At 46.0% G+C, this 57671-nt stretch carries 47 protein-coding genes and 1 tRNA gene (2 of these 48 running past the window's edge); 20 read left to right on the top strand and 28 right to left on the bottom strand.

The window, feature by feature from the left end; translation table 11 throughout:
• Window positions 1-127, bottom strand: partial view of a response regulator transcription factor gene (locus ACYVE4_RS02990; RefSeq protein ID WP_460995423.1) — the beginning only. It extends 572 nt beyond the left edge of the window; only the first 127 of its 699 coding nucleotides appear in the window; its start codon is at window positions 125-127; its stop codon lies beyond the left edge, outside the window.
• A 75-nt stretch (window positions 128-202) separates the two neighbouring features.
• Window positions 203-2131: a sensor histidine kinase gene (locus tag ACYVE4_RS02985; RefSeq protein WP_460995422.1), complete on the bottom strand. Its 1929-nt coding sequence runs from the start codon at window positions 2129-2131 to the stop codon at window positions 203-205.
• Between the two features lie 177 nt (window positions 2132-2308).
• Between ACYVE4_RS02985 and ACYVE4_RS02980 the strand changes: the two genes are divergently transcribed.
• From ACYVE4_RS02980 to ACYVE4_RS02945, 8 genes are all read left to right on the top strand, one after another.
• Window positions 2309-3133, top strand: a complete 825-nt coding sequence (locus ACYVE4_RS02980; protein ID WP_460995421.1) for a T9SS type A sorting domain-containing protein — start codon at window positions 2309-2311, stop codon at window positions 3131-3133.
• A 173-nt stretch (window positions 3134-3306) separates the two neighbouring features.
• A complete protein-coding gene (locus tag ACYVE4_RS02975; RefSeq protein WP_460995420.1) occupies window positions 3307-3552 on the top strand; it encodes a hypothetical protein in 246 nt (81 codons plus the stop codon).
• Between the two features lie 510 nt (window positions 3553-4062).
• Window positions 4063-7152, top strand: coding sequence for a glycoside hydrolase family 3 N-terminal domain-containing protein (locus tag ACYVE4_RS02970; RefSeq protein ID WP_460995419.1), 3090 nt, complete (start codon window positions 4063-4065; stop codon window positions 7150-7152).
• Window positions 7153-7436: 284 nt separating this feature from the next.
• A complete protein-coding gene (locus ACYVE4_RS02965; RefSeq protein ID WP_460995418.1) occupies window positions 7437-11339 on the top strand; it encodes an Ig-like domain-containing protein in 3903 nt (1300 codons plus the stop codon).
• 58 nt (window positions 11340-11397) lie between these two features.
• A complete protein-coding gene (locus tag ACYVE4_RS02960) occupies window positions 11398-11832 on the top strand; it encodes a nucleoside deaminase (RefSeq protein ID WP_460995417.1) in 435 nt (144 codons plus the stop codon).
• A gap of 57 nt (window positions 11833-11889) precedes the next feature.
• Window positions 11890-12504: a superoxide dismutase gene (locus tag ACYVE4_RS02955; RefSeq protein WP_460995416.1), complete on the top strand. Its 615-nt coding sequence runs from the start codon at window positions 11890-11892 to the stop codon at window positions 12502-12504.
• Between the two features lie 113 nt (window positions 12505-12617).
• Window positions 12618-12693: transfer RNA gene (locus ACYVE4_RS02950), tRNA-His, on the top strand.
• A 210-nt stretch (window positions 12694-12903) separates the two neighbouring features.
• A complete protein-coding gene (locus ACYVE4_RS02945) occupies window positions 12904-13782 on the top strand; it encodes a MerR family transcriptional regulator (protein ID WP_460995415.1) in 879 nt (292 codons plus the stop codon).
• A 7-nt stretch (window positions 13783-13789) separates the two neighbouring features.
• Here the strand turns inward: ACYVE4_RS02945 and ACYVE4_RS02940 are convergent, their stop codons facing one another.
• On the bottom strand, window positions 13790-14752 hold the full coding sequence (locus ACYVE4_RS02940; protein ID WP_460995414.1) for a YheT family hydrolase: 963 nt from the start codon (window positions 14750-14752) through the stop codon (window positions 13790-13792).
• A 54-nt stretch (window positions 14753-14806) separates the two neighbouring features.
• On the opposite strand from ACYVE4_RS02940, the gene ACYVE4_RS02935 reads away from it, so the two are divergent.
• Window positions 14807-15250, top strand: coding sequence for a hypothetical protein (locus ACYVE4_RS02935; RefSeq protein ID WP_460995413.1), 444 nt, complete (start codon window positions 14807-14809; stop codon window positions 15248-15250).
• A gap of 14 nt (window positions 15251-15264) precedes the next feature.
• On the opposite strand, the gene ACYVE4_RS02930 is transcribed toward ACYVE4_RS02935, so the two are convergent.
• The 8 genes from ACYVE4_RS02930 to ACYVE4_RS02895 form a co-directional block, all read right to left on the bottom strand.
• The gene (locus ACYVE4_RS02930) at window positions 15265-16035 is read right to left on the bottom strand and encodes a glycosyltransferase family 2 protein (protein WP_460995412.1); all 771 of its coding nucleotides are present in this window, start codon (window positions 16033-16035) and stop codon (window positions 15265-15267) included.
• Between the two features lie 73 nt (window positions 16036-16108).
• The gene (locus ACYVE4_RS02925; protein ID WP_460995411.1) at window positions 16109-17065 is read right to left on the bottom strand and encodes a glycosyltransferase family 2 protein; all 957 of its coding nucleotides are present in this window, start codon (window positions 17063-17065) and stop codon (window positions 16109-16111) included.
• Between the two features lie 114 nt (window positions 17066-17179).
• Window positions 17180-17992, bottom strand: a complete 813-nt coding sequence (locus ACYVE4_RS02920; protein WP_460995410.1) for a hypothetical protein — start codon at window positions 17990-17992, stop codon at window positions 17180-17182.
• A gap of 76 nt (window positions 17993-18068) precedes the next feature.
• Entirely contained in the window at window positions 18069-19034 is a 966-nt protein-coding gene (locus tag ACYVE4_RS02915; protein ID WP_460995409.1) for a glycoside hydrolase family protein, read from the bottom strand.
• Between the two features lie 24 nt (window positions 19035-19058).
• The gene (locus tag ACYVE4_RS02910) at window positions 19059-20702 is read right to left on the bottom strand and encodes a hypothetical protein (RefSeq protein WP_460995408.1); all 1644 of its coding nucleotides are present in this window, start codon (window positions 20700-20702) and stop codon (window positions 19059-19061) included.
• Window positions 20703-20831: 129 nt separating this feature from the next.
• A complete protein-coding gene (locus tag ACYVE4_RS02905; protein ID WP_460995407.1) occupies window positions 20832-21905 on the bottom strand; it encodes an NAD-dependent epimerase/dehydratase family protein in 1074 nt (357 codons plus the stop codon).
• A 221-nt stretch (window positions 21906-22126) separates the two neighbouring features.
• Window positions 22127-22405 carry a hypothetical protein gene (locus ACYVE4_RS02900; protein ID WP_460995406.1) on the bottom strand — a complete coding sequence of 93 codons (279 nt, stop codon included), beginning with the start codon at window positions 22403-22405 and terminating at the stop codon, window positions 22127-22129.
• 125 nt (window positions 22406-22530) lie between these two features.
• Window positions 22531-24261 (bottom strand): M3 family oligoendopeptidase, encoded by a 1731-nt coding sequence (locus ACYVE4_RS02895; protein ID WP_460995405.1) that lies wholly within the window; start codon window positions 24259-24261, stop codon window positions 22531-22533.
• Between the two features lie 167 nt (window positions 24262-24428).
• Between ACYVE4_RS02895 and ACYVE4_RS02890 the strand changes: the two genes are divergently transcribed.
• Window positions 24429-24809 carry a BlaI/MecI/CopY family transcriptional regulator gene (locus tag ACYVE4_RS02890; protein WP_460995404.1) on the top strand — a complete coding sequence of 127 codons (381 nt, stop codon included), beginning with the start codon at window positions 24429-24431 and terminating at the stop codon, window positions 24807-24809.
• An 85-nt stretch (window positions 24810-24894) separates the two neighbouring features.
• Entirely contained in the window at window positions 24895-27177 is a 2283-nt protein-coding gene (locus tag ACYVE4_RS02885; protein WP_460995403.1) for a M56 family metallopeptidase, read from the top strand.
• A 148-nt stretch (window positions 27178-27325) separates the two neighbouring features.
• On the opposite strand, the gene ACYVE4_RS02880 is transcribed toward ACYVE4_RS02885, so the two are convergent.
• From ACYVE4_RS02880 to ACYVE4_RS02870, 3 genes are all read right to left on the bottom strand, one after another.
• Window positions 27326-28396 carry a 2Fe-2S iron-sulfur cluster-binding protein gene (locus ACYVE4_RS02880; protein WP_460995402.1) on the bottom strand — a complete coding sequence of 357 codons (1071 nt, stop codon included), beginning with the start codon at window positions 28394-28396 and terminating at the stop codon, window positions 27326-27328.
• 134 nt (window positions 28397-28530) lie between these two features.
• Entirely contained in the window at window positions 28531-29379 is an 849-nt protein-coding gene (locus ACYVE4_RS02875) for an N-acetylglucosamine kinase (RefSeq protein WP_460995401.1), read from the bottom strand.
• 10 nt (window positions 29380-29389) lie between these two features.
• Window positions 29390-29641 (bottom strand): cytochrome b5 domain-containing protein, encoded by a 252-nt coding sequence (locus ACYVE4_RS02870; protein ID WP_460995400.1) that lies wholly within the window; start codon window positions 29639-29641, stop codon window positions 29390-29392.
• A 105-nt stretch (window positions 29642-29746) separates the two neighbouring features.
• On the opposite strand from ACYVE4_RS02870, the gene ACYVE4_RS02865 reads away from it, so the two are divergent.
• From ACYVE4_RS02865 to ACYVE4_RS02850, 4 genes are all read left to right on the top strand, one after another.
• Entirely contained in the window at window positions 29747-30193 is a 447-nt protein-coding gene (locus ACYVE4_RS02865; RefSeq protein WP_460995399.1) for a hypothetical protein, read from the top strand.
• Between the two features lie 126 nt (window positions 30194-30319).
• Window positions 30320-31348 carry a thiamine-phosphate kinase gene (gene thiL / locus ACYVE4_RS02860; protein WP_460995398.1) on the top strand — a complete coding sequence of 343 codons (1029 nt, stop codon included), beginning with the start codon at window positions 30320-30322 and terminating at the stop codon, window positions 31346-31348.
• A gap of 127 nt (window positions 31349-31475) precedes the next feature.
• Window positions 31476-32363, top strand: coding sequence for a cyclase family protein (locus ACYVE4_RS02855; protein ID WP_460995397.1), 888 nt, complete (start codon window positions 31476-31478; stop codon window positions 32361-32363).
• Between the two features lie 18 nt (window positions 32364-32381).
• Window positions 32382-32807: a hypothetical protein gene (locus ACYVE4_RS02850; protein WP_460995396.1), complete on the top strand. Its 426-nt coding sequence runs from the start codon at window positions 32382-32384 to the stop codon at window positions 32805-32807.
• A 14-nt stretch (window positions 32808-32821) separates the two neighbouring features.
• On the opposite strand, the gene ACYVE4_RS02845 is transcribed toward ACYVE4_RS02850, so the two are convergent.
• The 7 genes from ACYVE4_RS02845 to ACYVE4_RS02815 form a co-directional block, all read right to left on the bottom strand.
• On the bottom strand, window positions 32822-33394 hold the full coding sequence (locus tag ACYVE4_RS02845) for a hypothetical protein (RefSeq protein WP_460995395.1): 573 nt from the start codon (window positions 33392-33394) through the stop codon (window positions 32822-32824).
• Between the two features lie 143 nt (window positions 33395-33537).
• The gene (locus tag ACYVE4_RS02840) at window positions 33538-34611 is read right to left on the bottom strand and encodes a mannose-1-phosphate guanylyltransferase (protein ID WP_460995394.1); all 1074 of its coding nucleotides are present in this window, start codon (window positions 34609-34611) and stop codon (window positions 33538-33540) included.
• A gap of 234 nt (window positions 34612-34845) precedes the next feature.
• Entirely contained in the window at window positions 34846-36342 is a 1497-nt protein-coding gene (locus tag ACYVE4_RS02835) for a TolC family protein (protein ID WP_460995459.1), read from the bottom strand.
• Window positions 36342-37442, bottom strand: coding sequence for an efflux RND transporter periplasmic adaptor subunit (locus ACYVE4_RS02830; protein ID WP_460995393.1), 1101 nt, complete (start codon window positions 37440-37442; stop codon window positions 36342-36344). The genes ACYVE4_RS02835 and ACYVE4_RS02830 overlap by 1 nt, the downstream gene beginning before the upstream one ends.
• Window positions 37443-37451: 9 nt before the next feature.
• A complete protein-coding gene (locus ACYVE4_RS02825) occupies window positions 37452-37751 on the bottom strand; it encodes a DUF952 domain-containing protein (RefSeq protein WP_460995392.1) in 300 nt (99 codons plus the stop codon).
• Window position 37752: 1 nt separating this feature from the next.
• Window positions 37753-40935 (bottom strand): efflux RND transporter permease subunit, encoded by a 3183-nt coding sequence (locus ACYVE4_RS02820; protein ID WP_460995391.1) that lies wholly within the window; start codon window positions 40933-40935, stop codon window positions 37753-37755.
• 140 nt (window positions 40936-41075) lie between these two features.
• The gene (locus ACYVE4_RS02815) at window positions 41076-42008 is read right to left on the bottom strand and encodes a helix-turn-helix domain-containing protein (RefSeq protein WP_460995390.1); all 933 of its coding nucleotides are present in this window, start codon (window positions 42006-42008) and stop codon (window positions 41076-41078) included.
• 400 nt (window positions 42009-42408) lie between these two features.
• Between ACYVE4_RS02815 and ACYVE4_RS02810 the strand changes: the two genes are divergently transcribed.
• Window positions 42409-42849 (top strand): peptidylprolyl isomerase, encoded by a 441-nt coding sequence (locus ACYVE4_RS02810; protein WP_460995389.1) that lies wholly within the window; start codon window positions 42409-42411, stop codon window positions 42847-42849.
• A 100-nt stretch (window positions 42850-42949) separates the two neighbouring features.
• Here the strand turns inward: ACYVE4_RS02810 and ACYVE4_RS02805 are convergent, their stop codons facing one another.
• The 4 genes from ACYVE4_RS02805 to gcvP form a co-directional block, all read right to left on the bottom strand.
• Window positions 42950-43759, bottom strand: a complete 810-nt coding sequence (locus tag ACYVE4_RS02805) for a TspO/MBR family protein (protein ID WP_460995388.1) — start codon at window positions 43757-43759, stop codon at window positions 42950-42952.
• A gap of 65 nt (window positions 43760-43824) precedes the next feature.
• A complete protein-coding gene (locus ACYVE4_RS02800; RefSeq protein ID WP_460995387.1) occupies window positions 43825-45819 on the bottom strand; it encodes an OmpA family protein in 1995 nt (664 codons plus the stop codon).
• Window positions 45820-45949: 130 nt separating this feature from the next.
• Window positions 45950-47218, bottom strand: coding sequence for a gliding motility protein GldB-related protein (locus tag ACYVE4_RS02795; protein ID WP_460995386.1), 1269 nt, complete (start codon window positions 47216-47218; stop codon window positions 45950-45952).
• 223 nt (window positions 47219-47441) lie between these two features.
• Window positions 47442-50345, bottom strand: coding sequence for an aminomethyl-transferring glycine dehydrogenase (gene gcvP / locus ACYVE4_RS02790; protein ID WP_460995385.1), 2904 nt, complete (start codon window positions 50343-50345; stop codon window positions 47442-47444).
• Window positions 50346-50518: 173 nt separating this feature from the next.
• Here gcvP and ACYVE4_RS02785 point away from each other — a divergent pair, with 173 nt between their 5' ends.
• The 3 genes from ACYVE4_RS02785 (at window position 50519) to ACYVE4_RS02775 (ending at window position 54132) form a co-directional block, all read left to right on the top strand.
• The gene (locus tag ACYVE4_RS02785; RefSeq protein ID WP_460995384.1) at window positions 50519-52330 is read left to right on the top strand and encodes a hypothetical protein; all 1812 of its coding nucleotides are present in this window, start codon (window positions 50519-50521) and stop codon (window positions 52328-52330) included.
• A gap of 71 nt (window positions 52331-52401) precedes the next feature.
• Window positions 52402-53205: a class I SAM-dependent methyltransferase gene (locus ACYVE4_RS02780; protein ID WP_460995383.1), complete on the top strand. Its 804-nt coding sequence runs from the start codon at window positions 52402-52404 to the stop codon at window positions 53203-53205.
• A gap of 6 nt (window positions 53206-53211) precedes the next feature.
• Window positions 53212-54132, top strand: a complete 921-nt coding sequence (locus ACYVE4_RS02775) for a nucleotide-diphospho-sugar transferase (protein ID WP_460995382.1) — start codon at window positions 53212-53214, stop codon at window positions 54130-54132.
• On the opposite strand, the gene ACYVE4_RS02770 is transcribed toward ACYVE4_RS02775, so the two are convergent.
• Window positions 54078-55316 carry a glycosyltransferase family 9 protein gene (locus ACYVE4_RS02770; RefSeq protein ID WP_460995381.1) on the bottom strand — a complete coding sequence of 413 codons (1239 nt, stop codon included), beginning with the start codon at window positions 55314-55316 and terminating at the stop codon, window positions 54078-54080. The genes ACYVE4_RS02775 and ACYVE4_RS02770 overlap by 55 nt on opposite strands.
• An 11-nt stretch (window positions 55317-55327) precedes the next feature.
• Window positions 55328-56101 (bottom strand): DUF268 domain-containing protein, encoded by a 774-nt coding sequence (locus tag ACYVE4_RS02765; protein ID WP_460995380.1) that lies wholly within the window; start codon window positions 56099-56101, stop codon window positions 55328-55330.
• 34 nt (window positions 56102-56135) lie between these two features.
• On the opposite strand from ACYVE4_RS02765, the gene ACYVE4_RS02760 reads away from it, so the two are divergent.
• Window positions 56136-57026, top strand: a complete 891-nt coding sequence (locus tag ACYVE4_RS02760; protein WP_460995379.1) for an alpha-1,2-fucosyltransferase — start codon at window positions 56136-56138, stop codon at window positions 57024-57026.
• Window positions 57027-57103: 77 nt separating this feature from the next.
• On the opposite strand, the gene ACYVE4_RS02755 is transcribed toward ACYVE4_RS02760, so the two are convergent.
• Window positions 57104-57671, bottom strand: the 3' portion of a protein-coding gene (locus ACYVE4_RS02755) for a glycosyltransferase family 2 protein (protein WP_460995378.1). The gene runs 200 nt beyond the window's last position; only the last 568 of its 768 coding nucleotides appear in the window; its start codon lies off the right edge, out of view; the stop codon is at window positions 57104-57106.

Genomic DNA, 57671 nt, shown 5'->3' with positions numbered 1-57671 from the left:
CCATGAATCGCTGTAAGCCCTGATTCCCGTCGGTCGTACGATCGGTTGCATAGCCTTTCATGGTCAGATATTCCTGCACCAATTGACCCAGATTCGGATCGTCTTCAACAAGCAAAATGGTAGGCATAATTTAATGATTGAATGAGTGAATGAGCGATTGAGTGAATAGGCTGACGCGAAAACTATTCACTCAATCGCTCATTCACTCATTCGCAATTTTATATGGAATGATCACTTCAAACGAGCTGCCTTTGCCGGGCTGGCTTTCAACCAAAATCTGGCCATGGTGTTGGTCTATGATTTTCTTCACATAGCTTAATCCCAGTCCAAACCCTTTGACATCGTGTAAATTACCGGTCGGCACGCGATAGAATTTTTCGAAAATACGGCTGGTTTGCTCTTTCGTCATGCCTAGCCCTTTATCCGTAACCGTAATGCTTACTCCCTCTGGAAGGCTTCGCGTTGTTAAGGTAATATGCGGAGTTTCTGGTGAATATTTGAGTGCGTTATCCAGCAAATTATAGACAATGTTGGTCAAATGCAGTTCGTCAGCCTCTACCACCTCCCGGTCAGCCTCGAAATCCAGATCCACCTCTCCCCCACGCTGTTCAATTTGCAAACCTAGATTATTGAGAACCTTTTCGATCACATCATGGACATTTACGGGGGATAGATTCAGTTTAACTTCCCCCCGATCCAGCAAGGCCATTTGTAATACTTTTTCTACGTGCGAACCAAGTCGGCGGGTTTCATCCCGAATAATGCCCATATACCGTGTTAGTCGGGAATCGAGCTGGTCGGTTCTTGACGGTAATTCATTTGGCTCAAGTTCGTCTAACGTTGCTCCAGCGCCAACAAGCCCTAGGTGAGAACGATTTTCTGATCGCAGTTGCTCCTGCGCCATTTCAACCGCCAGCGAAATGGTCGAAATCGGCGTTTTGAGCTCGTGCGTCATGTTATTGATGAAGTCATTTTTGATATCGGCCAGTTTTTTCTGGCGAAGAATGGTGCTAATCGCAATATAAAAACACGCCAGAATGACCAAAATCAGCACAGCTGATGCGCCAAACGTAAAGCCAAGTCGACTTAAAATAAACTGTTGCTGAGTGGGAAACGAGATGTACACGTAATTCCCGGTTTCAAGCCAATTATTAGGAAATAAAGCCGCCTTGTAGCCATTCGTATTAAACTGCTGGGAATCGATTCCTAAAGATGTAAACAGAAACTCTGGCTTTTCATGCGTCTGAACAGCGTAGGCAAATGGAATGCTAATCCCGCGTTCAGCCAGCGCCTGACGAAGCAACGTATCCAGTGCCAGGCGATTGATTCGATCTTTGATAGGTCGATCTGAAAACATCAGGCTTTTCACGACATTTTTAATCATGCGTGACTGTTCTTCTGCTCGATTCTGACTCAGACTCGCCGGTTGGGTCAATAGACTGGGCGAAGTTGAAGCAAGTTTACTCTCTGCCTGCAATTTCGCCTGTTGGGCGGCCCGTCGCATTCGCTTTTTAGCAACCCTTTTTAACGAATCCTGCTTATTTATTTGAATCAATTCATTGATCAGTACATTCTCAACCCAGTTTTGAAACTGCTGCTGCTCAGCCAGTTGAGCCTGCCAGTCGCCAACGGCCATCAACTCTTCCTGCTGACGGTAAAATCCCTGTACAATAGCGGTCTGCTCCGGGGAAAGCGGGCGGATGGTGGGATGCGGAATATCGGATTGAACGACAACGGCGCCATTCGGTGTCATATTAAGCGATAACATCTGGCGCGTATCCCGCTCTTTCGACTCATCGGCAACCTTCTTTCTATTTTTAGAACGTATGGGTTCTTTGTCCGCTACCTCCTGAGGTGTTGATTCGGTAGGTAGTGGTTTACCTTCTTTTTTCGCAATAGCCATCAGCCCACTCTGTTGTTCACGGGCCTGGATGTGCTGTTTGGTCAAGTAGGCAATTTCCTGACGTTCAAGTGTACGGACGACTTCCTGTAAGGCATCGGTCACTTTATAGGCAAACTGTTCCTTCTGGAGTCGCAGGGCGCTACTGATCCAGAATAGCTGGAGCCCAACCAGTCCGACCAGCCCAATTGCCATCAAAGCGACAATCCAGAATATGCGTTGTTTCGACATTTTTTACTCTTTCGTGCAACCTCGATTCTGTTTTTGCATCTATTATAAGCGAATCGGGGTGGTTAGTAAAAGTACGAACCGAGCTGAGTACTCATTGGATCGTTAACAAACTTTAACACCCCCTGTATCAATTGGTTTAGCAACATATTGTTCCTTCGCTTGCAATTCTCGAATCCTATGAAAAAAACAGTTTTAGCACTGTCCCGGTTCACACCGGCTCTGCTGTTGGCAGTCACGTTCACGGGTGTTGCCATCGCGCAAAAAACGCCAGCTCCATCGGCGAAATCAGACAATAATGAAGTAAATATCCGGATTATCGAGCGTGATGGTGATGACGTCCGCGAAATCGAGCGGACGTATCGTACCGACAAAATGACCGATGCCCAGCGTGATCAATTGGTTACTAAATTAGTCGATTCCGTTCGGGCTACTCGAAAAGATGGACGGAAGCGTCAGTTGACAATTATTGTCGATGATAGTGGCGAGAACAAAATCGCGCTGCGGAAACGATTGACTCCAGGCATGAAACGCATTCCGGGAGATTTATACGTTGAACGTGGCAAGCTTCCCCGAAATGATCAGGAATTCTGGAATAATCAGAACTGGCGCTATGAGCTTCGCCGGGGTATGGACTCCATGAACGACCAAATGCGCCAGTTTAAGCTTGAATTCCCCCGCGACTTTGATCGCCAGATCATTCGTCCGTTTGAAGGCTGGGCGCAAACGGTTGGCGGAAAACAATCGACCATTCGAGGACTAGACGCTTTTCCGAATAACCCAGATCGGGATCAACTCAATGTTCGCTTCAATGCACCTGCCAAAGGTGATGTAAGCATTATTGTAACGAATACAAAAGGGAAAGAAGTGGCTAAACGGGAAATTAAAGATTTCACGGGTGAGTTTGTTGGCCAAATCGACCTTGGCAAAAAAGCTGAAGGTATTTATTTCATCACCGTTACACAAAATGAGGACGGTGCCGTAAAACGAATTGTTCTGGAATAAAAAATTGAGGAGAAGCAAGTTTTGTAGTCAATACTGACCGAATTAATTACTAAACTTGCTTCTTTTTCCATAAACCGCAATCATTTGAAAAAATTTTACAAAAATTTAGTACTATGTATTGCAAGATACCCAACAAAACATATAACTTTGTATTGTAATTAAAGCACGAGGTCATGAAAACGGTACTGGTAGTCGGGGTTTTATTGTTAGGCATCAGCGGTCAGGCATTTAGCATGGGGCATCCACACAATGTATTTGCCGCTCGGAAACAATTACGGACAAAAGCGTCAACATCAATCACGAAAACAAAAATGGCTTGCCCACCAACCTGGCAACGAGCCGTTCGTGAAACAAAAAACTCGCTGGGTGAGCACTTATTGCAGGCCCTCTCACACGTGAATCCACTACGGGCATATTAGTATGCTCGCGACCTTTTTTGTCTCATTACAGATTAACTGAAGTTGAAGATCAGGATAGCCATCCTGTTTTCTTCGTTTATTGGCGTTTCTCTCCTTTCTACATCAGGGCTTTACTTCTACCTGGCCCTTTTAGTTCATAGCATAATATCTTTTCTACACTTTTGTGCTCAGCGAATTAGCCCAATGGGGCATCTTTGCTGTATTGGTAATAACGGACGTAAGAAACAAGTTATGGCTGGCATAACTATTGTTCTTATTTTCGCTATACACAGTTGATTGGGATTAGTGGCTTAAACTGCTCTAAGCGAATTAATTACCATTTAATTAATCTGTATCATCCAGTTTTTAATTTTGTATTAATCCGTTATCAATAACAGATTTTATACATTTTTTCGTTAAAAACTTAGATAATTCACAGATATACGGTATTTTTCGATAGGGTTTATTTATTTTTATGGTTTAGCCCTAACTCGCCGATAACTGACTTATACTTTTTACATCAGAGTACATATGCAGAACGCCGTTCTACGACCCCTACTACTCGTCGGACTCCTGTTCGTCACTTTGCTGACTGCGTTTGGTTTAACCAAGCCAGGCCGTAGATTATGGACTCGGATATCCCATTCCCGCAAGGCCACGACAAAAGTTATGCCTAAGCGGACAATTGCCCCGGTTGCCGTTAACACAAGCACTTATGTAGTCCGGCCCAATGAACATCCTGTCGAGGTATTCAACTTATCCGATAGTGGACAAGTCTGGGTCGATAGCGTATTTCAGACGTTAACGCCAGAGCAGAAAGTTGGTCAATTTTTCATGGTCGCGGCTTTCTCCAATCGCCATGAAAATCACTACCAGTACATCGACCATCTAATTCAATCCAATCATATTGGCGGTCTGATTTTCTTTCAGGGCGGTCCTTATCGACAAGCCATTCTGACCAATCGCTATCAGGCCCAATCGAAAGTTCCGCTGCTAATCGGCATTGATGGCGAATGGGGCTTGGGTATGCGGCTGGACAGCGCGATGGATTTCCCAAAACAAATGGCACTAGGCGCTATTCGGAACAACGAATTGATTTACCGAATGGGTGCCGAAATCGGTCGACAGTGCCAACGGCTGGGTATTCATATCAATTTCGCGCCCGTATCTGACATCAACAGCAATCCAGCCAATCCAGTCATTGGCGTTCGTTCGTTTGGCGAATCGAAAGAAAACGTAGCACTGAAGGCTTCGGCTTACATGCGCGGACTTCAGCAAACGCATGTTATTGCTACAGCAAAACATTTTCCGGGTCATGGCGATACCAACGCTGATTCGCATCATACCTTACCAACGGTGAGCCGTTCTACGGAGCTCATGCGCGATATTGATCTGTACCCATTCCGTAAACTAATTGCCGATAGCCTGATGGGCGTCGTTACGGGCCATTTGCACGTTCCCAGCATCGACAATACACCGGCCCTGGCGGCAACGCTCTCCGAAAAAATTGTCACGGAATTGCTCAAAAAAGAATTAGGTTTTAGAGGGCTCGTCTTTACTGATGCGTTGAATATGGGTGGTATTAGTCGGTCTCCAAAGGCAATAGACGTAAATCTTCGTGCCTTAATTGCTGGTAACGACATATTACTGTATCCGGAGAATGTCCGCGACGCAGCGGCCAATATTTTAAACGCCGTTCAACAAGGCATTATTTCTCAGGAGCTTATTGACGAAAAGGTCAAAAAAATTCTACGGGCTAAGTACTGGGCTGGGCTTAATCATTACAAACCCATCAATCTGGGCGGCTTATCAGCCGATTTAAATTCACCTGAATCGAAACTGCTGAAGCAACAACTCTGTGAGCAGGCAATCACCATCGCCGATAATCAGAACAACTTACTTCCGTTTAACCGATTAGATACACTTCGGCTAGCCTCCGTTGCCATTGGCGCAGAAGCAGGAAATCTGTTTCAGAAGACACTAAATCAGTATGCTCCCTTTCAGACGCTGGCTTTCCCCGAAAAGCCGGTTTCGGATGTAGATGTAAATAATATTTTAGCGCAGGTTGGCGATGCCAATACAGTAGTTATGAGTTTCCATCGGATGAGCGAATCAGCCGTTCGTAAATACGGTGTTACCAAAGCGTCTCTCGACCTGATTTCCCGGCTGAAACAACGCGGTACGAAAGTGATTGTTACCGCTTTTGGATCGCCATATAGTTTACCACAATTTGCAGGTGTCGATGCGCTGGTATGTGCTTACCAGGAACTTGACGATATGGAGCGGGTTGTTCCACAAGTACTTTTTGGTGGATTGGGCGCGCAGGGAATGCTCCCCGTATCGACCAGTGGCGAGATGAAGGTCGGTATGGGATTGAGTATAAACCCAGAAGGTCGGTTATCCGCAGGTTCGCCGGAGAGCGTTGGGATGAAAACGGCCGTTTTGAACCAGATCGACGCAATTGCGCAAAATGCAGTAAAGAATCACGTTGTTCCGGGTTGTGAGATTCTGGTGGCTCGCAAAGGCAAGGTTGTTTATAGTAAAAACTTTGGGGCCTTAACCTATTCAGCTGGAGCAGAAAAAGTAACCGACGAAACATTATACGACCTGGCTTCGCTCACGAAAGTTCTGGCGACATTACAATCGGTAATGGTTTTGTATGACCGTAAACAAATCGATTTAGGCCAAAAAGCCTCTTTCTACCTTCCTGAATTGCGGAATACCAACAAACAGAACATCACTCTTCAGGATTTGCTCTGGCACCAATCGGGAATGGTATCTTATTATCCGACATCCTGGGATCGCACTCGAAAACCGGGCGGTGGATTGAAAGCCGAATACTATTCTGCTACTCACGATACACTGCATACGCTTCAGATTGCTCCAACGCTTTGGGCAGTACCTGCGTTAAAAGATTCCGTCTGGAAATGGGTGGTTCAGTCGCCCATGTCCAAAAAGATAGACGAAGCTGGCCGACCCGCTTATGTATATAGCGACCTAAATTTTCTGACGTTACAGAAAATTGTAGAGCGAGTCAGCAAACAGCCGCTTGACAAGTTTGTTACCGAAAACGTTTACAAACCATTAGGTCTGCATCAACTTGGCTTCACGCCATTACAACGGTTACCTAATCCACAGTGCGCACCAACGGAACAGGACACGTATTATCGGAATCAATTGCTGGTGGGTACAGTACACGATCAAATGGCGGCTGTACAAGGCGGTATTTCAGGCCACGCCGGACTATTTGGAAACGCTCGTGATATTGCGACCCTTTTGCAAATGAATCTTCAAAAGGGCTTATACGGCGAACAACGAATTCTGAATCCGATGACCGTTCCTTACTTTACGCAAACACTGAGCAATCGAAGCCACCGGGCTTTAGGTTGGGACAAACCGAATGCTGAAAGTCCGAGTAGTGTGTATATGGCTTCGCAAGTGTCACCACGTTCATTTGGCCATACAGGATTTACCGGAAATGTCGTTTGGGTTGATCCAGATGAAGAACTGATTTTTGTTTTTCTCTCCAATCGTATTTATCCGACAGCGGGGAATAACTCCATTAACACGACGAAGCTCCGCCGACGGATTCATGAAGTAATTTACAGCGCGGTTGAATAGTAGTTTCTTGATTAAGCGGTACTTTTGTCGATTGGCAGAAGCGCTATCTTAATGATACTCTGCCACTTCTGAACAGAAGTGGCATTTTTATTGCTAAGGGTTTTAAAATCAATATTATTTCTACAATGCGCTTTGATTAACTTATTAATAATCAGCAACATAAACAAATGACTTTTTAATCTAGCTGATCATTACATTTTGGCAGTAGTCTGCTTTTTACTAAAAATCGGGTCTAAATCCATTACCTTTAGATCCCATAATTGATTAATTAGGACAACATTTTTATGAAGATCCGAAATTTCTACTCCTTTACCCTGATCTTACTGTGCATTGTAGGCTTAGCAAAGCCTGTTTTTGCGCAGACTACTATTACCACTGGCATTTTTACTCCTGTTACTATATGTCCGGGTGGCAGCATAAATGTTAGCTATACTATATCAGGGACGTTTACAGCTGGGAACCAGTTTAAAGTTGAGCTATCTGATGCCGCGGGCACATTTGCAACAACTCCTCCTGTCATCGGTGCAGTAACGAGTACTTCTGCCGGAAGTATAAACGCAATTGTTCCTCAATCAACAGGAAATGGAGCAGGCTATCGTGTTCGCGTTACATCTACTAACCCAGTCAGGACGGGATCAACAAGTTTATTATCACTTAACGTCAGCGTACCAAACGCACCTGTTGCTCCAACCCCTCCAACCTATTGTGAAGGAGATGTTTCTGTTGCCTTAGTCGCTAATCCATCTACTGGTGGTACATTGAATTGGTATGGAATAAATTCCAATGGGCCATCCTCAACTTCAGCGACCAAACCTAATACCAATATCGTCGGCTCTACTCCTTATTATGTTAGCCAAACTGTTAGCGGCTGTGAAAGTCCCAAAACAACTATTTCAGTTAAAGTAAACGATAAACCAAATGCGCCTGGAGTTTCTAATATAAGCTATTGCGTAGGCCAGTCAGCTAATACATTAACCGCAACTCCATCGTCAGGAGGGTCATTAAACTGGTATGGAACCTCATCAATTGGTGGAACAGCTACTTCTGTGGCACCCGTCCCACCAACGAGCAGCACAGGAAATACCACCTATTATGTTAGCCAATCTGTAAATAATTGTGAAGGACCGAGAACCGGACTTATTGTTACCGTTAATAGCGTACCAGCGGCTCCAACGGCTACTACACCGCCACCTTATTGTGAAGGCACTTCTGCCTCTCCACTTTCAGCGACAGGCTCTAACCTGAAATGGTATGGCACCAATCAAACAGGTGGATCATCTTCCTCAATTGCCCCAACTCCATCAACAACAAGTAGTGCAACTTATTATGTAACCCAAACCGTAAACGGTTGCGAAAGTAGCCGAACTGGTATTCTTGTTACAATCAAAGCAAAGCCGGGTGCACCTACAACTACGCCACCATCCCCGTATTGCCAAAATCAACCTGCAGTTGCCTTAGTGGCCACTGCTTCGTCGGGAGGATCGTTAAATTGGTATGGTACTAATCAAGTTGGTGGTGTGGCCTCTAGTTCAGCTAATACCCCCAATACGAGCTCAGCCGGAACAGTTAACTACTATGTGAGTCAAACAGTAGACGGGTGCGAGGGAGGAAGAATAGGCATTTCGGTTACGATAAAACCGCTACCAGCTGCTCCTGGCGTTTCCAGTCCGCTTATTGCCTGTCAAAATCGAACGGGCTATACACTATCAGCGACTCCATCATCGGGAGGCACACTCAACTGGTACACGGTTCAATCAGGAGGAACTTCTACAGCTACTGCACCACCAATTTCGACAGGAGCAATAGGATCAACCAATTTTTATGTCAGCCAATCGGTTAATAGCTGCGAAGGTCCCCGTGCTACATTAGCGGTTACGGTAAATGCAGTTCCAGCTCCACCAACTGCTACACCTCCTAATGCTTACTGTGAGGGTGTAGGAGCGGTTCCGCTTTCAGCAAGCGGAGCTAACCTTAAATGGTATGGTATGAATCAAACAGATGGTACTGCTTCAGGTACTCCAACGACACCTGGCACAGATGCTTCGGCAATTGGTACTAAAACGTATTATGTAACCCAGACCGTAGCCGGTTGCGAGAGTGACCGGGCGGGCATCCCTGTAGAAGTAAAAGATACGCCTAATGCTCCTGGTACATCGGGTATTGAATTTTGCCAAGGTACGCAAGCCCCTACGCTTACAGCTTCGTTAGTTTCTTCGGCCTCAGCAAACTGGTATGGAACAAACCAGAATGGTGGCACGGCGTCGGGCAATGCGCCTACTCCATCCAACGCTTCACCAGGTGTAACGGTCTATTACGTTAGTCAAACCCTGAATGGCTGTGAAGGTCCTCGTGCAAGTCTGAATGTACGCGTGAAAAGTACTCCAGGTGCTCCGGGAGTTAGTGCAGTTAGCTACTGCAATAATGACCAGTCACAACAGCTAACAGCAGCAGGTTCGAACCTAAAATGGTATGATGTTTCCGATAAGCTCTTAGACGGAACCCCAAAGCCACCTACCAATTCGGTTGGCGATCAAATCTATAAGGTATCGCAAACGTCCAATGAAAACTGTGAAGGGCCGAAAGCAACGCTAACCGTTACGATCAAACCTCTTCCGGGCCAGCCAAGTGTAACGAACGCCACGTATTGCCAGGCGCAGCAGGATCAACCGGCGCAGGATGTGAAGCCTGTACAGGCCAGCGGGCAAAGCCTGAAATGGTTTAATTCAGATGGAAACCAGTTTCCAAATGCTCCTACGCCATCGATTGAAAAAAGCGGTACGCAGGAATTTAAGGTTACTCAAACAGTTAACGGCTGCGAAAGTAGTCGAGCAACACTACAGGTAACAATTGTTTCAGCCCCTTCGCCAACGGCAAAACAACTAGTTACATATTGCATCAACGACAAGGCCGTTCCACTGGAAGCAACGGGTGAAGCTGGCAGCAAATTGCAGTGGATTGACCCGTACGGTCGCGTGTCGGATGTAGCCACTCCGCTTACGTTTACACCAAGTACAGATCCAACTGGCGATGCGTTTTACGTGTATCAAATTGCTTCTTATGGCTGTTATAGCGCTCGTACAACGGTTAAAGTTTTGGTCAACGGGCCACCTACGCTGGCACTTGCAGCGCCTACAACTTCCGTCAATCTGGGCCAAAGAGCTCCTTTACAACTGAAGTTTACGAGTTCAGGACCGTACAATTATACCCTGACAAACGGATATACGGGTACCTCAAAATCAAAAGACACAACAATTTCTGTATTGCCCCGTGGCAACACCATCTATCAGATCGTGGGTGTTTCAAATAGCTGCGGAGCAGGGTTGCCTGGCAATCCGGCAACTGCTCAGATTAACGTTCGCGTACCAACTATTTCCACTAGTGATTTGAACACGACAACCATCTGTTCAGGAACATCGCTTACGGTTCCGTTCACAACAACAGGGCAGTTTAACACAGGAAATGCATTCCGTATACAACTTGTTAGCGTGGCCGATACCAGTAAAAAATACGTTACACAAGCTACAACAACTAGTTCGCCAGTTTCTGCCACCTTACCCGCAGCAATACCCAGCGGGCATTATTATGTTCGGGTAAATGCCGACAATCCGGAAATCGCTATTATAGGCAGTAATAGCTCGTCTCAATTAACCGTACGTTCGGTAGCTAGTGCCACGCTGACTGGATCGCAAAATATCTATGAAGGCTCACCGGCAAATCTGACTCTGACGTTTGGAGGAGATGCTCCATGGACAGTGGTTTACGCCGACAGTCTCCGAAGTTACTCGGCTGTTACAACCACAAGTCCATATGTCGTTGAAGCCCGGCCAACACGTACAACAGCTTACCGGTTAACAAGAGTTAGTAACTCCTGCGGTAATGGGCCAATTTCGGGTACTGCTACGATTACGGTTATGCCTCTGTTAGGTGTAGAGGACAATTCACTCGATCCATTGGTGAAAGCCTATCCAGTTCCCACCGAAACAACGCTGATGGTGGAACTCGATCTTCCCTTAACCCGTGACCCGGCCACTTTATTGCTCATGGATACTGGAGGTCGTCCCGTACTCCAGCAGACAACCCGAAAACAACGGAATGAGCTAGATTTGACCACCCAACCGAATGGCATATATCTCCTCCGTATTCAGGTGGGTGATAGACAAACCGTTCGGAAAGTTCTGAAACAGTAAAATCAGTCAATAGTCACGCTCCGCCGGAATGGAGCGTGACTATTGACTGTCTACGCTTATGTCCGACGACTATTTCATGGAGATTGCATTGGGCCTGGCTGAAGAAGCGGCTGAACAGGGCGAAATTCCGGTGGGTGCTGTAGTCGTTTGTCGGAATCGTATCATTGCCAAAGCCCGCAATCAGACCGAACAGTTAAATGACGTAACAGCCCATGCTGAACTCATGGCCATTACGGCAGCCGAACATTATTTGGGCAGTAAATACCTTACGGATTGCACCTTATATGTTACACTGGAGCCCTGTGTGATGTGTGCAGGAGCGCTATACTGGGCGCAAATCAGCCGATTAGTGATTGGTGCCAGTGACCCGAAACGAGGATATAGCCGCATCCAACCTTCGCTATTACATCCTAAAACCCGACTCGAAACGGGTATCCTGTCAGATGAAAGTCAGGCCTTGTTAGTAAAGTTTTTTGGTCGTCTAAGAACATAATTTAAAATAGGCTTGTTAACCCAACCGAATAATCTTTCATTCTAACTAATCAATACAATGGCTTTTGTATTAGATCCGCTTCCTTACCCCAGCGATTCGCTCGAACCGAATATCGACAAGCAAACCATGGAAATTCACCATGGCAAGCACCACAATGCTTATGTGACGAATCTGAATAATGCCATTGCTGGCACCGATTTGGAAAACAAATCCATCGAAGATCTGCTGGCAAGCGTAAGCAAAGCACCGATCGCTGTTCGTAACAACGGAGGAGGACATTATAATCACACATTATTCTGGAACACGATTTCAGGCACAGGCGGAGGACAACCTATCGGTACGCTGGCTGAAGCAATCGATAAGAAATTTGGTTCGTTTGATGCCTTTAAAGAAGAATTTACTAAGGCGGCTACTACCCGATTTGGCTCAGGTTGGGCTTGGTTAATTGTAACGCCAGAAGGTGAATTAGCTATTACATCATCACCAAATCAGGATAATCCGTTAATGGATATTGCCGAGGTAAAAGGTTTTCCCGTAATCGGCCTCGACGTATGGGAACACGCTTATTACTTAAAGTATCAGAACCGTCGCCCTGATTATATTGCTGCATATTTTAATGTCGTAGACTGGAACGCTGCCGAAAAGCGCTACCAGCAAGGCAAACAAGCATAAGCGTTAGTGACGAATGATAAGTGATGAGCGATGAATGTGTGATGATACAAAAAAAAATTCATCGTTCATCGTTCGTCATTCATCACTAACGCTTATCTTTGCACTCCTCAAATGGTGATCGTAGCTCAGTTGGTTAGAGCGTCGGATTGTGGTTCCGAAGGTCGCGGGTTCGAGCCCCGTCTTTCACCCTACTAAAAAGCCCTGATTTATTCAGGGCTTTTTTATTGCCCCCATTTTCTTTCCGAATAGGTAAGCACAGTCATTTTGTTGACGTTTTTAGTAAAAAACTTAAACAAAATGACTATTTTCGTGTTCTAATCTATACAAATTCTTAACTGAGTTAGGCATTTATTCAATCTGCAATTATCTTACTAGTGATGATCGCAGTCGTGTAACCTCATGAGTACCTATTCAATTAGAGATTTAGAACAACTTTCAGGCATTAAAGCCCATACGTTACGCATTTGGGAACAGCGGTACGCGATTTTAGCCCCAGACCGAACTGACACAAACATCCGTACTTATAGCGACCAGGATTTAAAGCTGGTACTTAATATTGCTTTACTGAAAGACAATGGCTACAAGATTTCGGAAATTTCTAAACTCTCTCCAGAAGCATTAAATCAGGAGGTAGTTAAGATCTCTAATCGGCAGCTGAGCTACCCCGATCACGTTCAGGCACTTACGTTTGCTATGATTGATCTGAATGAGGATCAGTTTGAACAGATTATTCAGACAACAATCAGTCGATACGGTTTCGAAAACATGATGATTCATATTGTCTATCCGTTTTTAAGTCGTATTGGTATGCTTTGGGTAACTGGCTCGATTAGCCCCGTTCAGGAACATTTTATCACAAACCTGATCCGGCAAAAAATTATTGTGGCCATCGATGGGCAAGAAAACAAACTGGGGCCTACTGGAAAAACCTATCTCCTATTTTTGCCCGAGGGAGAATTTCATGAACTCAATCTATTATTTGCCAATTACCTCATCCGATCCCGCGCTAACAAGGTCATTTATTTAGGTCAAAATCTGGGCTTCAGTGAATTAACCTTTGCGTACGAACGCTATAAGCCTGACTATTTGTTTACAGTTTTAACGTCATCGCTGGCGAACCATCAGGTACAGCCTTTTGTCAATCGTTTGTCTAGTACATTTTCAGGGTCTCAGATAATCTTAACAGGCATCCAAGTCGTCGGGCAGGATATTGACACGACAGATAACACACTGATAATTAACCAGATCAGCGAATTAACGCGAATAGCCTCCAACTGATCACCACCTAATTTTTTTCTAAAAAGGCTAACGCTCTTCGCTCGGCATAGGTGTACCCATCACCATAAACCTGAAAGCCTACATGCCCTCCTGCCTTAGGTGTTTCCAGATAGATATACTTATGCGCTTCGGCCAACCAGCCGGGGGAACATTCAAGGGATAATAAAGGATCATTTTGCGCATTTAGCAATAGGATCGGAACGGAGATATCAGGCATAAAATTAACGGCGGATGCCTGCGCATAAAAATCTTCGGCATTCTGATAGTTATTAATTGGTGCTGAAAAGAACTCATCAAAATCACGCCATAGTTTCACTTGCCGAAGTTTACTCAAATCTATACGCCCCGGAAAACGTTCAGCTTTCTGGCTAATTTTGACGACAAGTTTCTTCATAAATCGATTACGATAAAATCGATTCGCAGCCCGGTCAAGCAATTGCGCACTCGCTCCCAAATCCGTAGGCGATGAAATAGCCACTCCCCCTTTGACCACATCAGGAAGCTGCTTGCCGTGAACGCCAAGGTATTTGAGAGTAATATTACCGCCCATGCTGTAGCCAACAAGAACAATTTTGTCGTAATGTTTTGTTTTCAGAGCATGTTGAACAACTTCACTGATATCGCCAATTTCGCCATGATTATAAAGCCGAAATTCATGATTCATTTCGCCACTACATGAGCGACAATTCCAGGCCAGAACATCATAATTGGCCTGAGAAAATAATTTTGCCGTTCCCCGAATGTACTGTCGGTTGCTGTCGCCTTCTAATCCATGAGTGAGGATAACTAACTGATTACAAGAATTATCGATCCAGTCCAGATCAACAAAATCACCATCGGAAAGGGTTAGCCGCTCCCGCTCATAAACAACGCCTTTCACAGTACGTGTCAGGCTGGGAATGATGGTTTGTAGATGGCCATTATACTGGAAAGCGGGCGGGCCTGGGTAAGCAGATTGAATCAGCGGCATATTAATTGAACAACGAATACTTTTACATCGTTGTTCCGTTACATAACTATTGCCATGCCTGTTGCTAAGTATATTTCCGTTATTGTTGCCAGCACCATAAAATTCATTGGTGGGCCGCTTTCCGGCGTTACGCTCGGGCTGAGTTGGCTTGAAACCGTGATTTGTACAACGGTGGGAATGATGCTGAGTGTTGTGGTGATTACGTATGCAGGAGCAGCCCTGCAAGCCCTATGGCAACGCTATCGAAAAACTCCACCCAGACGCTTTACGAGTCGAACCCGAATGGCGATCCGCATCTGGAAACGTGCTGGATTAGCCGGTATTGCCCTCCTGACACCGCTCATACTGACTCCTATAGGCGGTACCGTTCTGGCCATTTCGTTCGGCGTTAAGCGAGGTCAACTATTGCTCTATATGCTCATTAGTGGCATTCTTTGGGCAATTATCCAGACGCTGGCCGTTTACCAGATTCCAGGTTTAAAGGGGGTTTTCTCCTAGTTTGGCATAAGTAGTTAGCGGCTCACAACTTTTTGAGTCACATTAGCAGATTTTTTACGAAAGTCACCCTGCGAGAAGTATTTTTCGATCAGACAATACATCAAGATAAAGAAATAGCGGCTACCCATTTCTTTAATCTTCAGTTTCGATTCGCCGTATTTTCTATTGGTCCAGCTATTAGGTACAACGGCATACGAATAACCACGGACAATTGACTTCAACGGCAATTCGACGGTCAGATTGAAATGCGGAGATAAAAAGGGCTTAATACCTTCAATCGTCTCGCGTTTGTAGAGTTTAAACGCGTTTGTCGTATCGTTATATTTAATCCCCATCACCATCCGAACGATAAAGTTGGCAATGCGATTGATGAATTTTTTCAGCGAAGGGTAATCAATTACTTTTCCTCCCTTTTCCCAACGCGACCCAAACACCGCATCAACATCGGTTTCGAGCATCTTATTGTAAAATTTCACCAAATCCTCCGGGTCGTCCGACAGGTCAGCCATAAAAACGGCCACGCAATCGCCCGAAAAACGCTCTAATCCGTAGCGCACAGCGTAGCCAAATCCGTTAGGGCCGGGATTGGTAAAATAAACCAGTGTTGGAATTTCGGTTGCTGCCAGTTGCTCTAAAACTTTCAGCGTACCATCTTTCGAGTTATCGTTGGTTACACAGATTTCGTGTGGAATTCCATGTTTCGCCAGCGTCTGGTAAAGCACCCGCAACGTTGGTGGCAACGATTCCTCTTCGTTATAAGCCGGTATAACTACGCTTAATTTCATATAAAGTCAGGCGGACAGTTGATATTGTTGATGTGCATGTAATCCGCAAGTAGATTTTTTTAATCTGCGTCGGCTACCGATAAGGCAACAGACGTATCGTACTATAAAGCTTAGCCAATGGCGTAGGTACAATATAGTTCATAATCACTTTTTTTGTCTTCTCCTTGTCTGGTTTCGCCATTAGGAGGTATTTCAACGCTAGCCTCGCCCGACGGAAATAACTCCCTTCGTACTGCTTGGCATCCAGCATCATTCGATAATAACGAGCAATATTCCGGCGCAGCACTGTATCATACCGATAGTCCAGCTCCTTATTGATATTGCTATACATCTGAATGCGATTACGCAGGAAGGCTTCATCGCGCTCGTTATCATGAAAACTGGCACCAGCCCGGTTTTTCCGATAAACCGACATCACATCCGGTATATAGCCGATCTTACCCAGTTTTGCTTTGAGAATAAGTCGGGGAATATCACCACTCGTTGACTCCCGAAACCAAGCCGGATACTCCTTGATATTATTCCGGTACATGGTACTCGACGTAGCCATAAACCAGATTTCGTCCTCGCCAATCAGATCATCGACCGTATAGAATGGCTTCATATCGTCGCCATTCAGAATATACGACGGGCTGCCGTCTTCATAGATTATCTCCGCGTTATGAAACGTCATGGAGTAATCCGGGTGCGCATCGAGTAGATCAGCCTGTTTCTGAAGCTTCAGCGGATCGGTTAAATAATCGTCTCCGTCGATTAGCGCATAATATTCGCCTTTAGCAAGTTTCAGCGTTTCGAGAAAATTAATACCGCCATTTTTCCCCATGTTTCGTGGGTGTAATACACCAATCACCAAACCAGGATATTGACGTTCGTACTCCTGAATAATCTCCCGCGTACCATCGGTCGAAAAATCGTCACCTACCAATATTTCAATAGGAAAAGTCGTCTTCTGCGCCAACACACTATCGATAGCCTGGCGGATAAATTTTTTCTGATTGTAGGTGATAATCAGGACACTAACTTTCGGCATGAATACAAAGTTAACGGTTTTCTATTTACGGATTACGGAGAGCCAGCGCATCTGTTATTTTGCGTAGCCCTCCGTAGATCGTAAACAGAAAACCGAATACTGTTAACGCTGAACTTATACAGTTATTTCTTTAGCAGATTGGATATGAGCTTTCCATCCCTGTGGTTCATCTTTTTCGGCAGGTGTTCCCCACGGATTGTAGAATGGCAGAATCGCCACCCACCGCCCGGCAGGATCATCCCAGCTGAAGCGATCCGCAAAGCTCGATGGGCTAACCCAGTGCGGCAGATCATAGCGGAACAAAATCATGTCGCCCATATCCTGATAACCTTCGGTTTCGACGATATGATCGTTGATTACGTAGCCGGTACCGCCTGAGTTATAGTCTTTTCCGTATTGATTTAGGGCAAGAATCGTCCCTACTCTCTGCGGATTAAGCGGGTGCCAATGCCGGCCGAAAAAGCTACCGCCTAACGGATAATGGGTTACCTGCGGATGGAAATAAGGCTCGCCTTTGCGGATACCATACTCTTCATTATTGCCCGTCAGGTTGTTCCAGAATTGGCGCATCGGGGTAAAAATGTTCAACAGGGTTTGCTTCATTGGTTCTTCGAGGTCAAGAAGAGCATCGAAGGTATGATCGTGAAACAACTGTGGAGCCTGTTGAATTTTGGCAATATGTAATCGCTGTTTGTGCTGATTATTATCGAACGTATCAGCGCCTTCTGCCAGTGGCGTTTTCGCTGCCCAGTCGCGGGTAGCCGCAATAACAGAACGAAGGGTTTCTTCGGGGATTCCGGTTTTGATAATGACAATGTTCGGTTCGTTGACCAACCGCATTACCTCTTCATATGGAATCTCCGGCACAATTTGACCGTCCTTGAATTCGGCATCAACTTTTATAAGGTATTTAGCTACTTCTTTCATGGTTGTGAACGTACTGATTTAGTACAAAATAGGAGGCTATATTGACAAAATCCAAATTCCACTCGGCTGATTTTAGTTATCGTTCCGACTGATTTTCGTTAGCAATCGGCTGGGTGGCATAGCCAAATCCTGACGCTCCAAAGCCGTTTCCGTTATAAAACATCACCCATTGATCCTGATGAGGGAAAATATGACAATAATCCATCATCAGTGAATCCCAGCCATCAGCCGATCGCTCAATACCCGCCTGCTCATCTTTTCGTGTCCAATTAATTCCATCGGTCGATTCGGCATAACCAATCCGATAACTCCGCTGAACATCGGTTCGATAATGGGTAGCATTCCGATAGGAAAAATACATTTTGTACAAATTACCATCCTTATAAACGGTTGGCCGTCCGATGGCATCCGTAAACTCATCGTACCCAACGCATACCTGCCCTGTGCGCTCCCAATGAATACCGTCGTTCGACTCGGCGTATTTCACATCGTAAAACGGTTCAGGGTGCCCATCAATCACTTCTATTTTCGTACAGGATAAATACCACATCCGCCATAAGATTGAGCCATCGGTCTGTTCCTCGCGCATAACGCAGGGTTGAGCCACCCAAACCTGATCGAATATATATCGGTCGAGCAATGGCCCGGTAAATTTCCGTTCAAACGTCAACCCTCCATCCCGACTGATAGCAAGACCAATTCCTAACCGATAGCTAGCCGTTTCGCTTTTGTTCCAGCCCGTGTAGTAGAGCCATATTTCGTCGCCAACTGGTAAAAACCAGGACGGCATGGTTCCTGTTTCGTCGAACATACCTACATCACCTTTCATTAGGCAAGGTTTGTTATGTATATAGACAACCTCAGAAAGGTCAGTTGGATTTAATTCGACGAAGGAAACGGCAGAGTTAATGTTCTCATCGCGGGTCGAGAAGTAAACCCGTAATTTATCACCCATTGGATAGCCAAATGGAACCTGAGCGTGCGTACGACTAAATGGCTGCGAGCCATCTGGTTTATAAATCAATCCTTTTTTCGTCCACATACGATATATAACTATCGATTACTGTTAATGTATGTCATTTCGTGCAAAAACACGATTCTTTTCAATCTCACCGACTAAATGATAATTCTGGTCAATGTAGGCTTTTAATTCCGGGAAGGTCTCGTAGCCAAACGTAGCCCGATCATCCAGCCAGATAGAATTAGGCCCTACCGCGTCGATAAAAACTTTCGGGCGCGATGTCTGAATATTGCGCATGTAACGCGCCCGGTGAATCGCCTGATTCGACCCCATCACACAACGGATAACATGATTGTCGCACACACCCTGAGGCATTTGCGTCTGTACATTATAGAGCGGAGCCCATCCCCAAACCACTAAATCATCACCTGGTCGAGCCAGTTTAAGTGCTTCCTGCGCCGTCGGTGATCGTCGGAAAAAGCGAAAATCGAACGGCGTTTTTTGATAAATAACGTATGGGTCGCTAGGCGGCTTGGACGTTTGAAAAATTGCGTTGGTCCCTATTGAAACGACTACAATGACTACCCATACTATGGTAAATTGACGATGACGAAGTGTCTCTATGAACCAGGCATTTAACAAACAGATCGGAGCCACCAGATAAAGAAGATAATGCGTAAAACCATTACCAGGTTTGATAATCGCATACCCACTGATAACCACTAAGGCAACAATCAATAGCAATAGTTCAGATTTGTTTCTATCTAGTCGTGGCCTTAGAATTATCCAACCAATAATTAGCGTAAACGTTGGGATGAGGAATACCAGAAAATCAGTGGTTTGGTAAACAAAGGCGGGAAATAGACTCAAAAAATGCCAAAAGCTTGCTTCGGCACCGTAAGCGAAATTGCCCGTTATGTAAAACTGGAGGAAATCTGGAAATACGCCGAAACCGAGTGTATACCCAACGACCAGAATTGGGAATAAAATCCCTCCGACGATCAGACCTCCCAAAGCCCGCCAGAATATAGGCCGAGGCATAACGGAGTAACGCCGAAGTAAACTAATCAAAGCTGCCAGGACAATCACTAATACAGTTGGCGTTCCCTGCAATTTCGCGAACGGCACTAAACTACTGATGAAACTGAGTAACGCTAACTGGCTAGCCGAATCGAACGATTGACGACGCCATATCCGCGAATATTGCCAGATCGCTAAACCAATGAGCGCCAACGATAACTGCTCGTTCGTACCGTGCAGGAAATCCATATTCGTGGTAAAAGCCAGAAACGCAACGGCGGGCAATAAGGCTAATCGGGCAGCTCGCGCACTGAAAAAATTTTCAATGGAAAAATAGCCGCTGATTAAGCTAACAGCCATACAGCCGAAAGCGAGCCAGCGTAGTACAATGTAATTGAGCGGAACGCCAAAATAACCGGGTAATGCTACAAAATAGGAGCTGAGTGGCCCCATGGTTGCCCCATCGATGTATTTCCAGTAGACGGGATGGTGCCGAAGCGTAATAGCCTGAGAAAGTAATTGGCTTTCGTCGGGATTCAGCTCCCAGTTGATAAACAAAATCGGGAGCCGTTTAATGAAGAGCAGCCCAAGAAGAGCGAATAAAAAACCAAGTTGTTGTTTACGCGATAGCCGGTCTGTAAACTCTCCGCTAATACATAAAACGCCGACAATCAGAAAAGCGATCCAGCCTCCTGCTTCCCAAATAAGAGGAGATTTTAAAAAACCCATTGCCAAGACAAATCAATAGCTTTTCTCATGCAGGCAGCAGTTATTAATACCAGCGAAATGCTAGCTATAGTACTCAACAGCCTGACTATACGAATCTGCATAGTCAGGCTGTCATTAATTAATTCTTAGTTATTTCTGAAGATGAAGACGGGCAGCCATGCTATCGTGAATCTGCACCATCGTTTCTTTCAGATCGTACGTCCAGTTCCAGTCTGGGTAATGATCCTTGAATTTAGTCAGGTCAGAAATGTACCAGATATGGTCACCGCTACGGTTTGTTTCCGAATATTGGTAGTTCATTTTGTTACCCGAAATTTCTTCGCAAAGCGCAATCGCTTCGAGCATCGAGCAGTTGGCGTAACGGCCACCACCTGCGTTATAAACCTCGCCCGGACGTGGATTCTGATAGAAATGCCAGAACATGTTCACCAGATCCCAGCTATGGATATTGTCGCGAACCTGCTTGCCTTTATACCCAAAAATCGTATACTGATTTCCGGTAATTGCACATTTCATCAAATACGACAAGAAGCCGTGTAATTGCGCACCCGAATGGTTTGGTCCTGTCAGGCAACCTCCCCGGAATACGCCCGTATTCATCCCAAAATATCGGCCATACTCCTGCACCATGATATCAGCCGCCACTTTCGACGCTCCGAAAACAGAGTGCTTGGTATGATCAAGACTCATGTGCTCGTCGATACCATTCTCGAAATAAGGGTGGTTCTGATCGATTTCCCAACGCGTTTCTGTTTCGATCAACGGCAGGAAATTGGGATTATCGCCATATACTTTATTAGTCGACGTGAAGATGAATACGGCTTCGGGGCAATGGAGCCGGGTCATCTCAAGCATATTTAGCGTACCAACTGCGTTTACACCGAAATCCGTAAATGGCTCGCGGGCGGCCCAGTCGTGCGATGGCTGTGCAGCTGTGTGCAGTACCAACTTGATATCGGTACCAAACTCCTTAAAAATTACTTCCAACTGGGGTACTTCGCGAATATCGGCCGCACGGTGCGCGTAATTTGTATACGTTTCGGACAAGCGATTGCGGTTCCATTCGGTAGACCCATCAGCACCAAAAAAGTACTGACGCATGTTATTATCAATTCCAACAACGAGGTCGAATTTGTCAGCAAAAAAGGCGACGGCTTCACTGCCTATCAAACCAGCAGAACCCGTAACTAGTGCAATTTTCATACAGTTATTCGTGCGTAGAGCGGCTTATATCACCAAAAAATCTATTTTTCTCAAGCCGTTTGAGTCGGCAAAGTAACGCAAAAATTTGCACTTACGTTGCTTTTAGTCAATCCGTTCAATAAAAGATGAACGGGTTTGGCAGCTCGAAAAATTCCAAAAGAAAAGCGATGAATCGGCGGCTCTTCGCTAATTCATCGCTCTATATTCTATAACAAACGATTTTATAAGCTCTGGGTCGTATTTCCAGGGCCATACAATTTCTTACGAATTTCGTCTGCTTTGGCGTCTAACGTCGCATCGGGCGTGTACTTATATTTTGTCTGTACAGCTACCGAGTCTTTACCGGTTCCGTATACTTCTGGATCACCAGCCCGATAATTGGTCCGGAAATCATTAGCCCGGTAGTCATTCTGGCGAACGGTATTGTATTTTTGATAATCACACGATGCCAGCGACAACACCATCACACTTAGCAAACCTATATGAAGTACGCGTTTCATAGCTACTTGATTACGAATTGATTCGGCAAAAATAGGAAAAAGAGTCGTTCATCGATAGTCGACAGTCATTAGTTTTTTCAGATTCTGCCAACGATTACTCACTGCTGGCTATCGACTGACGACTATCAACTCAATTTCTTGATTTCTTCCCAAACAAAATTCATTAACTCCTGTATATGTTCACGCGAAAAATCGAACGGAACATTCGCAGCTGCATATATTTCCCGAATCGGCGTTTTATATCCCAGGCTCAATGCTTTTTTATAACCCTCTAATCCTGATTTAGGATCGCGACGGTAGTTTCGCCAGACGCCGATGGCCCCTAATTGGGCAATACCATATTCAATGTAATAGAACGGTACTTCGTACAAATGCAATTGCCGCTGCCAGATGTATTCCTTATAATAAGCAAAGCCATCCCAGTTCGTGATCGAATCTGTAAACTGGTCATAGATCCGTAGCCAGTTCTCACGACGCTCGGCATCGGTATGTGTTGGATTTTCGTAAATCCAATGCTGAAATTTATCAATGGTAGCAACCCACGGAAGCGTTTCGATAATCGATTCCAGATGCTGAAGTTTGGCCCGACGCAGTTCTTCTGGATTCTCGAAAAACACATCCCAGTGATCCATCGACAGCAATTCCATACTCATCGAGGCCAATTCTGCCACTTCCATTGGCGGATTTCGGAATGCTTTTAGCGGCAATTCACGGGTCAGGAATGAGTGGACCGCGTGGCCGCCTTCGTGCACCATCGTTACCAGATCGCGCAGGCTGGAGGTTGCATTCATGAAAATAAACGGCACACCAATTTCTTCAAGCGGATAATTGTAGCCACCGGGTGCTTTGCCTTTCCGAGACTCCAGATCAAGATGACCCATCGCCCGCATAATCCGCAAATCGTCGCCTAACTCCTTATCTAATCGATCAAAACAGGTTATTGCTTTTTCGAGTAATTCGTCGCCCGTGGCAAATGGTTTCAACGGTGGACGGCCTTCTACATCGACTTTCGTATCCCAGGGCCGTAGCGGGTCAACAGCTAGTTTTTGCTTCCGTTCCTCAGCCAACTCATTCAATAGTGGCACAACAGATTCAGCAACGGATTCGTGAAAATTAAAGCAATCTTGCGGAGTGTAATCGAAACGACCGAGCGCAGCAAACGAATAATCACGGAAATTGGCGAAACCTGCGTTCGTAGCGATCTGATGCCGTAATGTACGCAGTCGGTCAAAGAGTGTATCGAGTGCCTCGTGATCCTGATAACGGCGTTCCCAGATTTTTCGCCAGGCTTCTTCCCGAACTGCACGATCTGTAGATTGAAGTAGATCACTAGCTTTCGGCAACGTTATTTCCTGACCATCAATCGTCACGGTCATAGCTCCGACAATAGCGCCATATTTTCGCTCTTCCGTTTGAAGTTCGGTTTGGAGCGGAATGTTTTCTTCGCGAAAAATCTCAATGGCTTTTTTCATTCCCCGGACCATAATATCATATCCCTCATCCGTTAACTGGCTCAGGTAAGGGCTATTGACAGCTTTCAAGTCAAGATCGTTACCAAAGGCCGTCATGGGTGGCTGAATCTCGGCGATGAAAAAATTGAGGCTGTTCACCAGCTCTTCATTGGCCGTATCGCAGGTCATACGAATGTAGCGCCAGGCAAAATCTTCTGATAAATACGATTCCAGTTCGCTCCGGTCTACCAGCCACTGCCGCAGATTCGCTGCATTATGGATTGGCCGCTCCAGAAGGTCTTCATATAAGGGTTTTACATCGTCCCAACTCTGTAAAGCAATCCCCTCTCCGATAAACGGACGAGCGGGACGGGAAGGAATAGTCAATGATTCGTTAGCAGTCATTCTTACTCGGCTGGAAAGTGATTTAGCTTCTAAATAAATAGACAAATATCGACAACGCGATCTTTTGTTTGCCTCACAGATAAGTCATTCTAAAACTTTTTTGTTCACAAATTTGCATCTACGAAAATCTTCGTATATGTTTACTACGAAATTATTCGTAGATCATTATGAAGCCGACTGACGCCGAATTAGAAATCCTGCACGTACTCTGGGCAAACGGTCCCAGCACAGTACGACAGGTACATGATATGTTGAGCCAGAATCGTGAAATAGGCTATACAACCGCCTTGAAATTAATGCAGATTATGTACGACAAGGGGCTGCTTTCGCGAGAAGAAGATGCCCGTTCACATACGTATACAGCTCTCGTCAGTGAAGAAGATACGCAGCGAAATCTGGTCGATCGCTTTGTGGAAACGGCTTTTCGGGGATCGGCTTCGAAGTTAGTAATGCAAGTACTGGGCCAGCACAAAGCGTCGCGCGAAGAACTGGATGAGATTAAAGCGCTGCTTAATAATCTGAACCGGGACGCCGGCCGCCGGGATTAAACTGATTAGCAGGATTTTGTACGTAATGATAAAAAATTGAAGAAGTGAATAACTGATTTTGACAAACTTAAGATTTCCTATACTCATGAACGCTTTCCATTTTCTTTCAAATCCGGTAGCCGATGCTCTGGGCTGGACGCTACTTCATGCGATCTGGCAGGGATTCGCCTTAGTATTGCCGGTAGCTGTACTCTTGCACGTATTCCGCAATCGGTCGAGCGCGTTGCGGTATCAGCTGGGTGTCTTTACGCTGCTGGCTCAACTAGTCGCTTCTATTATTACATTTTTCTGGTGCTATAAACCTTCTATAAAAGCCTTACCTAATTACGGAGCCAAAGGGCTAGTGTACCCCGTACGTTGGCAGACAATGGTTCAAACAGTTCCCTGGCACCAGCAGGCCCAACAATTTCTGGAAGCCCACTTAAGTCAGTTTGTGCTTGTTTACCTAATTGGCGTTGGACTATTTGGGTTACGACTCGCAGGCGGATGGATCTATCTGCAACGGTTAAGTCAAACGGCTACGCAACCTGCTACAAAAGGATGGGCGCAATTAACTAATCGGCTGCGTTCTGATTTAGCAATTCGAACGCTTGTTCGGGTACGTGAATCAGCCCGTATTGCTGTGCCCATGGTTGTGGGTATGATGAAGCCTGTTTTATTATTACCGATTGGCTTATCAACTCACCTCTCTATGCGCGAAATCGAAGCGGTTTTAGCCCACGAATTAGCCCATATAAAGCGTCACGATTATGCGGTTAATCTTCTCCAATCGGTTGTTGAAGTGTTGTATTTCTTCCATCCGGCACTTTGGTGGTTATCAGCCCGAGTTCGTGAGGAGCGAGAACATTGCTGCGATGATCTCGCTGTAGAGGTCTGTGGAGGAGATGGCCGTATTTTAGCTCAAGCTCTTGCACGTATCGAAGAGTTGCGGCTCATCCAACAACAAGAAGCGCCTAGTCTGGCAATGGCATTTGCGTCAAAACGTCAGCACTTGCTGCATCGGGTTCGTCGGGTGTTGGGTGTGCAAACCCGGCCGTTTATATCGAATGGTAGTTTGGCTGGACTTACACTAGTCACGATTCTGTTGATGAGCGTATCGGTATATGCCGTTCAAAAACAGGATAAACCCGCTAAAAAGACAACGCAGCCTAAGCCAAACCGAAAACATAAAGTAGATAATAATTCCGAATATGGCATGGCCGGCAATAAACAAGTCAGCTATGTAATTTGGAAGGGTCAAAAACTACCCTCAGCACACATAGCGAAATTACAGAGCGAACTTGACGGTGTAATGGCCGGAAAATTATCGCTCGATAATATTCCGCAAACAGACCGTGATATTTTGCTGACGATTATTGAAAAGAATCAGGCGTTTGATGGCGGGATGGATGCGCTGGCCGAAGGATTATCGCACATTGACTATTCGAACATTGTGGCATCCGCCTTAAAAGATGTACCGCTCAGCCCCGACGGAACGGTAGAAGGACTAGCTAAAGTAAATTATCAGGGCATTATCAACGATGCGTTTGCCTCCATTTCACAGCCTAAAATTGCTACGGATTCGCTGGATCGGTTACGCGTAGTCCAACAGCGTCGGATGGATAGCCTAAGTCAGCTTATGCAGCAGCAGTCGCGGCAAATTCAGGCCTTACAACTACAGATGGAGAAAATGCAGTTTCCGGTGGAAGAGTCTGAACGCAGTCAGCAACTACTGGAATTTCGTAAACAGAAATTGATGGAGCAGCGTATTGCCCTGATCGAAAAACAGCGCCGAGCCATGTATCAGGATGGGAAGCAAAAACAGACGTTGGAAGAAGTCGAGAAACAGGTAGCTGCGCTGGAGCCAGAAATCAAAAAGCAAGAAGCTAGTATTCAGGAAGTAAACCAGCAATTAGAGGCCGCTCAGACGAAAATGCTGGAAGCTCGTAAGCCCCTGGAAAAACTTGAACAGGAAACCCGGCTGTTAGATGAACAACTAGAGCGAATGTCGCAGGAGATGGGACGACAAGGCGAGCGTATGGCGCGGATATCTACGGACTTATCTAATATGAATTTGAATCTCAATATTAATACAGATGGGATGAGATATCGTCCGGCTTCCCCTCGAAAAGCCTCTCGATCTCCGCGTGCCGTTCGAACTGGCTCGATTATTTACGCACCTGGCGTACCTACACCACTCGATCCAGTTGCTGCGCCTGATGTTCCTGCTGCTGTTGCACACCCTCCCGTTAATGTACGTGTAGCGCCAGTTGTTACACCCGCAGCACCGAGCGTTCCAGCCATCGTACCAGCTGCACCGACTAAAGTAACGACACCACGCGCCAAACCCAAAACAGCTGTAGCGCCTAAACCCGAAGAACGAAAATAACTTTTTGTTATCCTGGCGCAGGAAGGACCTTGAGGTTTCCTTGATTGAGTATTAGAAAACCTTAAGGTCCTTCCTGCGCCAGGATGACAAATAATAATAAATCAATAATCAAGTATTGACCTGAAGTCAATTTCAGAGGCCGGCTATTCTACTCTATTTCAATTACCACATTCGGACCCACGGGGTGGGCTACACAGGTAAGCACATAACCAGCTTTTAGCTCCGACTCCGAAAGTCCATCCTCTTCATCTAGTTTCACCTTACCCGATGTACAACGGCCCATACAAGCCGTACACATACCTGCCTGGCAGGAATAGGGCAAATCAATATCCAGATCTAAAGCCGCTTCCAGAATGGTCTGATGAGGAGCAACGGCAAACTTATATTCGCTGCCTTCGTATAAGATTGTTACTTCGGGGGAGCCACTATCAGCGGCTGTTGCTGGCTCTTCAACAACCTCCCCGGCCATTACGGGCGCGTGGGCAAAACTTTCCTTATGAATATGCTCGGCTGAAACACCTACCAGCGACAGAGCTGAACGGGCTTCGCCCATCATCCCATCGGGACCGCATAGATAAAAACTCGCATTTTGTCGTTCGACTGGTGAAAGCTGATCCAACAATTTGGCAATTATGCTCTGGTTCACACGCCCTTTTGCACCTAGCCAGCCGAAATTAGGCTGACTCAAAATATGCGTCACCTGAAAGCGGGATTTACCGTATCCCTTCTCCATCGCGTCCAGATGATCTTTATAGATGATCGATTTCTGATTCCGATTGCCGTAAATCAGCCATACGCGACTATTGGGCTCAACATGTAAGGCCGACTTTGCCATCGAAAACAAGGGCGTGATCCCACTACCCGCTCCAATCAGAATGAGCGTCCGTCGGTTTTGCGGGTCCAATTTTGGGATAAACGTACCCATAGGCTCCAGCGTTTCCAGAACATCACCGGGTTTGATCCGATCGCAGAGGTAATTAGAGGCTAGTCCACCCGGAACACGCTTGACGGATACCGACAAGGATACATCAACGTGAGGAGACGACGCCATTGAATAGGAACGACGGATTTTCTGTCCGTTAATATTCAGTAAAAACGTCAGAAATTGCCCAGGTTGATAGCGGACTTCTTCGTTGATGGGGTGCCAGAAACTTATTGTTACAGCGTCGGCCGTTTCCCGAACGACGTCTTTAACTTTCAAAAAATACCGATTTGCCATTATTCAGGTTATTGTCATTATCGTTTGACGTTTGATGCTTAGTCAACTACTTATAACCTAATTAACTCCAAACATTAAACTTTAGACTTCAAACGAAAGAACAGTTTCACAAAAGTACAGCGAACACCCGGAACTTAGCCATTTTTATAAAATTCAACTAACTGTTCGGCGGGTGCTTTTAGGATACGGCCCATAATCAAACCCTTTTTTTGAACAGCCAATCGAAGCGAATCAGCAAAAAAATAGGCAATGGAACCAACGAAATGAACCGGCCAACTATCCGATTCCGGAAAACGTTTAACGTAAGTTGTCAGAAATAATCCGAAAGCATCGGTGACTAATTCTCCAATATAAGGATGTGTCAGATGATCGGATAGAAAGGGCGTAAACGAAGCAAAATAGCGGTTCGGGTAGGGTTTTTTATAGGCATTTTCCAGCAACGTTGTTCTATCAAGCCCATAACGAGCCTGAAATGCTTCGCGCAGATCAGCGGGTAATCGCTCCTGAAAAAAATCGCGGACAAGCGTTTTCCCTAAATATCCGCCACTTCCCTCATCGCCAAGCCAGAAACCGAGCGACTGAATACCTCGGATCACTTGTTGACCATCGTAACAACAAGCATTTGAGCCTGTCCCCAAAATGCAAACGATACCCGATTGATGACCAGCGGCTCCCCGTGCGGCTCCAACGATGTCACTGGCCACTTCAATTGTCTGTAAACCAGGCAAAACAGTTTGTATAGAATCAGCTACAATATGATTCACCGATGGCCCTGTACAGCCCGTTCCATAAAAATAAACGTGCGTAATTGATGAGTCAGTAATATGTGGACGTAATTGGTCTCGCAACGTAGCTGTCATTTGTTCTACGTTTTGATAATATGGATTCAATCCATCCGTTTGAATAGCGTGGACTTCTCCGCTGGCATCTACGAGCCGCCAGTCGGTTTTTGTTGAGCCGCTATCGGCAATAAGCATTGACATGATTTAGAGTTTAAATTAATTGCCCAATGGCTTTAAATCGACTGAAAACGCTTTCTGTGTGAGGTGCATCAGCTAATTCATCGGTGAGGTCCTGACCAGCCCAATGTTCGTAATGTTTGCCATTGCGCCACAATCGCGACGCAGACAGGTCGTAAATGATGCCATCGAAAGCACACCAGATGTCGTCACGATCCTGTCCGTTACGTAAGGCGAGTTGTGAGCGGGTGTACGTTGGCAGTGAAGCATGAATAGTTGGTGTCATACGTCCGATAACTCAGTTAACCGAATAATTAGGCACTAATTTTGTAAGTGCCAACAAAATTAGCGTAACTTTAACCACTTCTGATTCCTTTGTATTTGATTAACCATGAGAAAAACTTACTGCATTAGTTTCCTTTCGATAGTCGTTTTGTTCGTCCTGCTAACAGGCTGTGGAGGAAGTAAGGTAGCTCCTGTTTCGGAACGGATTGCCAAAGTGTGGACAGCTAGTAAAGTCGATGAAAACAGTACGACTGTTTATACGAAAGGAGGAACTGCTAACATTCGGGATTATTCGAAATTCAAGCTCGATCTCAGCAAAGCCCCAACGGTTACCTATACCGAGTATGACGGCAATACGTTTACCGGCCAATACTCGCTACCTGACGACAATACGCTTAAACTAACGAATCTGAATCCTTCGCCAACAGGAGACAATGGTGCGATTACGTTTACGATCAATTCGATCGACGATAGCAATTTAAAACTGACACGCCAAACGGCCAGCCAAAAAACGGGTGGCACAACCAACGTATACGGGCTGACAAATCCGTAAGGAGTTCATAAACCAATTCATCAAAAAAGCCGTTCCGTAGATCAATCGGAACGGCTTTTTTGATGAATTGGCCTTTATCAGCGGCTAATTCATCAATACCGACCACTATTGATTAATGACTTTTTTATGACTGATTTAAATACACTCGGCGAAATCGGCTTAATCGAACGCATTCGTCAGGCAACCCCAGCTCCTGCTCATTCAGAAACAGTGCTGGGTATTGGCGACGATGCAGCCGTATTCGACTGGGGAGACGACTATGGTTTATTAGCGACCGATATGCTGGTAGAAGGCATCCATTTTGACTTGGCGTATGTACCGCTAAAACATCTTGGTTATAAAGCAATTACGTTTGGCGTATCAGATATTGCGGCCATGAATGGATTGCCTTTGCAGGTAACCGTTGGGATTGCCCTCAGCAGTCGATTTCCTGTTGAGGCCGTTGATGAATTGTATGAAGGCATTCGAGCTGCCTGTGAGTCCTACAACATTGATCTGGTCGGGGGGGATACAACTGCTTCCCGATCTGGACTGATTATTTCGATATCCGTTTTGGGTAAAGTGTCAAAAGACCTAATTACGTACCGAAATACAGCCCAGCCCAACGATGTCGTATGCGTAACGGGCGATCTGGGCGCAGCCTACTTGGGTCTGCAGCTGTTGGAGCGCGAGAAACAAGTATTTCTAGCCGATCCCAATATGCAGCCGAATCTTTCGGAAGAACGAGCCTATCTGATCCAACGTCAGCTCCGTCCAGACGCCCGAACTGACATTGTTCATGAACTTCGGGATTTGAGCATCCGCCCAACGGCAATGATCGATATTTCGGATGGTCTTGCTTCTGAACTACTCCATCTTTGCCATCAATCCGGTACGGGGGCCATCATTTTCGATGAAAATTTACCAATCGACGATCAGACGCATCTAGCCGCTGACGAATTCAAAATCAGCCCAGTAACGGCAGCGTTAAATGGTGGAGAAGATTACGAACTTCTGTTTACGGTTCGTCCGCAAGCGTTTGAAAAACTGGCTAATCACGCGCGAATTACAGCTATTGGTTATTTAACGGCTGACCCTTCGCAAATTGTTCTAGCGACCAAAGCCGGTCAGCAAACCCCGATTCGGGCACAAGGCTGGGGAAATTCAGCGGTTTAATATTAAAATACTTTTTGTCATCCTGACCGAAGAGAAGGATCTTATTGTTTCCTAACATATCAGTAAGGCCAATTCGAGATCCTTCCCTGCGGCCAGAATCACAAAAACTGCCTTGAAAAGAATCAGTATGCAAAAGCGAGTTAAGTTTGATTTTGACTTTCACTTTACCAACGGAGGCAGTTTGAAAGGGGAAGATTTCCGATTAGATATCTATGGAGACACGATTTCGGATCAGGAATTAATCGACTATGTCATTGATGATTTGCAGTTGTTGATGGTCGGGAAGGCGCATATTTTTAATAAAGAAATTATTACAGAAGCGCATAAGCGATCTGCCAATGCTAAAAATGGCCAGCGAGCCCAACTAATCGATCTGAGTCATACAATTGAGAATGGGCTTGTTACCTACAAGGGCATCCCCGCTCCTATCATTTGTGATTATTTAAGCCGCGAAAACTCCCGTCAGATTTACGAACCCGGCACCGAATTTCAGATTGGCAAAATCGAGATGGTGACCAACACAGGTACCTATCTCGATTGTCCATTTCATCGATTTGAGAATGGGAAAGATTTATCGGAAGTTGGTTTGGAAGCCTTTACGGATTTGGAAGGCCTAGTTATTCGTGTTCCTCATCGCGAAACCTTAGCCATTACCGAAGCGCATTTGCAGGGTTACGAACTGCGAAATCGGGCTGTATTGATTAATACTGGCTGGGATGAATTCTGGAATACGGATGCCTATTACGAACATCACCCATTTCTAACTGCCAACGCTGCCGCTTACTTACGCGATTGCCAGGTTAAGCTGGTTGGTATTGATTCGCATAATATCGACGATACGCGGGGCAAAAGTCGTCCCACTCATACGACCTTATTAGGTGCCGATATTCTAATTGTTGAACACCTCTGCAATCTGTCTTTAGTTCCCAATGAAAGGTTTACGTTTAGCGCAATTCCACCCAAATTCAAAGGAGTAGGCACATTTCCCGTACGTGCTATGGCGAAAATCTCTTGATTTAATTTCCCTCAATTTATGCGTCAAATAGTCTTTTATTCTATCTTATTCATTATTAGCCTTTTGGTAGCAACTAGCTGCAAAAACGAATCAGCACCTCCAGACCCTGATATGGCCAATGTGGTGTCGGGTGCCTATGATGTGACAACAGTTACTATTGCAGGTAGTAGCCAGCCGCAGACGGTTTCAGGTACGGTTGTTATCGTTCAAGATGGGACTGCGTTGGATAAAGTGACGCTTACGCTGACGTATAGAACGGCTGGTTCATCGGGTAGTTCCACTTTTTCCGAAAGCAAACCTATTACGCTTCAGCGATCAGGAAGTTCGATTGATTTATACAACACCAATACTAAAGTGGGTAGCTGGGCAGCATCGACAGTAACACTTACCAATTATCCGTTTAATAGCTCTACAATCAGTTTAACAGCAACTAAACAGCAATAAGAAGTGGTATCTAATTATCTGGCGCGTACGAATTTTGAGTAGCAATTTCGCTCGCAACGAGGCAGGAAGAGTAAGGTGTCGCCCTTGAATTTTAGCCCCTGTTTAAAATATACCGTTGCTCGATTCGTGGTGATGTAAAAATTGATTCCCAGGCTATCGGGGTATGTGGTATCGACCTTATAATATTTGATGGGGTAATAATAGGACATCGTATCACCACTAGCGCCTAATTTACCATCTGCACCAAATGTCAGCGTTTGTGGGATACTGGCCGAATATTTTCGGAGTACGTCAATGGATTTCACGACGATGATCGTATCCTTCACATAGCCATCTTTGACAAAGACCGTATCTTTTATGTACTGCCCGTTTACCAGCGTTGAATCAATTTTGTAGTGAGCTGGCACAAAAACAGAATCGATCAGGTCATCCCGAACATCAACCGGGAAAAGTCGTTCGACTAAGCGCCAGGTACCCGTAATACGAGAATCACCTACACCGGGCGAAAAATCCGTAGTGGCCTCTTTACACTCGATCAGGAGCGTGGTCAGGAGTAGCGTCAGGCTTAAGTAAACTACTTTTTTCACAAAGGAATCACATCGTTTTTAGGCTAACGAACAGATGATTTCTGTCATTGCCTTCTGCGTTTATTCTATCGACCCAATAACCCTACCAGACATCTGCGTAAAAGCCGATTTCGTCTGGAAGGGTTATTGGAATCCAGACTAGACTAAACAAACTCCGTGCCTCGTTCTTTGGCGTCGGCCACAAAATTTTTCACTTTCTGTTCTTCTTCTTTCCGGCAGATCATCAGCACGTTATCGTACTCGGCAACAATATAGCCATCCAATCCATTGACAACCACGAGTCGATCTTTCGGCGTTTTGATGATACAGTTTTTTGTATCGTACAACATGATATGCCCGTCGATCACATTAAAGTCTTCGTTTTTGTCCGATACTTCATACAACGATTTCCACGTACCCAGATCCGACCAGCCAAAATCGCTGAGCACTACGTGCACATTTTTAGCCTTTTCCATCACGCCATTGTCAATGGAAATGCTTTTAGTGAGCGAATACGCTTTATCAACAAATGCTTTTTCGTGTTCGGTATAGTACGCATCTTTCCCTTCCTCAAAAATCTCGGCAACCTCAGGAAGGTAGGCTTCAAACGCTTTGATAATCGCCTGTGCATTCCAGACGAAAATACCCGCATTCCAGACGAATTCGCCACTAGCCAGAAACTCCTGGGCTAATTCGAGGTGAGGTTTTTCGGTAAACGTCTTGACTTTTTTGAGCGGCTGATCATCTTCGGTAGGAATGTATTGAATATACCCATATCCCGTATCTGGGCGGCTGGGCTGTATACCTAACGTCACCAGAATATCCTGATCTTTCGTCGCCTTCAGCGCAGTTTTTATGGTACGCTGAAATTCTTCTTCTTTCAAAATAATATGATCAGCAGGCGCTACGATGATATTGGCTTCGGGATCATGCTGCGCAATTTTATAGCAGGCATAGGCAATGCAGGGAGCCGTATTCCGGGCAATGGGTTCACAAAGTACCTGATCATCCGATAACTGTGGCAATTGTTGCTGGCAAAGATCTTTATAGAGCCAGCTCGTAACGATAAAAATATGTTCGGGAGGGCAGATGCCGTCAAAACGGTCAGCAGTTTGTTGAAGCAGGGTTCGGCCAGTGCCGAGTACATCGTGGAATTGTTTGGGATAGCTTGTACGGCTGAAAGGCCAGAATCGTGTTCCAACACCCCCTGCCATTATAACAACATACGTATGATTCATTGATACTTCGATAATTTTTAGACAAAGTTGCTACTATCTAACTGATTTTACGAAGTACAAGTTACGATTTGCTAGCGAACGGAGGGTGAGAATGACGAAGTATGGGTTACAAATGGCGATTTAGTGCTAATGAATCCTCGTAAATCAAAAATGTATTGAGTGACGGAAGCGTATAGGGGTCTCCCCTGTCCCGTTTCAGGAGAAAGGTTGGGGGAGATCAGCACTTCACAATCCCTAATAGTCGCCCCCAACAGCACGTAACAGCGCGACGGAAAACTGCATTTCCTGGCTACGCAGTTGAGCCATTTGTTGTTCGGCAGCAAGAATCGTACGTTGTGAATCAAGCACTTCCAGATAGGTAGCTAAACCCCGAACATAGAGTTCACGATTGTATTGCTCAGTACGACGGGCTAAAGTCAGCGTTTGGCCTTGTAGATCAATTTGCTGACGCAGAAGCGTTAAATTATCTAAAGCCGTTTCGGCATCGCGTTGAGCCAGTTGCAAAGCTTGCTGATAGGCTTGCTGGTTTGTCAGCACCTGCTGCTTGGTCAAGGCGATGTTCTGGCGGGCGCGGTGACCTTCATAAAGTGGAACTGACGCGTTTATTCCCACAATATACGTAGCACTACTTGGCGAAAACCAGGGGCCAATTCGTCCTGATAAGAATCCACCAGAACCCACCAGATTTACTCTCGGCAACGTGCTATTCTGCTGAAGCGTAACCTGTGCAGCCGCCACCTGATTCTGTCGAATAAACTGAACTAAGTCAGGTCGGCGTTGCAACTGCTCTGGGGATACGCTTGCATACGGATACATCAAGGCAGCCGTGGGTAATGTACCGAAGGGTACTGAAAATTGAGTTGGGTCTTGTGCACAGAGTTGTGCTAGTCCATTAACGAGTTCAACCCGAGCACGTTCCAGACCTTTCAAAGTAACTTGCAAACCAGCGTAATCTGTTTCTGCCCGTTGCACATCAATCTGATTAATCAGACCGACTCGGAAACGCTCCCGCAGAATCGACAGGGTTGTATCACGCGATTGAATATTCCGACGAAAAACGGCCTGTTCGGCATCATTACCACGAATTAGCAAATAGGTACGGGCGATATCGGACGCTAGGCTCAACCGAAAGGCTTGATAATCAGCTACACTAGCCTGCGCCTGTAAATCAGTGACAGCAATATTGGTCCGAATTCGTTTGAAAAGATCTACCTCATAGCTAGCGTCGATCGGCAATAGCTGAAACGTACTCAACTGAAATCGAGGCACTTCATCAGGCGCTGCCGTCGTTAAAGCCAGCGGGCGACGTTGCGACAAACTCTGCGTTGTTACCAGAATTGAACTACGTAACGAGGGAGATAAAAACGATTGCGCAACCCGCACCCGAATCCGAGCTTCTTCTAATCGACTCAGGGCTGCTTTTAGATTCGGACTATTATCTAACCCCTGCTGAATCAGCAACTCTAGATAAGGATCGCCAAAGCGCTTAAAACCACTTATCGTTAATGCTGGCGACAGATCGTTATCAGTTAGCACAGAGGCTGTTGTCGATGGTTGACCTGCGGTGCTAGAAGTACCTGAATTTTGCGGTTGAATGGTTCCTTGCGTCGCTGCCGGTGTAGCTCCCGGCTGAACCGTAACGGCTCCCCCCGTTGGATTAACGGGCGTCGTCTGCCCCAAAACGACTGAACTACAAACAATAAACCCTAAAAAACTAAAAAAAACTTTCATCATTTACGTGCCACAGTTTTTTCGGCAATTGGCTTCCGGAGTCTAACTTTTTGTCCGTCCTGTAGTTGGTCATTCGGATTGGTGATAACCACTTCCTGGCCTGTTAATCCGCTCGACGCTTCCAGGGTTGTGCCATAATCACGACCGAGTGTAATCGGGACAAATTTTACACGTTGACCCGAATCAACAACCACTACACGGGGGCCCTCCGGTGTTATTTGTAATGCGTTTGCGGGTATCAGAATGGGCGCATTCGCAGCAATCATATTGAACTTCACCTGACTGTATAATCCCGAAGGCAGCGTTCCTTTTGGATTCGGAATCACTACTTCGGCCAGTAATGTCCGCGATTCATTGCGCAACGTACCTGATGTCCGAACCACTTTTCCCGCAAATTTCTGATTTTTCAATTCGGGAATCATCACCGTTGCCGGAAGTCCTACTTTCACATATTGAAAATACGTTTGTGGTACATCGACAAATACCCGAAGCGTACCCAATTCCGAAATCGTAAACAGCGGCTGACCAGAACCGGGCGATACCAACACACCATTCTCAGCCGTACGACTCGTAATTATGCCACTAAACGGCGCCCGAATCTGCTGTAGAGCCTTTAGCGCTTCCAACCGACCAACGTTGGCTTTTGCTACCACCACAGCCGATTGCCGCGTATCAACATCCTGCTTGGCTACAGCACCTGGCAATTGCACACTTTGTAAACGGTCGAGATTCGCTTGCGCCAGCTGTTGATCAGCTTTTGCCCGGGCGATGTCCTGATCCAATTCGGGCGCATCGATGGTTGCCAGTAATTGGCCTTGCTGAACTTTCGCTCCGATATCGACAAACCATCGACGTAAAAAACCTTGCGTACGAGCATACAAGGGCGTTTGCCGATACGGTTGAATCTGACCTGGCAATACAAGTCCCGTTGTATCCGACGAAAATTTCAGCGGAACGGCATTGACAATAGGTTCTCGATTCGTCTCGGCAACAGCCTCTGCTTTCAGCTCCTGACTATTGCGAATCCGGGGCAATACCCCGAAAAACACAAACAGCGCAATGAGCACCAGCAAGGGAATAATGATTCGAAGTGCTTTCATATAAATCAGTTAATTCAATTTTTCAATCGTTACAATAGCGTCTTTATTGAGCGGACCGTACAAATGCGGAAACAGTTCATTGTTGGTAGCCGACTCGTATTTCAATTCATGCGTCAGTTTATCCGTATCGACGTGCAACAGCAATAAATCAGGTACATTCTGATAATATCGTTCTAGCGTTCTTGCCACCTGCTCTTTTTGCGACAGATGAATAAACCCTTCCGTCTGCAAACTAGCCGCTTCGTAAGTCGGCTGTCCATCAAAATTTTCCCAGTTAGCTGCGGGAACAATGTGATAAATGGTTGCCATACTAAACTTCCTCTTCTACAGGTGTAGCCTCTACAGGCTTCGATTTGGTTTCGCGCGCCAGATAGCTAAATACGACCGGCACAAACAACAGTGTCGTGAACGTAGCCAGCAAGAGTCCGCCAATTACAGCCCGACCCAGCGGTGCATTTTGCTCACCACCTTCACCTAGCCCTAGCGACATTGGCAACATCCCGATAATCATGGCAATGGCCGTCATGATAATAGGCCGTAATCGAGTTCGTCCAGCTTCCAGCGCGGCCGCATACGCATCGCCCGCTACTTCAGGCAAATAATCTTTCGCAAAACTGACCAGCAGAATACTGTTCGCTGTAGCCACCCCAACGCTCATGATAGCCCCCATCAGCGATGGAATACTGAAGGTTGTACCCGTCAGGAATAGCATCCAGACCATGCCGCTCAATGCACCTGGCAACGCGGTAATAATAATGAACGGGTAGCGGAACGACTGGAAGTTAACCACCATCAGCAGATAGACAAACAGCGCGGCAAAGACAATACCCAATCCCAGTCGGTTAAAGGCACTCTCCATACTCTCCACCTGGCCACGAATCGTAATCGTATTACCAGGTTTGAGCTGCGTTTTATATTCCGCCACCAGTTTGTTCAGCTCTTTCGCAACTGAACCTAAATCGGTCTTTTCAACCCCGCCATAAATATCAAAGCTAGGCTGCGTATTCACCCGGTTGATAATGACCGGTGCTGTGGTTCGCCGAACCGTCGTAATGTTATTCAGTAATTGCGGGCTCGTTTGTTGACCGGGAATAATCGGTGTACGGAGCAATTTGTCGTACGAATCCAGTTTGTAAGGCGGTGTCTGTACAGCAATAATGTACGGGAATCCGGTATTTGGGTCTGGCCAGAAATTCGGACGCGTTTGGCCGGTACCGCTGAGCGAAATATTCAGGTTGGTTGCTACACGCTGTTCCGTCAAGCCAAACTGGCTCGCCCGTTCGCGGTCAACCTCCAGAAAGAGTTCGGGAGCATCCAGAACCTGATGTAGGTGAACATCGACCATACCCGGAATCTGAGCCATTTTCTTCTGTATTTCTCGGGTAATTTTCAGGTTATTATTCCGGTCAAAACCCGACACCTGCACGTCGATAGTTGAGGTCAGACCGAAATTTAGAATCTGACTGACGATATCGGCAGGTAAAAAGAAATATGTAATATCCGGCATTTCCTCCCGCAGCCGCGCCCGCAATTTCCGTACGTAATCGTCAGTAGAATGTTCGCGTTCTTCGTTCAGCGAAATCAGCAGCTCCGAGTCAGCCGAACTGGCGGTAGCGTTATCCGAGAAGAAGAAATTATATCGTTCTGCGGTTAGGCCAATGTTACTGATAACAGAACCAATTTCCGATTGCGGAATCACTTCCCGAACGATGGCAGTCGTTTTTGCCGAAATCTGCTCGGTAGCTTCCAGTCGGGTTCCAGCTGGAGCACGCATGTGAAGGCGAATTTGCCCGGCATCAACACGTGGGAAGAAATCGCGTCCGACAAACGGTACAAGAACCACAGTAAAGGCGATAGCCGCCAAAAAGATCGCAAATACCGTTCGACGGTGATTCAACACCCATTCCAAAGCACGAACATAACGGGCTTGGAATCGGTCGAAACCAGCATTGAATCGGTTATAAAAACGGCGAAATGCGCTTGGTCGTTTTGTGCTGTGATTATGCTGATGTTCGTTTCGTAGCATCAAATCAGCCAACATAGGCACCAGCGTTCTCGAAAGAACATAGGATGCCAGCATGGCAAATACAACAGCCTCAGCCAGCGGGCCAAACAGGAATCGAGCGGGGCCTTCCAGGAATAAAACCGACGTAAATACAATACAGATCGTCAGCGTCGAGACGAGGGTTGGCGTTGCAATTTGCTGGGCGCCCTCCAGAATTGCCTGTCGGAGTGGCATTCCCAATTCCTCGTTTCGGTGAATATTTTCGATGGTTACCGTGGCATCGTCGACCAAGATACCGATAGCCAGCGCCAATCCGCCCAGGGTTTCAATATTCAGCGTTTCGCCTAATAAATACAGGGCAATCAGCGAGGTTAGAATGGATAGCGGAATCGAAATAGCGACAATCAATGTACTCCGCCAGCTTCCGAGAAACAATAAAATCAAAGCAGCCGTCAATAATGCAGCAATCAGACCTTCGGTTAAAACGCCTTCAATCGATGCCCGAACGAATAAAGATTGGTCGAATAAACCTTCGATCCGCAAGTTGGCAGGAGCCGCAGCCCGAACCGTTGGTAGAATCTGATTTTGAATCTTGTCGACAATTTCGGTGGTCGATGCGTTACCAGTTTTTACAATCCGCATCAGAATACCCTTGCTACCATCCTGCTTCACAATGTTTGACTGAACCGCAGCCCCATCATGCACATTCGCCACATCCCGCATGTGAACGGTTGTACCGCCAACTACCTTGATCGGAATGTCATTCAGCGTCGTGATAACATCAGGTTTTGAATTCAGTCGGACGTTGTATTCCCGTTCAGCTACTCGCAAAGCTCCACCTGGAAGAGTCAGGTTTTGAGCTGAAACTGCGTTGGTCACTTCTTCGGGTGTGACGTTATACGCAATCATCTGATCGGGTTCCAGATCGACTGCAATCTGACGAGTTTTTCCCCCGAACGCCTGGGAAAGTCGGCTACCGGGTACCGTCGAAATCTGGGGACGAACACGGGTTTGTGCATAGTCCGTAATCTGTTGTTCCGTAAGACTATCCGACGAAAGACCTAATTGCAATACCGGAACGTCTGTCGCATTGTATCGCACAATGAGCGGAGGCTGCGTTCCGGGCGGCATCCTGACCAGAATTGTTTGCGAAATAGCCGTTACCTGTGCAATCGCTTCCTCAATCTTTACGGTTGGCTGGAAGAAAATTTTCAGAACGGCTGTGCCATTGTACGTCTGTGATTCAAGCCGTTGTATATCGCTAACGTTGTTGATGAGGGATGTTTCGGAGAAGTTAGTGATCATCTTCTCCATCTCGTTCGTTGATAGGCCAGTATACCCCCAAATGACCGATACCACCGGGATATTAATACGCGGAAAAATATCGGTAGGCATTTGGTTTACCGCCAGCCCACCCATAATCATAATCAGCAACGCCATGACGGCGATGGTGTATTTTTTTTCTAATGCTAAGCGGACAATCCACATAGTTAGCTGGATGAGTAATTGTCAATATTGAGACAAAATTACCAGTCGCTCTGCGACCAGAACAGGTAGGTTTGGTAGTTTCAATGGTAAAAAATGCAGATTCCCAAAGTTAGGGGCGTAGAATTACCAGTCTTGAAACATTATGCGGCTACTGCGTATACCTGTTCGCGATAAGCACGGGGGGTAACTCCCATCACACTCTTAAAGAATTTGGTAAAATTCGACGGATCGTCGAAGTGAAGTTTATAGCCTATTTCAGCGACTGTCAAATCAGTATTCCGGATGAGATTCTGTGCTTCAAAAGCTGTTCGTTCGCGAATGTGCTGCAATGCTGTTTTGCCCGTGTATTTTTTCAGAATGTCGCTCAAATAATGCGGGTGAATATGCAATCGCTCAGCCGCTTCGTGAACGGTTAGCAAAACAGGAGCTTCCTGATTGGGATCGGGCAGATAATACATCTGCAACAAACTCTGAAATCGTTCGACCATGGAGATCGGTTGCGAGTACTCAATAGCCGAAAGTGTCTGCCGGTAAATCTGACGTTCCTTAATTAATAGCGCCTGTAATAAATGATAAATTAGATCCAGTCGATCCGCCTTTGACCGATTTGGATTGTTAAACTCCTTATCAATCAGATCAAATTGACTATATAGCTCGTCAACTTCAGCCGGGGAAATGTGAATGAGCGGCTGCGCACCTTTGCGATAAAACGGATATTCACTCATCGGATCGGATAGCACCGAGCGCTTCCGCACAAACTCCGACGTAAACATGATTACGTACCCACGCCATTGATCCTGCTTATGAATTGATCGCACCGTCCAGGGGCGAAGTACATACAACGTTCCCGGCTTAATCTGATACGGAACGCCATCCAGATGAATTGTACCCGTTCCTTCCGTCACTAAAGCCGCCACATATGTACTACTCCGAAATGGCGGAATCACCTCTCCTGGCCCACCGAATTGTTCAAATGGAAAAATTCCGAAACAACGATTGGTCGTATCAATGGACTTCACAGCCTTCAGAAAATCGGGCAGATTATCGTAATAAGGGATGGGCTGAGTTTCCATAGGTTAACGAATACGATACTTGTCCAAAAGAGAGAAATGAGCTAACTAGTAAAACTTACGAGAGTAATACTACTCAATAAGCGATATAGCCGTAAGTAGTATTGAACAAAACCAAGATATCAATAGCAGCTCATTTCCACTTCTAACTTATGCTCAGGCAATTTAGTTGCATTTTTCCAGAATAGCGCACTCCAGCAATTGTCTTATTTCAAGAGAAAATTGCTACGACGAAAGAGTTTATTGGTACAAATCGACAACGAAAAAGAAGTCAGACAGGAAATCAATTATAGACCTGCTATCAGCTAATTCGTATCGATGGAACTAGTTCGTATCGATATACTTTATAATCAGGATTAGAAATAGTCGTAATTTTGCGGCCACAACAAAAAATAGATCTATCATGCCAAAGGCACAGATGAACACCGACAAGGGCACTATGCTGATCGAATTTTTCGATAAAGATGCCCCAAAAGCGGTCAATAACTTTATTACGCTTGCTAAAAAAGGATTTTATAACGGCGTTACCTTCCACCGGGTTATCCCTAATTTCATGATTCAGGGTGGCGACCCGACCGGAACAGGTGCCGGTGGCCCAGGCTACACGATCGATTGTGAGTTAACCGGCGAAAATCAGTACCACGACCGGGGAGTATTATCGATGGCGCACCGGGGCCGCAACACGGGTGGTTCGCAATTCTTTATCTGCCATAATCGCCAGAATACCGCCCACCTCGACCGTAACCATACGGTTTTCGGTAAAGTAGTTGAAGGCCTGGATGTGATCGATGAAATCCGTCAGGGTGATAAAATCAACAGCATTACAGTTCTGGAAGACGAATAGAGTTTACCTCACCCCCAGCCCCTCTCCTAAAACAGGAGAGGGATTTACTACCGAATTCTCCCCTCTCCTGTTTTAGGAGAGGGGCTGGGGGTGAGGTGAGCTAACTATAAGCCGGTGTTTTTCGCGAGACTAACCCGACAACAGCTAATCCTACGGCTATCACCGCGCTAGCCATAGCTACCAATCGAATCTGGCTATAATCTGCCTGCTCTACACCAATGGCTGCGTAAGCCCAGGCAAAAACCAAAATATACGCGACGCTCCGAAACCGATTAAATACGATTGCCCCAACCAACAGCCCCACAACCAGAATAGCCATTGCCCACATAGGTTCGCTCAGATTTAGTAAACTAAAATCTGTCGCTTTCAGATAGACCGCTACGTTCAGAATAGTAGCTACCGTCAGCCAACCGAAGTAAATCGAGAAAGGGATACGAGCCAGCCAGGTTTCTGTTGGTGATGCGGCCACTTCGGGCAATGTAGCGTCTTGATCAATAGGCAAAAGGGACGTATAAGGCCGAGCCAACAGATTTTGCTCAATCACGACCATCGAAATCAGCATGACCAGAATTACGATCAAGGCGAACCCAATACGCTCGTTGTTGAATAATGGACTCCAGATGGCGTTGCAAAAGGCGTTCAGCACAACCCACCACCGAACGGCCTGAAAACGAGGATTAGCTCGTTGTGCAGGTAAAGCCTGATAAATAGCGAAAGCGAGCAGGCCAAGGAAAATAAGCCCCCAAATAGAAAACGCATAACCGGCCGGTGTGATCAGCGTATGGTATTTATCAGAAACATCGCCGTTCGTCTGCCCACCAAATAGTCCTGCGTTAGACAGGTAGTTCATCACAATCAGCGTGATGATGCTAAACACTACTAAGAATTGCTGTAGTCTATTCTTATCCATAAAAAGAAACCCCTTAGTTAATACGGCTATCAACTAAGGGGTTTATGTGAATGTTTCTCAATCTATTACAGCTCCAGAATCTTGAACTCGGTTCGGCGATTGCGCTGGTGTTCTTCTTCGGTTTTGGCGTTTTTGACAATGAGTACGCTTTCGCCGTATCCTTTATACGTCAGTCGATCGGCCTCAATACCTTTCGATACAATATATTCCACCGCTGATTTGGCCCGATTCTGTGACAGTTTCTGGTTATAGGCGTCACTAGCGCGTGTATCGGTATGCGATCCCAACTCAATTTTTAGTGTCGGGTTGTCCTGTAAAATCGCAACCAGCTTATCGAGTTCGACAGCCGCGTCCGGGCGAATATTATACTTATCAAGATCGTAATAGATATTTTCCAGTACGAACGTTTTGTTCAGGATCGCCTTGTCGAGCAATAGATCGACGGTAAACGTTGTATCGGTTTGAGGCTTTGTCAGGAAGATTTGCGGAATGCTTTTCCCCTGCATCGTAAACTGCTCCCGACGAGTCAAATACCCTTTTCGCTGGGCCAAAACGGTATAATCTTTGCCTTCCACCAAGGGATATTTACCAAATGTTCCAGGCTTCCCAGTAACGGCTTCAGCAATTGGCTGACCCGTTGCATCGTCCAGAATTTTTACGGTTGCCGAATCGAGCGGTGTAACTGGCGTTTCGTTAGCCGAAACGGTTCCGGCTAAGAAATAACGAACCGCTTTGATTGCATTAGCCGGGGGATTCTGTGCGATCGTTGTGGTATCGGTATCTGGGCCTTCCTGGAAGAAATAAATGTCATCGTCGCCTTTACCACCAGCGCGATTCGACGCGATAAATCCTTTGTTCGAATCCGTATAAATCAGTCCAAAATCATCGGATGGTGAGTTGATCGGCTGACCCATATTTTCAACGCGGGTAACACCCCCCGAGCGAGTAGCAACGAAAACGTCCAGTTTCCCAAGTCCCGGATGCCCATCCGAAGCAAAGTATAATTTGGCGTTGGCTCCTACATACGGAAACATCTCATCACCAGGCGTATTGATATCACGACCCATATTTACAGGACGGCTGAACCGGCCCGATGCATCAATACTCGTGCGATACAAATCAATACCACCCGCTCCACCCGCGCGGTTTGAGGCAAAATAGAGCGTTTTTCCGTCTCCCGAAAAAGCGGGCGAACCATCCCAGGCGGTTGAATCACTGATCGGTAATCGCATTGGCTGGCTCCAGTTATTGCCCTCCTGTAATCGGCTGATATACAAGTCAACATCTAAGCCACCTTTGCGTTTGCCATTGTTTCCCCGCGCAAAAATCATGGTCTTGCCATCTTTCGTGAATGCGGGGGTTCCTTCATTCACATCACCCTGAAATACATTCGTACTGAACGGTTCGGGAGCCGGCGCAGTACCGGTTTCGTCGATCTTCTGATTCAGTTTCGTTTTGTACAACCCCAGCATTGGCAGACCATTGTTTTTATACACCTGATCTTTTCGCGACGCCGTAAAAATCAACTCCTCTCCTCGAACAACTGGTGCAAACTCAGCCCCCGTCGAGTTGAGGTTATTCATGTTTCGCAGGGTAATCAGCGATTTATTCTTCGCGATAATATCAATGGCTTTCAGCGTTTCTACCTCGCGTCTTGCCTTGTCGAGCGTAGTTTTCGACGTTGTTTTTGGCGCATTTGCTACGAATTCCTGCATTTGCTTTAAAGCATCCGCATAATTCCCCTGCGATTTTAACGCGTAGGCATAATTCAGCCGAGCATCTGGCTCAGTTGTATTGGCTTCGATAGCTTTCTGATAGAATGGAGCCGCTTCACCGAATCGATTGGATAATCGGTAGGATTCGGCGGTATAATAATTCAATCGAGCTTGATCAATGGTTCCTTTTGATGCTTTCTGAAACTGGGTCAACGCCAGATTATATTCCCCCGCATCGAAATGGCGAACGCCCTTTTTATATGCCTGCATGGCCGAGTTACAACCCGACAGACCGAGGGTCAGGCCCACCGCCACCAGCAGCACAGACGACGTAATGGTTTTCATAAAGAGTATAGAGCAGAACTTCTGCGCCCAAGTTAAGGTAAATTTTGGGCCAGTCTTACTGTAAACGAACAGAATCGTTGAATTATTGAAGGATGTTCAAGGTTCAATTAGGCCCTTTTGCGCTTATTAATTATAGCCTGTCCAACTTCTCTTCTACCCGACTTTTTTCCAGGAATTGCCTATAATTTTTAATGTGCAGAATGTCGTGTACGGCCTGCTTTTTATCGGCAACTTCTTCGTAATAGGCTTTGCAAATGATGTATCCAATCCAATAGCCCAGATCAGCCGGTTTATCAGGCGTTTCCTGACTCGAATTAGCAATCCAGTTCGACGCTTTGTTCAGATACATTTCCTTTTTAAAATCAGCCCAGATTTGCTTCTCACGCCCTTTGGCAAAAACGGCTAGTCGCGGATTTGCTGTTTTACCCGAAATGAGTTCGCCCAGGAAATCAGCCATTCCTTCGACTAAGGCCGCTCGGAGTAGAGTCGTATCGCTGGCGAGGTTATTCTGTTGAAAATGAATCAGTTCATGCGCGACTACATTAGGTACTTCTTTGAGATTACTAAAGTTATTTTTTTGCCAAAGCGTTAATTCTGACGTTGGAATAGCGGGTGTTCGAGCGTTTTGATCCAGCCCAATAATTAACCCATTATTCGTCGCTGTTCCACCACTACTAAAACAGCCCATCACAAAATACACGTTGGGAAACTTAGCCTCTGGATATAGCTCTTTGAACTTGACAAAGCTGTCGATCATCTGACCTTTCTGCTCCTCGACCTTTAGCGTATTGGGTCGGAGAGCCGCGTAAAACTGCGGTAGCTTATCGTAACTTTTTACGAATCTACTCACCGTCTGAATCTTATACTGGTAATAATCCTGCAAACCGGGCGAAGCTTTCGCTAGATAAACATCCCGAAAAATTTGCGCTCGTCGGTTGGTATCTTTCTTAGCCTGGGCGTAGGCATCCCAAAAATTGCGAATGTCAGTCGTGATCAACTGAGCCTTCAATGGATCATCGCTAGATGTTTGAATAGGCTTAATGTGCTTAATGAGTGGCAGCCAGCGTTTATCGGCGTGTAAATATTTTAAATCAGTGTCATTCGAAATATTATTCAGGTTGTTATATCCGTAGGTTTTGACCGACAATGTCAGGTATTTAAACGCCTGTTCGATCTTTCCCGTCAAGGCGTAACAACAACTAGCATCATAATAAACCCCTTTTCGTTGGAACGGAAACTCGGCAGCCTCGCCAGCTTTCACATAAAAAGTAGAAGCTACCGCAAATGACTTCGCATTGTAAGAACTATCAGCCTTCCATTTTAACGTACTGAATGACTGGGCTTTTAGCTGAGTGGCAAATAGACTAAGTAGTAGATAGATTAGAAAAGAATGTTTCATACAGTCAAGTAATAAATTAAAAATGGGGATAATTTTTTGTCATTCTGACCGCCGGGAAGAATCTTAAGCTTGCTTTAGAGGGGACTTTGAGATTCTTCCCGGCGGTCAGAATGACAAAAATGTCCCAAGTTTGAACAAAAAGGGCAGTCGAATTTACTTGCTTAAAACAGAAAAACGCCACCAGATTATGATAAACTGATGGCGTTTCTTATATGTACTTTAATTATGCTTGTTGTGCTGCACTTACTTCTTCGGTTGCTTCCGCATACGCTTCGATAGGAACACAGGCACAAACCAGATTCCGATCTCCATAGGCAGAATCGACCCGGCTAACGCTTGGCCAGAATTTGCGAGCTCGCACTTGAGGAAGCGGATAAACTGCTTTTTCCCGGCTGTATGGACGAGTCCAATTGTCGCTCAAAGCAACTGTTGCCGTGTGCGGAGCATGTTTCAGAACGTTGCTGGCTTTATCAGCTTCACCATTTTCGATTTCGCGAACTTCATTGCGAATGGCAATCATGGCATCGCAGAAACGGTCAAGTTCGGCTTTAGACTCCGATTCTGTTGGCTCGATCATCAACGTACCCGCTACCGGGAACGAAACGGTTGGCGCGTGGAAACCATAGTCCATCAGACGCTTGGCAATATCTTCCACTTCAACACCCGTTGCAGCCTTAAATGGGCGACAGTCGATAATCATCTCATGCGCACAACGGCCATTAGTACCGGTATAGAGTGTATCGTAATGACCTTCTAACCGCGCCTTGATGTAGTTCGCATTCAGAATAGCCCGTTTGGTTGCGTTCGTTACACCTTCGCCACCCATCATGGCAATGTATGCATACGAAATCGTAAGGATGCTGGCCGAACCGTACGCACCGGCCGAAACAGCTCCTGCAGAACCAACTCGTACACCTTTCCCTTCAAAAACGTGTCCTGGCAAGAAAGGTACTAGCTGTGGCGCTACACCGATGGGTCCCATACCCGGTCCGCCACCGCCGTGAGGAATGCAAAACGTTTTATGCAGGTTCAAGTGGCAAACGTCGGCACCAATGGTCGCTGGCGACGTTAGACCTACCTGTGCATTCATGTTGGCACCATCCATATACACTTGTCCACCATGTTTGTGGATAATCGCGCAAATTTCTTTAATACCCTCCTCAAATACGCCGTGCGTCGATGGGTAAGTAGCCATCAGACAGGAAAGATCATTACTATATTGCTCGGCTTTGGCTTTCAGATCAGGAATGTCAATGTTGCCACGCTCGTCGCATTTTACAATGATCACTTTCATTCCTGCCATAACTGCACTGGCCGGATTGGTTCCGTGAGCAGATTGCGGAATCAAGGCAATGTTTCGGTGGGTATCGCCCCGGTTTTCGTGATAAGCCCGAATCACCATCAATCCAGCATATTCACCCTGAGCACCCGAGTTAGGTTGCAACGACATAGCTGCAAAACCCGTAATCTCGCAAAGCCAGGCGCTTAAATCCGTAAATAGTTGCTGATAACCCGTTGTCTGATCCTTTGGGGCAAATGGGTGCATTTTACCAAATTCCGGCCATGTTACAGGAATCATTTCGGCAGTAGCATTCAGTTTCATTGTACAGCTACCGAGCGAAATCATCGAATGCACCAGCGAAAGGTCTTTTTCTTCCAGTGATTTCAGGTACCGCAGCATTTCATGCTCCGTATGATGCGTATTAAACACTGGATGCGTCAGGTAATCGGATGTACGTACCAGCGCTTCTGGCCACGTAATCTCAAGCCCTTCTAGGATAGCGTCCATATCGGCCTTTACACCGAATACGGTCAACAGTTCTGTTAGATCGTGGAACGTTTTCGCTTCATCGAACGACACGGTTACGTGCTCATCATCTGGCAAATAGCGTAGATTAATCTGAGCGGCACGAGCCGATTTCCGCAGTGATTCAACATCATTGACTTTGATGGTAACCGTATCAAAATAATCTTCGGTACTGACTTCGTGAGCGCTCCAGCGTAAAGCCGTTGCAAACGCTTTTGTCAGTGCATGTACTTGTTCGGCAATGGCACGTAGGCGTTTGGGACCGTGATAGACAGCATAACTGCTCGCCATAACAGCCAATAAAACCTGCGCTGTACAGATATTAGACGTTGCTTTTTCCCGGCGAATGTGCTGCTCGCGGGTTTGTAACGCCATCCGTAAAGCTGGTTTTCCTTCGGCATCCTGCGAAACGCCGATAATCCGACCTGGAATTTGTCGCTTATAGGCATCCCGTGTGGCGAAGAAAGCCGCGTGGGGACCACCGTAACCCATCGGAACACCGAAACGTTGTGAATTACCCACCACAACGTCAGCCCCCATTTCACCGGGCGATTTTAATAAGGTTAACGCCAATAAATCGGCCGCAACAGCTGTATTAATACCCAATTCATGAGCAGCCGCAATCAGATCAGTATAGTCAAATACCTGACCATCCGTAGCTGGGTATTGGAGCAACATTCCGAAAATTTCCCCACTCGTCAGATCAACAGTTTTGTGATCGCCAACGAGGACCTTGATATCCAGCGGAGTAGCTCGCGTGATGACCACATCAATCGTTTGCGGATGACACCGATCCGACACAAAGAAGGTATCCGCATTTTTCTTCGCTGCCGGTCGCAACGCGTACAGCATGTGCATCGCTTCGGCGGCTGCGGTACCTTCGTCTAGTAACGATGCGTTGGCTAAATCCATACCGGTCAGGTCTGACACAACCGTCTGGAAATTCAGGAGCGCTTCGAGCCGTCCCTGGGCGATTTCCGCCTGATAGGGCGTATAAGCCGTGTACCAAGCCGGATTTTCCAGAATGTTCCGGAGAATAACGTTTGGCGTAATGGTATCGTAATAGCCCGTACCAATGTACGATTTGAAGACTTTATTCTGCCCTGCCAATTTTTTAAAGTCTGTCAGAAATTGCTGCTCAGATTTAGGCTGGGGCAAATTGAGTGGTTTATCAAGTCGGATGGCTTTCGGAACCGTTTGCTCGATAAGTTGATCGATCGAATCGACGCCGATTGTTTTAAGCATGTCGGCCTGAGCCGCTTCGGTCTGACCGTGGTGACGGTCTTCAAATATGTCTGTCTGCTGAAGAGTTAACCTCATTGAAGAATAGCTTCTGTTAAGAATGCGTCGTAAGTGTATTGCAAATTTACATGATGACAGCCACAAAAGCCGTATCTATAAGGCAATTGTATAGCGAGTCCTGTCAGTACGCTCCTTGTCTAATCGTGAATAATGCGCTATACTTACACCTCAACTTTCGAAGAAACTGCCCAATGGCACTTGTTACGGCCGCATTCCCGTTTATTTTCCAACGCCTATTTCCTGCCAAAAGCGCTAGTTACGAAGCTCGGTCAGCCTCGCATTCAGCCACTATTCAACAAAATTCTTCATTCGCAACGAAATCATCAGGAATTGCTGTTTTTCAATACGTTATCTTACGTATCATCCTGCTAATTCCGGTCATTATTTATTACGCTACTATTTATACGAATGCCTTTAATTTCCCATACGAGGATGATCTGAACAGCGCACTCGCGTTCATTTCCGATTATGCCTTCAACGGATTAGGAGCTTGGGATAAGTTAAAACTGATTTTTTCGCAGTACAATGAGCATCGCATCGTTTTTGACCGGCTCATTTTCCTGGCAGATTATGGTCTGTTTGGGCAATTGAATTTCAGACACTTAATTCTGATTGGAAACCTGGCTCCTTTACTGATTGCCTATTTATTTCTAAAGGTTGTTTTTAGAACTTTACCGCTACAGCAAAGACTTTTATATCTCATCCCCGTTGCCTACTCCTTGTTCTCCTTTCAATACTGGGAATTATCGACCTGGAGCATGGCGGCTTTGCAGAATTTGTATGTGATTCCATTTGCTATGTTCAGTTTGTATAGTCTATGCAAATCGAATCGGACGGCTTTTGCCTGGGCGTGTGTTGCCGCTGTAGCCGCTACATACACGAGCGGAAACGGTCTGTTCACGTTTATAGCCGGTGCAGGTATACTACTTTTACTCAAATCGTATCAAAAGCTGGCTGTATGGGTTCTTATTGCGGCAGTAAGCATTGGCCTTTACTTCCTGAATTACATACGGCCCCCGTATCACCCCGATATCGTCGATTCATTAGTGAATCATACAGGCCGGGCTATTGCTTATTTTTTCACGCTCATTGGCTCGCAGATAGGCCCTGGCAGACAAAAGTTAGCTTTGTTATTCGGCCTTTTCTCTCTGTTGGTGACGCTGGGGTTGGTTGGATATCTCGTTTATCAGAAAAAGCTTATCCAGCATTTGCCCTTACTTGGCTGGATCGCTTTTCTTTATCTTACCTGTCTATCGTTGATGGCTTCGCGTTCTGGAATGGGTGTCGAACAGGCATTTACGCCCCGTTACGGCATTGTCGCCGTTATGGTTTTTGCTACGCAGGCCGTATTAGCCATCGAAACCATCACCCAGCGCTATTTTCGGCTGGGTGTTGCGGGGATTTATATCCTTATCAGCATTTTCTTTTATGTATCAGCTAACAATCAGGGCAATCGACGTCGAATCGAAGACCGAACCCGGCAAATGCGATACAACAGCGCGCTTTATCAGGAAAACCCGAAGAATGTGTCTTTGCATTGGGGAAATCAGGAGATTGCTGGTTCCCTTTTTAACGATGCCATTAAAAAAGGCTTTTATCAGGTACCAAAACTTACTTTCAGCGATCTTCAAAGCAAAACCTATCCTTTCGATTTAGCAAAGCTGGTAACATCAACCAACATTACTTCGGACGTAAAACCCTACAACTCGGGCGATTTTCTAGTCATTTATCGGGCCTGGGCGCAGCTAAACAATGAAACGCCACGGAATCTCACTGTCCAATTGATTGCCAGATCAGCAACTGCTGCGTATGGTGTTGATACCTACAAACACACCTGGGATGATCGTGGCGACTACACACTGGGTCGCCAGTACACGCAACCCGGCTTTTCGTGCGTTCTGAACAAGAAGAGTTTAAAACCTGGCCGATACCAACTCTGGCTTTATGTAACGAGTGGCGATCAAACAGCTTGTCAGCCACTAGCTATTACATTGGATACCTAGCTCAAAAGCTGGCCCTATTTTTGAATACGTACTGCGTAAATACCGTATAACCCATTGCTTTACGTACGATCATGAACTGCCGTATCTGCACAAGCGAAGCCACCGAACTGTTTAGGGCAACCGTTCTGAACAAATACGAGGTAAGCTATTTTGAATGTCCAACCTGTAAACTTGTGCAGACCGAATCGCCTTACTGGTTGAGCGAAGCTTATCAGAGTGCCTTTACATCAACCGATACGGGTACGCTACAGCGCAATCATATTTTAGGGAAATCCGCAATTGCTGTTGCGTTTTTTCTCTTTGACAGAAACGGGAAATTTGTTGATTACGCTGGCGGGTATGGTCTTCTAGCCCGTTTTATGCGCGATGCGGGTTTTGATTTTTACAGTACCGACCCGTATGCACCGAACTTGTTAGCCAAAGGATTTGATGCAGCGCCCGGCCGATATGAAATGGCGACAGCTTTCGAATGCTTTGAGCATTTCGAGTATCCAGCCAGGGATTTAGCCAAAATCATGGCGTATTCCGATAATCTATTTTTCACGACGCAGCCCTGCCCCAAACCAGCTCCAAAGATTCAGGATTGGTGGTATTATGCTCCGCATCATGGGCAGCATATTGCTCTGTATCGCCCGGAAACGCTGGCTTATTTAGGGAAGCAGGTTGGCTTGCACTACTATAATCTACTTAACTATCACCTGTTTACGCGCAAAAAATTACCCTCTTTCATCTTTCCATTATTAGTAGCGGCTGGCCGATTTGGGCTATCATCGGTGCTTCGGCTTTTCCTGAAAAGTCGCACAATATCCGATGCGGAGTTATTAGAGAAACGTGCTCAGACAGATGTGTTCATTTCTGAATCGAAAGAGGGTTAATTAATTATGAACGTAGCACCTGTCCTGTTCGTTATTTTTAATCGGCCTGACACAACCGAACTCGTTTTCCAGCAAATTCGAAAAGCTCGTCCAACGCAGTTGTTTATTGCTGCCGACGGCCCTCGTCCGAATCGCCCAGACGATGCAAGCCGTTGTGCACAAGCACGTTCCATCGTAGCTAATGTTGATTGGCCATGTACGGTAAAAACGTTGTTTCGAGAGCAAAATCTGGGTTGTAAACGAGCGGTATCTTCAGCCATCAACTGGTTTTTTCAGCATGTCGAAGAAGGGATCATTCTGGAAGATGATTGTTTGCCTGATCCCACCTTTTTTTCGTTCTGTACCGAACTGCTTGCCAAATACCGGAACGATTCCCATGTAATGCATATTGGCGGGGTAACGTTTCAGGCAAAGCGCCATGCCGCCGAAACAGTTTCTTACTATTTTTCAGGATTTGCACCTATCTGGGGTTGGGCTACCTGGCGACGAGCCTGGCAGAAATATGACGTTAACCCAAGCGAAAACGCCAAGCATGTTTCCTTAACAGCCCCTTATTTCAACGAGCGACTTCGCTGGTTTTTGAAAGAAATTATAGCTGGTCGATTAGATACCTGGGATACGCAATGGCTCGTAGCGATACGACGCTGGGACGGTCTCTCAATAATTCCACGCGTGAGTCTGATTCAAAACATTGGTTTTGGTCTAGGCGCTACGCATACCGTCCGCGCCCCCGGCTGGCTGGCCGATATGACTGTAGGCTCTATTGATTTTCTGGTTCACCCGAAAGAGGTGAAAATTGATACAGAAGCCGATTGGTACGATGCTACTCATATTCACCGTCAGCCCTGGTACATGAAGGCCGTCGAATCGATTTACTTCTCGCTCAAAGGCTTATTAGCAAGTACATCAAAATCGATTAATGCCTGACGTATAGCGTCATTTACTCGCTGTACATCCAAACGTTGAATCTCTACGGGTGCTGTTGCTACAACCGAGGGAGCCAGCTCCGTAAAACGGCCTTCCCATTGGTCGAAAAATTCGGGATAAATGTGCCGTACATGGGAAGCGATTTCCTTCGGATACGGATGCCAGCGAACGATTGCCTTTCCCGCTGAAAGCGACAAACAGGGCGTTCCCACGGCAGCAGCTATGTGAACAATACCAGAGTCGTTTGCCAGAACTAGCGTTGCCTTTTTCACGACACCCACTAATTCAGGCTGCGACAATTTTCCCATCAGCGATAGCATTGAAATATAGTCTGGAACGTGTTGCCTAAGCTCGTCATAGAGAGGTATTTCACCCTTTGTACCTGTTACAACAATTGCTAATTTGGGACGCAATGAATTAAGCCAGATCAGGCTTTCGGCAAACCGCTCCATCGGCCATATTTTGTCAGGAGCGCCTGCACCGGGAGAAATGACCACGAATGAATTCGGTAATTCGATACGAAGCTTTGGGGCAGCGGGTAAATTAAGCGGAAGCAATGGTAAGGTTTCACCGAGAATCTGACTGAAGAGTTGCCGATTACGTTCCGCTTCAAAGACAATTTCCTTTACTGAATGAAATAATTGTGTAAAATAAGTATTTCCCCAACTGGCTTCAATCCGGCTACAATTAGCCAAATCCGTTTCGCAGCCCATGCGGGTAGTCGCTCCGGCAACCCGCGTCATAAAATCATCAAGTACCAATACGCGACTATAGGTTGGATTGATAGATATGCTAAACGATTGTTTTCGCAATTCTCGACCAATCGCGAAACGATAGAAAGGGCGGGTTGAGAGTTTGTAAATATCAATCCAGATCGTTGAATCAAACAGGTCAGTATCAGCAAACTCGGCCATGTCTCGAAAGGCGATGTTGCCAGCCAGACAAAACGAATAATGCTGATAAACTGGATGTTTTTTCAGTAAACGAATGTAGTTCCGAACTAATAAATAATCCCCAAGCGAATCGAGTTTGAGAAGTAATAAGGTAGGCTTTTCTGTTTTCTGCCGACGTGTTGACCAGATGACTAATGTATCTACTAGCCAGAGCACTCCATCAATCGCTAACAACACCGGTTGCAGTATTGGTGAGGTTTTGAGAAGTCGTATTGCTCGCTTCAGATCCACTCGTCAGAGATTTATTTTTTTCTCAGTTCAAACATTCCACAGCCAAAACTGCACCCAAAACTTTGCGCGGCCTCCGGCGAATAATAATCGAGGTCGTAATGCACGTTATCTTTATCATCAATCAGCCAGAACTGATCAATCGAATAGCGTTCACTCAGCATTTTCACTAGATAATCCACCCGAAACACCCGATGAGCATTAAACACAATTCCCTGTTTGGTACTGACGGGTACGGAGAAGTAGAAACGTCCGCCGGGTTTTAAAACGCGATAAATATTATCTAATGCTTTCAAATGACCCTGAACGTCAATCGGGTCACCATAACGACCCAGGCCGAAATGCTCGATTACGTGTAGCGAACTGATTGAATCGGTGTATTCGATCAGTTCATCCGGTAAGTGCATGAAATCGACTTGCCGAAAGGTAACATTCGGGATAGGGCGGGTTAACGGACGTATATCAAATAGCTCAATGGGTCGGAAAGACGCTACATGGGCCACAAATCCGTCGATACGCGAGCCAATATCGACATGCTGTTTGGGAGCATTTTTAAATATGCGTTGAGCGATGATCAAATCCTGATCAAAATAATGATGCGTTAGCTGTCCGCTTTCAACGTACCGATCGCTTAGCACCGGATAATAATCAATAATAGGAAAATCAGGCTGCTTATCGACTTGGCTGCGAATCTGATTCAGGTCTCGAAGGAACGAAGAGGTTCCCTGAACACTATGTCCGGCGTCGCGTAACTTTTGCGACAGTAAACGATTAATTTTGTTCAGCATAGTTTACGACTGATCACAGTCAGTTTCTTTCAATATGATTACGTTCAGTCAGTTAGGTACGTTACCGTGGGGCCGCCTGGGAAACCAATTGTTTTGCATAGCATCCACCATTGGAATAGCCCATCGAAACAATCAACCTTTCGTTTTCCCTCCTTGGTCTTATTCAACCTACTTCGCGAACCCCTTACCGACTGGCACAGTATCTAATCTACAAATTTACGACCAACCTCGTTTCTCCTATAATCCAGTCGATCTACCAACTGGCAACTGGGACTTAAGAGGTTCGTTTCAAAGCGAATCTTTTTTCAAAGAAGCCGAATCGCAGGTGCGGCACTTCTTTAAACCTTCGCCCGACGTCAACACCTATTTACGCGAAAAATACAGCCATCTTCTTTCCGGTACGACTTGTAGTTTACACGTACGCCGGGGTGACTATGTTCGGCAGCGAGCCGCTTTTCCTCCTCAACCGCTTGCGTATTATCAGCACGCGATTCGTCAATTTCCAAGTGACACAACGTTTCTCGTTTTCTCCGACGATATTGCCTGGTGCCAAGGTCAATTTACTGGCGACCAATTTCACTTTATCGAAGGCGAAAAAGACATCATCGACCTTTTTCTGATGAGCCAATGTACCCATCACATCATATCGAACAGCAGTTTCAGTTGGTGGGGCGCCTGGCTGAATCCTAATCCAGCTAAAACCGTTTATTGTCCGCCTTATTGGTTTGGCCCCGCCGTATCACCCCGACCGCAACATTACGCCCGCGATTTGTATGCATCCGGCTTTACTATACTCCCTTTACCTGACGTAAATCCACAGCTAAAAGCAATGGCATATGCGCTGTCTTACCCAGTATACGCCTTATTCTTTGAAACCATCAAATTAGGCATTCGTACACTACGCTGGACAGGATTGTGGAAGTAAAACTGAGATCGGTAAGCTTTTCCCGAAAAACCATTTTTGTCATTCTGACGAAGAAGAGTATTTTATGCTTCTCTTAGCTATTTAAGCAACCTATAGATACCTACAATGAGCTGATTATGTTGCCGATGAAGCCACTGCACCGACGACGAACGCATGTGCCGACGAAGGGTATTTTCATCTTCTAGAAATTGTTCAACATATCTCGCTCCCCCTTTCGATTGACTGTGAATTCGGAAAGCGGAAACGGGCTCATTTAGGATAGCTGGTATACTATCCTGAGCTAACCGCAACCAGAAATCATAGTCCATTGTATAGTGCAACGATTCATCTAAATAACCAATCCGATCATGAACTGCCCGTCGCCAGAAAGTTGATGGTTGACAGATTGCGTTAGTTACTCCTAAATAAGCATTTACCGAAAGCCCTCGTAATGTCTTTTTGTACTGTTGAATCGGTTTTTGTATCTGCTTTCCGGCCTCATCAACAATCAAACAATCAGCTGTTAACCACTGCTCATCTGGATGATCAGCAAAATATTTACCTACTAAATGTAAAGCTCCGGGCAGGAAATAATCGTCGGAATTTAACCAGCAGATAATATCGCCTTTGGCTCGATGCAGTCCTTTATTGATGGCATCGGTTTGT

The organism is Spirosoma harenae (assembly GCF_054776975.1).
This window is presented reverse-complemented; position numbering and strand designations above follow the sequence as displayed.

Bases quoted from the DNA above. Each gene is read 5' to 3' on its own strand.
- ACYVE4_RS02940 (WP_460995414.1), bottom strand. From the start codon at position 14,752: ATGCCGCTGATTCAATCTGCTTACCCAGGCCCGCCCGCTTTCCAGTAT.
- ACYVE4_RS02775 (WP_460995382.1), top strand. From the start codon at position 53,212: ATGAACGTAGCACCTGTCCTGTTCGTTATTTTTAATCGGCCTGACACA.
- ACYVE4_RS02840 (WP_460995394.1), bottom strand. From the start codon at position 34,611: ATGAATCATACGTATGTTGTTATAATGGCAGGGGGTGTTGGAACACGA.
- ACYVE4_RS02900 (WP_460995406.1), bottom strand. From the start codon at position 22,405: ATGAAACGCGTACTTCATATAGGTTTGCTAAGTGTGATGGTGTTGTCG.
- ACYVE4_RS02880 (WP_460995402.1), bottom strand. From the start codon at position 28,396: ATGGCAAATCGGTATTTTTTGAAAGTTAAAGACGTCGTTCGGGAAACG.
- ACYVE4_RS02830 (WP_460995393.1), bottom strand. From the start codon at position 37,442: ATGAAAGCACTTCGAATCATTATTCCCTTGCTGGTGCTCATTGCGCTG.
- ACYVE4_RS02970 (WP_460995419.1), top strand. From the start codon at position 4,063: ATGCAGAACGCCGTTCTACGACCCCTACTACTCGTCGGACTCCTGTTC.
- thiL (WP_460995398.1), top strand. From the start codon at position 30,320: ATGACTGATTTAAATACACTCGGCGAAATCGGCTTAATCGAACGCATT.
- ACYVE4_RS02815 (WP_460995390.1), bottom strand. From the start codon at position 42,008: ATGGAAACTCAGCCCATCCCTTATTACGATAATCTGCCCGATTTTCTG.
- ACYVE4_RS02810 (WP_460995389.1), top strand. From the start codon at position 42,409: ATGCCAAAGGCACAGATGAACACCGACAAGGGCACTATGCTGATCGAA.
- ACYVE4_RS02780 (WP_460995383.1), top strand. From the start codon at position 52,402: ATGAACTGCCGTATCTGCACAAGCGAAGCCACCGAACTGTTTAGGGCA.
- ACYVE4_RS02850 (WP_460995396.1), top strand. From the start codon at position 32,382: ATGCGTCAAATAGTCTTTTATTCTATCTTATTCATTATTAGCCTTTTG.
- gcvP (WP_460995385.1), bottom strand. From the start codon at position 50,345: ATGAGGTTAACTCTTCAGCAGACAGACATATTTGAAGACCGTCACCAC.
- ACYVE4_RS02800 (WP_460995387.1), bottom strand. From the start codon at position 45,819: ATGAAAACCATTACGTCGTCTGTGCTGCTGGTGGCGGTGGGCCTGACC.
- ACYVE4_RS02765 (WP_460995380.1), bottom strand. From the start codon at position 56,101: ATGCTGAACAAAATTAATCGTTTACTGTCGCAAAAGTTACGCGACGCC.
- ACYVE4_RS02785 (WP_460995384.1), top strand. From the start codon at position 50,519: ATGGCACTTGTTACGGCCGCATTCCCGTTTATTTTCCAACGCCTATTT.
- ACYVE4_RS02875 (WP_460995401.1), bottom strand. From the start codon at position 29,379: ATGTCAATGCTTATTGCCGATAGCGGCTCAACAAAAACCGACTGGCGG.
- ACYVE4_RS02965 (WP_460995418.1), top strand. From the start codon at position 7,437: ATGAAGATCCGAAATTTCTACTCCTTTACCCTGATCTTACTGTGCATT.
- ACYVE4_RS02935 (WP_460995413.1), top strand. From the start codon at position 14,807: ATGCCTGTTGCTAAGTATATTTCCGTTATTGTTGCCAGCACCATAAAA.
- ACYVE4_RS02760 (WP_460995379.1), top strand. From the start codon at position 56,136: ATGATTACGTTCAGTCAGTTAGGTACGTTACCGTGGGGCCGCCTGGGA.
- ACYVE4_RS02980 (WP_460995421.1), top strand. From the start codon at position 2,309: ATGAAAAAAACAGTTTTAGCACTGTCCCGGTTCACACCGGCTCTGCTG.
- ACYVE4_RS02835 (WP_460995459.1), bottom strand. From the start codon at position 36,342: ATGAAAGTTTTTTTTAGTTTTTTAGGGTTTATTGTTTGTAGTTCAGTC.
- ACYVE4_RS02795 (WP_460995386.1), bottom strand. From the start codon at position 47,218: ATGAAACATTCTTTTCTAATCTATCTACTACTTAGTCTATTTGCCACT.
- ACYVE4_RS02870 (WP_460995400.1), bottom strand. From the start codon at position 29,641: ATGACACCAACTATTCATGCTTCACTGCCAACGTACACCCGCTCACAA.
- ACYVE4_RS02930 (WP_460995412.1), bottom strand. From the start codon at position 16,035: ATGAAATTAAGCGTAGTTATACCGGCTTATAACGAAGAGGAATCGTTG.
- ACYVE4_RS02895 (WP_460995405.1), bottom strand. From the start codon at position 24,261: ATGACTGCTAACGAATCATTGACTATTCCTTCCCGTCCCGCTCGTCCG.
- ACYVE4_RS02865 (WP_460995399.1), top strand. From the start codon at position 29,747: ATGAGAAAAACTTACTGCATTAGTTTCCTTTCGATAGTCGTTTTGTTC.
- ACYVE4_RS02825 (WP_460995392.1), bottom strand. From the start codon at position 37,751: ATGGCAACCATTTATCACATTGTTCCCGCAGCTAACTGGGAAAATTTT.
- ACYVE4_RS02805 (WP_460995388.1), bottom strand. From the start codon at position 43,759: ATGGATAAGAATAGACTACAGCAATTCTTAGTAGTGTTTAGCATCATC.
- ACYVE4_RS02905 (WP_460995407.1), bottom strand. From the start codon at position 21,905: ATGAAAATTGCACTAGTTACGGGTTCTGCTGGTTTGATAGGCAGTGAA.
- ACYVE4_RS02855 (WP_460995397.1), top strand. From the start codon at position 31,476: ATGCAAAAGCGAGTTAAGTTTGATTTTGACTTTCACTTTACCAACGGA.
- ACYVE4_RS02975 (WP_460995420.1), top strand. From the start codon at position 3,307: ATGAAAACGGTACTGGTAGTCGGGGTTTTATTGTTAGGCATCAGCGGT.
- ACYVE4_RS02915 (WP_460995409.1), bottom strand. From the start codon at position 19,034: ATGTGGACGAAAAAAGGATTGATTTATAAACCAGATGGCTCGCAGCCA.
- ACYVE4_RS02920 (WP_460995410.1), bottom strand. From the start codon at position 17,992: ATGAAAGAAGTAGCTAAATACCTTATAAAAGTTGATGCCGAATTCAAG.
- ACYVE4_RS02820 (WP_460995391.1), bottom strand. From the start codon at position 40,935: ATGTGGATTGTCCGCTTAGCATTAGAAAAAAAATACACCATCGCCGTC.
- ACYVE4_RS02945 (WP_460995415.1), top strand. From the start codon at position 12,904: ATGAGTACCTATTCAATTAGAGATTTAGAACAACTTTCAGGCATTAAA.
- ACYVE4_RS02925 (WP_460995411.1), bottom strand. From the start codon at position 17,065: ATGCCGAAAGTTAGTGTCCTGATTATCACCTACAATCAGAAAAAATTT.
- ACYVE4_RS02955 (WP_460995416.1), top strand. From the start codon at position 11,890: ATGGCTTTTGTATTAGATCCGCTTCCTTACCCCAGCGATTCGCTCGAA.
- ACYVE4_RS02910 (WP_460995408.1), bottom strand. From the start codon at position 20,702: ATGGGTTTTTTAAAATCTCCTCTTATTTGGGAAGCAGGAGGCTGGATC.
- ACYVE4_RS02960 (WP_460995417.1), top strand. From the start codon at position 11,398: ATGTCCGACGACTATTTCATGGAGATTGCATTGGGCCTGGCTGAAGAA.
- ACYVE4_RS02890 (WP_460995404.1), top strand. From the start codon at position 24,429: ATGAAGCCGACTGACGCCGAATTAGAAATCCTGCACGTACTCTGGGCA.
- ACYVE4_RS02885 (WP_460995403.1), top strand. From the start codon at position 24,895: ATGAACGCTTTCCATTTTCTTTCAAATCCGGTAGCCGATGCTCTGGGC.
- ACYVE4_RS02985 (WP_460995422.1), bottom strand. From the start codon at position 2,131: ATGTCGAAACAACGCATATTCTGGATTGTCGCTTTGATGGCAATTGGG.